General features: G+C 68.8%; 41 protein-coding genes and 2 pseudogenes. 21 read left to right on the top strand and 22 right to left on the bottom strand.

The annotated features are described in order from the left end of the window. Window positions 1–618: 618 nt before the first annotated feature. The 3 genes from ACH4SI_RS32270 to ACH4SI_RS32260 all read left to right on the top strand — a co-directional run bounded on the left by ACH4SI_RS32270 (window position 619) and on the right by ACH4SI_RS32260 (window position 4,503). Window positions 619–2,385 (top strand): transposase, encoded by a 1,767-nt coding sequence (locus ACH4SI_RS32270; protein ID WP_398301955.1) that lies wholly within the window; start codon window positions 619–621, stop codon window positions 2,383–2,385. A gap of 316 nt (window positions 2,386–2,701) precedes the next feature. Then, window positions 2,702–3,781 (top strand): MFS transporter, encoded by a 1,080-nt coding sequence (locus ACH4SI_RS32265; RefSeq protein ID WP_398301953.1) that lies wholly within the window; start codon window positions 2,702–2,704, stop codon window positions 3,779–3,781. Between the two features lie 131 nt (window positions 3,782–3,912). Continuing rightward, window positions 3,913–4,503: a short chain dehydrogenase gene (locus ACH4SI_RS32260; RefSeq protein WP_398301951.1), complete on the top strand. Its 591-nt coding sequence runs from the start codon at window positions 3,913–3,915 to the stop codon at window positions 4,501–4,503. Between the two features lie 99 nt (window positions 4,504–4,602). Here the strand turns inward: ACH4SI_RS32260 and ACH4SI_RS32255 are convergent, their stop codons facing one another. The 4 genes from ACH4SI_RS32255 to ACH4SI_RS32240 form a co-directional block, all read right to left on the bottom strand. Next, window positions 4,603–5,514 (bottom strand): helix-turn-helix transcriptional regulator, encoded by a 912-nt coding sequence (locus ACH4SI_RS32255; protein ID WP_398301949.1) that lies wholly within the window; start codon window positions 5,512–5,514, stop codon window positions 4,603–4,605. Between the two features lie 82 nt (window positions 5,515–5,596). Further along, window positions 5,597–8,092, bottom strand: coding sequence for a sugar phosphate nucleotidyltransferase (locus ACH4SI_RS32250; RefSeq protein WP_398301947.1), 2,496 nt, complete (start codon window positions 8,090–8,092; stop codon window positions 5,597–5,599). Between the two features lie 51 nt (window positions 8,093–8,143). After that, window positions 8,144–8,836, bottom strand: coding sequence for an EthD family reductase (locus ACH4SI_RS32245; RefSeq protein ID WP_067078109.1), 693 nt, complete (start codon window positions 8,834–8,836; stop codon window positions 8,144–8,146). 40 nt (window positions 8,837–8,876) lie between these two features. Next, the gene (locus tag ACH4SI_RS32240; protein WP_398301944.1) at window positions 8,877–9,185 is read right to left on the bottom strand and encodes a muconolactone Delta-isomerase family protein; all 309 of its coding nucleotides are present in this window, start codon (window positions 9,183–9,185) and stop codon (window positions 8,877–8,879) included. Between the two features lie 408 nt (window positions 9,186–9,593). On the opposite strand from ACH4SI_RS32240, the gene ACH4SI_RS32235 reads away from it, so the two are divergent. Beyond that, window positions 9,594–10,967: an MFS transporter gene (locus tag ACH4SI_RS32235; RefSeq protein WP_398302284.1), complete on the top strand. Its 1,374-nt coding sequence runs from the start codon at window positions 9,594–9,596 to the stop codon at window positions 10,965–10,967. A gap of 327 nt (window positions 10,968–11,294) precedes the next feature. Next, entirely contained in the window at window positions 11,295–11,729 is a 435-nt protein-coding gene (locus tag ACH4SI_RS32230; protein WP_067078116.1) for a nuclear transport factor 2 family protein, read from the top strand. A 61-nt stretch (window positions 11,730–11,790) separates the two neighbouring features. Here ACH4SI_RS32230 and ACH4SI_RS32225 read toward each other — a convergent pair whose 3' ends face one another. The 3 genes from ACH4SI_RS32225 to ACH4SI_RS32215 are packed head-to-tail and all read right to left on the bottom strand — an operon-like array spanning window position 11,791 to window position 14,859. Next, on the bottom strand, window positions 11,791–12,414 hold the full coding sequence (locus ACH4SI_RS32225; RefSeq protein WP_398301942.1) for a tautomerase family protein: 624 nt from the start codon (window positions 12,412–12,414) through the stop codon (window positions 11,791–11,793). 13 nt (window positions 12,415–12,427) lie between these two features. Beyond that, on the bottom strand, window positions 12,428–13,366 hold the full coding sequence (locus ACH4SI_RS32220) for an NADP-dependent oxidoreductase (RefSeq protein WP_067078187.1): 939 nt from the start codon (window positions 13,364–13,366) through the stop codon (window positions 12,428–12,430). A 50-nt stretch (window positions 13,367–13,416) separates the two neighbouring features. After that, window positions 13,417–14,859, bottom strand: a complete 1,443-nt coding sequence (locus ACH4SI_RS32215; RefSeq protein ID WP_398301939.1) for an ankyrin repeat domain-containing protein — start codon at window positions 14,857–14,859, stop codon at window positions 13,417–13,419. A 318-nt stretch (window positions 14,860–15,177) separates the two neighbouring features. Here ACH4SI_RS32215 and ACH4SI_RS32210 point away from each other — a divergent pair, with 318 nt between their 5' ends. Together ACH4SI_RS32210 and ACH4SI_RS32205 are read left to right on the top strand one after the other, a co-directional pair. After that, entirely contained in the window at window positions 15,178–16,074 is an 897-nt protein-coding gene (locus tag ACH4SI_RS32210) for an aldo/keto reductase (protein ID WP_398301937.1), read from the top strand. Window positions 16,075–16,165: 91 nt separating this feature from the next. Further along, entirely contained in the window at window positions 16,166–16,594 is a 429-nt protein-coding gene (locus ACH4SI_RS32205; protein WP_067078126.1) for a nuclear transport factor 2 family protein, read from the top strand. A 79-nt stretch (window positions 16,595–16,673) separates the two neighbouring features. On the opposite strand, the gene ACH4SI_RS32200 is transcribed toward ACH4SI_RS32205, so the two are convergent. Genes ACH4SI_RS32200 through ACH4SI_RS32190 form a run of 3 tightly spaced genes read right to left on the bottom strand, consistent with a single transcriptional unit; the run spans window position 16,674 to window position 21,725 of the window. Beyond that, window positions 16,674–18,071 carry a hypothetical protein gene (locus ACH4SI_RS32200; RefSeq protein ID WP_398301934.1) on the bottom strand — a complete coding sequence of 466 codons (1,398 nt, stop codon included), beginning with the start codon at window positions 18,069–18,071 and terminating at the stop codon, window positions 16,674–16,676. Continuing rightward, window positions 18,068–19,762, bottom strand: a complete 1,695-nt coding sequence (gene treS / locus ACH4SI_RS32195; protein ID WP_398301932.1) for a maltose alpha-D-glucosyltransferase — start codon at window positions 19,760–19,762, stop codon at window positions 18,068–18,070. The genes ACH4SI_RS32200 and treS overlap by 4 nt, the downstream gene beginning before the upstream one ends. Next, a complete protein-coding gene (locus ACH4SI_RS32190) occupies window positions 19,755–21,725 on the bottom strand; it encodes an alpha-1,4-glucan--maltose-1-phosphate maltosyltransferase (RefSeq protein WP_398301930.1) in 1,971 nt (656 codons plus the stop codon). The genes treS and ACH4SI_RS32190 overlap by 8 nt, the downstream gene beginning before the upstream one ends. Window positions 21,726–22,040: 315 nt before the next feature. Between ACH4SI_RS32190 and ACH4SI_RS32185 the strand changes: the two genes are divergently transcribed. The 6 genes from ACH4SI_RS32185 (at window position 22,041) to ACH4SI_RS32160 (ending at window position 29,606) form a co-directional block, all read left to right on the top strand. Further along, a complete protein-coding gene (locus ACH4SI_RS32185; RefSeq protein WP_398301928.1) occupies window positions 22,041–22,868 on the top strand; it encodes a type 1 glutamine amidotransferase domain-containing protein in 828 nt (275 codons plus the stop codon). A 31-nt stretch (window positions 22,869–22,899) separates the two neighbouring features. Continuing rightward, window positions 22,900–24,507, top strand: coding sequence for a thiamine pyrophosphate-binding protein (locus ACH4SI_RS32180; protein WP_398301926.1), 1,608 nt, complete (start codon window positions 22,900–22,902; stop codon window positions 24,505–24,507). After that, the gene (locus ACH4SI_RS32175; protein WP_067078139.1) at window positions 24,507–24,977 is read left to right on the top strand and encodes a hypothetical protein; all 471 of its coding nucleotides are present in this window, start codon (window positions 24,507–24,509) and stop codon (window positions 24,975–24,977) included. The genes ACH4SI_RS32180 and ACH4SI_RS32175 overlap by 1 nt, the downstream gene beginning before the upstream one ends. 79 nt (window positions 24,978–25,056) lie before the next feature. Next, window positions 25,057–25,695: a DJ-1/PfpI family protein gene (locus ACH4SI_RS32170; protein ID WP_398301924.1), complete on the top strand. Its 639-nt coding sequence runs from the start codon at window positions 25,057–25,059 to the stop codon at window positions 25,693–25,695. Further along, the gene (locus ACH4SI_RS32165; RefSeq protein ID WP_398301922.1) at window positions 25,692–27,518 is read left to right on the top strand and encodes an AGE family epimerase/isomerase; all 1,827 of its coding nucleotides are present in this window, start codon (window positions 25,692–25,694) and stop codon (window positions 27,516–27,518) included. Before ACH4SI_RS32170 ends, ACH4SI_RS32165 begins: the two co-directional genes overlap by 4 nt. A gap of 12 nt (window positions 27,519–27,530) precedes the next feature. After that, window positions 27,531–29,606 (top strand): glycogen debranching protein, encoded by a 2,076-nt coding sequence (locus ACH4SI_RS32160; RefSeq protein WP_398301920.1) that lies wholly within the window; start codon window positions 27,531–27,533, stop codon window positions 29,604–29,606. A 74-nt stretch (window positions 29,607–29,680) separates the two neighbouring features. On the opposite strand, the gene ACH4SI_RS32155 is transcribed toward ACH4SI_RS32160, so the two are convergent. After that, a complete protein-coding gene (locus tag ACH4SI_RS32155) occupies window positions 29,681–30,010 on the bottom strand; it encodes a hypothetical protein (RefSeq protein ID WP_067078150.1) in 330 nt (109 codons plus the stop codon). 121 nt (window positions 30,011–30,131) lie between these two features. Between ACH4SI_RS32155 and ACH4SI_RS32150 the strand changes: the two genes are divergently transcribed. The 4 genes from ACH4SI_RS32150 (at window position 30,132) to ACH4SI_RS32135 (ending at window position 34,897) form a co-directional block, all read left to right on the top strand. Further along, entirely contained in the window at window positions 30,132–31,085 is a 954-nt protein-coding gene (locus tag ACH4SI_RS32150) for a LysR family transcriptional regulator (protein WP_398301918.1), read from the top strand. 88 nt (window positions 31,086–31,173) lie between these two features. Then, on the top strand, window positions 31,174–32,022 hold the full coding sequence (locus ACH4SI_RS32145; protein WP_398301916.1) for a hypothetical protein: 849 nt from the start codon (window positions 31,174–31,176) through the stop codon (window positions 32,020–32,022). Then, window positions 32,019–33,536, top strand: coding sequence for a hypothetical protein (locus ACH4SI_RS32140; protein ID WP_398301915.1), 1,518 nt, complete (start codon window positions 32,019–32,021; stop codon window positions 33,534–33,536). Before ACH4SI_RS32145 ends, ACH4SI_RS32140 begins: the two co-directional genes overlap by 4 nt. Further along, complete coding sequence (locus ACH4SI_RS32135) at window positions 33,533–34,897, top strand: AAA domain-containing protein (protein ID WP_398301913.1); 1,365 nt, start codon at window positions 33,533–33,535, stop codon at window positions 34,895–34,897. Before ACH4SI_RS32140 ends, ACH4SI_RS32135 begins: the two co-directional genes overlap by 4 nt. A gap of 61 nt (window positions 34,898–34,958) precedes the next feature. Here the strand turns inward: ACH4SI_RS32135 and ACH4SI_RS32130 are convergent, their stop codons facing one another. From ACH4SI_RS32130 to ACH4SI_RS32120, 3 genes and pseudogenes are all read right to left on the bottom strand, one after another. Next, on the bottom strand, window positions 34,959–36,146 hold the full coding sequence (locus ACH4SI_RS32130) for a hypothetical protein (protein ID WP_398301911.1): 1,188 nt from the start codon (window positions 36,144–36,146) through the stop codon (window positions 34,959–34,961). Next, complete coding sequence (locus ACH4SI_RS32125; protein WP_398302309.1) at window positions 36,143–40,114, bottom strand: hypothetical protein; 3,972 nt, start codon at window positions 40,112–40,114, stop codon at window positions 36,143–36,145. Before ACH4SI_RS32125 ends, ACH4SI_RS32130 begins: the two co-directional genes overlap by 4 nt. Window positions 40,115–40,244: 130 nt before the next feature. Further along, a pseudogene (locus ACH4SI_RS32120) lies at window positions 40,245–40,697 on the bottom strand (AAA family ATPase); the annotation flags it as partial. Here ACH4SI_RS32120 and ACH4SI_RS32115 point away from each other — a divergent pair. Continuing rightward, window positions 40,632–40,862 (top strand): hypothetical protein, encoded by a 231-nt coding sequence (locus ACH4SI_RS32115; protein ID WP_398302307.1) that lies wholly within the window; start codon window positions 40,632–40,634, stop codon window positions 40,860–40,862. The pseudogene ACH4SI_RS32120 and the gene ACH4SI_RS32115 sit on opposite strands and share 66 nt — an antisense overlap. 859 nt (window positions 40,863–41,721) lie before the next feature. Next, window positions 41,722–43,956 carry a hypothetical protein gene (locus ACH4SI_RS32110; RefSeq protein ID WP_398301909.1) on the top strand — a complete coding sequence of 745 codons (2,235 nt, stop codon included), beginning with the start codon at window positions 41,722–41,724 and terminating at the stop codon, window positions 43,954–43,956. A gap of 103 nt (window positions 43,957–44,059) precedes the next feature. Here ACH4SI_RS32110 and ACH4SI_RS32105 read toward each other — a convergent pair whose 3' ends face one another. The 4 genes from ACH4SI_RS32105 to ACH4SI_RS32090 are packed head-to-tail and all read right to left on the bottom strand — an operon-like array spanning window position 44,060 to window position 49,629. Beyond that, window positions 44,060–44,272, bottom strand: coding sequence for a hypothetical protein (locus tag ACH4SI_RS32105; protein WP_398301907.1), 213 nt, complete (start codon window positions 44,270–44,272; stop codon window positions 44,060–44,062). A 50-nt stretch (window positions 44,273–44,322) separates the two neighbouring features. Continuing rightward, complete coding sequence (locus ACH4SI_RS32100; protein ID WP_398301905.1) at window positions 44,323–47,043, bottom strand: TerD family protein; 2,721 nt, start codon at window positions 47,041–47,043, stop codon at window positions 44,323–44,325. After that, on the bottom strand, window positions 47,033–49,099 hold the full coding sequence (locus tag ACH4SI_RS32095) for a DEAD/DEAH box helicase family protein (RefSeq protein WP_398301903.1): 2,067 nt from the start codon (window positions 49,097–49,099) through the stop codon (window positions 47,033–47,035). The genes ACH4SI_RS32100 and ACH4SI_RS32095 overlap by 11 nt, the downstream gene beginning before the upstream one ends. Continuing rightward, window positions 49,096–49,629: a hypothetical protein gene (locus tag ACH4SI_RS32090; protein ID WP_398301901.1), complete on the bottom strand. Its 534-nt coding sequence runs from the start codon at window positions 49,627–49,629 to the stop codon at window positions 49,096–49,098. The genes ACH4SI_RS32095 and ACH4SI_RS32090 overlap by 4 nt, the downstream gene beginning before the upstream one ends. Window positions 49,630–52,303: 2,674 nt before the next feature. Between ACH4SI_RS32090 and ACH4SI_RS32085 the strand changes: the two genes are divergently transcribed. Next, window positions 52,304–54,193 (top strand): DnaB-like helicase C-terminal domain-containing protein, encoded by a 1,890-nt coding sequence (locus ACH4SI_RS32085; RefSeq protein ID WP_398301899.1) that lies wholly within the window; start codon window positions 52,304–52,306, stop codon window positions 54,191–54,193. Then, window positions 54,194–54,814: a hypothetical protein gene (locus ACH4SI_RS32080; RefSeq protein WP_398301898.1), complete on the top strand. Its 621-nt coding sequence runs from the start codon at window positions 54,194–54,196 to the stop codon at window positions 54,812–54,814. A 501-nt stretch (window positions 54,815–55,315) separates the two neighbouring features. On the opposite strand, the gene ACH4SI_RS32075 is transcribed toward ACH4SI_RS32080, so the two are convergent. The 4 genes and pseudogenes from ACH4SI_RS32075 to ACH4SI_RS32060 all read right to left on the bottom strand — a co-directional run bounded on the left by ACH4SI_RS32075 (window position 55,316) and on the right by ACH4SI_RS32060 (window position 56,653). After that, the gene (locus ACH4SI_RS32075; protein WP_398301896.1) at window positions 55,316–55,441 is read right to left on the bottom strand and encodes a hypothetical protein; all 126 of its coding nucleotides are present in this window, start codon (window positions 55,439–55,441) and stop codon (window positions 55,316–55,318) included. 351 nt (window positions 55,442–55,792) lie between these two features. After that, window positions 55,793–55,972 (bottom strand): hypothetical protein, encoded by a 180-nt coding sequence (locus ACH4SI_RS32070; protein WP_398302305.1) that lies wholly within the window; start codon window positions 55,970–55,972, stop codon window positions 55,793–55,795. A gap of 180 nt (window positions 55,973–56,152) precedes the next feature. Beyond that, a pseudogene (locus ACH4SI_RS32065) lies at window positions 56,153–56,311 on the bottom strand (helix-turn-helix domain-containing protein); the annotation flags it as partial. 9 nt (window positions 56,312–56,320) lie between these two features. Then, entirely contained in the window at window positions 56,321–56,653 is a 333-nt protein-coding gene (locus tag ACH4SI_RS32060) for a hypothetical protein (protein ID WP_398301894.1), read from the bottom strand. Window positions 56,654–57,671 lie beyond the last annotated feature (1,018 nt).

Here is a 57,671-nt window from a genome sequence, read left to right as displayed (position 1 = left end):
CAAAGAGCTACTTGCGTGCAACGCAGCCGTCGAGAATGCGACGAAGTGGCGGTATACGTGCCCCGGCGGCCACCCCGAGTTCCTTCGCCCCACTGGCGCAGGCCACCTACCCTCGCGGCGCTGTCGCCACGATGCCCGGGGCTGCTGCCAACGTTTCGATCACAGCGTACGGGTAGTAATGTCGCCGCGCATACCATGATCCTCTTCCCGGGGGCGGTAAAGGCGCGTTCATGGGCTGGCCTGCGACCGCCGCGGCCAGATTCGTTGACGCGTTATGAGGGGCGGAGGTCCCCATACGGCCTTGAATGGCGTGCATACCTATGTCGCAGGCCTGCGCGGTGCCCTGGAGTCTACGCGCCGTAGACGACAGTCGGAGAACGTCGTGCTTTCCGCGACGGGCGGGTATGAACTGCGGCTCCCTCTGAAGTCGGTTGATGCTGCTCTGTTCACACTGCAGTGCGAGGAGGATTGACGACTGAGCGCAATGGGACAGCCTGAGGCTGCGTTCGATACCGCGCGGGAAGGCGCTGGGGCTATGGCGTGGAGATGCCCTCGCCGAAGTACCTAAAATAACACGCCACCAGGATGGAAAATTTCAATGAAAGGACATCTCCTTTTATGGAAGACGCGACATTTGGGAAGACAGACTCCGGCGCACGAGAAAGCATCATGCCTGTGGAGAAGATAAACCAGGATGCGTTACCTGTCGAACGCGTACCGATCGCAAAACTCCTCCCGGCCGACTCCCTGCGGCTGTTAGGGGTGAGCGCCGAGCGCATATGGGTGCTTTCCCAGTCCGACGTCGACCTGCCTCCAATCCTCGTCCACCGCTCCACCATGCGGGTCATCGATGGAACGCACCGGCTGTGCGCGGCGGCGCTCCGCGGGGACGACGACATCGACGTACGCTTCCTCGACGGAAGCATGTCAGATGTCTTCGGCGTCGCTGCCCAGATGGATCCCAAGCACGCGCTGCCGCTCATTAGGGCCGAGCTTAACGCTGCCGCGACGCGCGTCATCCACTCGAATCCGCACTGGTCAGACGCTTTGATCGCCGCTTTCGAAGGGTTTTCACCGAAGACGGTGGGCGTCATCCGGCGACGGCTCGGTGACGACCTCGCGCAGTCGTCTGTGCGGATCGGGCGCGATGACCAGGTCCGGCCTGTTGGCACAGCGTACGTGCGCCCCTGCGCCCAGGAGTTCACGAGGGCCGATCCCGAGGTGATGCTGAGCCGGGTCGCTGAAGAGCCAGGAGCCGGCACGGCTGATATGCGCGCAGTGGCAAGCTTCGTCGACCGGATCTTCGCCGACCTGCCGCGTGCGGACCAGCGCAACCGGGCCCGCGAGTACATGACCGGCCTGCTCGCCACCCCCGGAAAGAAGTCGCTGCGCCGCATGGCCGAAGTGGTCTCCGCCTCCCCGCGGACCTCTCATGCGCTGCAGCAGTTCCTCAACGACAGTCCGTGGGACTGGCGCCCGGTGCGCCGCGCCCTTGCCCACTGGGTCGCCGAACGTTCTTCGGTGTCCAGCTGGACGATCGCCGTCGCCGAACTCCCCAAGCGGGGAAACCACTCCGTCGGAGTGCACCAGCGCTACAGCGAAGAGACCCGGCGCACCCTCAACTGCCAGCTTGGTGTCGGCCTCTTCTCGGACGGCGAGGGCTTGAGTGTGCCGGTCGACTGGCGTCTGGTGCTTCCCGGGCGCTGGCGGACCGATCCGGGTCTTCGGGAATCCGTCCGCATCCCCGACGAGTTCGAGCCCCAGAGCGCCGAGGGCTGTGTACTCGACCTCCTGCGCTCCAGGCTGGAGGACAACGGACAGCACCGGCCCCCGTTCGTGGTCGATCTGACCCGGCTGCCGCAGGGCGGCGAGCTCCTGGACCATCTGGCGGCGTCGTACCAGGGCTTTGTGGCCCGCGTGCCGTACGGAACCCCGGTGTACCCGGCCGGTGGCTCCGAACGCCCGGTGCCGGTGAGCCGCCTCGTGCGCCGGGCATCGCTTCCTGGGGGAGCGGACCGCGCCATCCCGCGCGGGCACGGACCGTACCGGGTGCGCACCTGCTCGGTCCGGCTGACACCGGACGGCCCGCCCCATCGGCTCGTCCTTGGACAACAGGCGCGACCGCAGGAGGCACCACACGCGGTGGTCACCAACCTCGTGCACGGCAAGCCCGCCGAGATCCTCCGACTGGCGGGAGCGACGGCCCGGGCCCGCGCGGCCCTGCGGTCAATGCAACGCGACAGCGGGCTGCGGGACTTCGAGGGCCGTTCGTACCCCGGATGGCATCACCACATGACGCTGGTCTCCGCCGCCCACGCCTTCCAACTCCTCGGTGACGTGGTGCCCGCGGCGCGGCGCACTTCCGAGCTCGTGCACGTGGCCTGAGTCCTCGGCCGGAATCGGACAGCAGTCCGAGGCGGGCGGGCCCGGGCGGCGCCGCGGACTTGCCAAGAAGGAGCCGGAAAGATTCCGCGAAGCCGGATTTCCACCTGGCGCGTGATGCACTGGCGACGTCATGATTTCCAGTGCGAGGGGAGAGAGGGTTTTCCGTATGCCTTTCGTGGTGTACGTTCTCGGCTTGGCTACCTTGCCCAGGGGGCCTCCGAATGCATGCTCTCCGGACTTACTCCGGACATCGCGCAGGACATGGGCGTGTCCATTTCTCGTGCCGGGGCGCTGACCTCCGTATTCGCTATCGCGAATGATTGTCGGGGCGCCACTCATGGCCGCCGTCAGTATCGGCTGGCCGCGTCGGCGCGCTCTGCTCACCTGCCTTTCCGTGTTTTTCCTGTCCCATGTAGTCATCGCGCTGTGTCGGGACTTCTGGCTGCTTCTGGCCATGCGAGGGGTGGCGGCGGTCGCCAATGCGGGATTTCTCGCCGTGGGATTGTCCGCGACCGCCGCGACGGTGGAGTCCCGGCTGCGTGGGCGGGCCACATCGGTGCTGCTCAGTGGGGTGACTGTGTCCTGTGTGATAGGGGTCCCTGCCGGGGCGGTGCTGGGCGAGATCTGGGGGTGGCGCTCGGCCTTCTGGGCCGTGAGTATCATTTCCGTGCCGGCGATGATCGCCACGGTGCGCTCGATTCCGGCCGTCGCTGGGAAAGCGGGGGAGCGGCCTAGTGCTCTGCGGGAAGCACGCGCGCTGAAAAGGTCGGACGTTATTCTGATACTATTGCTCGCGGCGACCGTCAATGCTGCCACCACCTTCACCTATGTCTCGCCTCTCGTCGTGAACGTGACCCGGGTTTCGCAGGGCTGGGTTCCTGCAGTGCTGGCTCTGTTCGGGGCTGGTTCCTTCGTCGGGTCGAACATTGGTGGCCGGTTGGGGGACGCTCGTCCCCGCCAGGTGATCGGATTCGGGGCTGTAGCCCTTTTCCTGGAGTGGGTGGCGCTCTCTTTTGCGGCCGCCGACACGGTGGCGACCCTGGTGTTGCTGTTCCTCTTGGGGGTTCTCTGGTTCGCGGTGGGCTCCACACTGGTCGCCGGGCCTTGGAAGCGGCCCGGGAGGCGCCGACGCTCGGCGGTGGATTTTCCACGGCCGCGTTCAATGTTGGCGCGGCGATCGCCCACTGGTCGGCGGCCTCGGTATCGACCGGGGTCTCGGCTACCGGTCCCCGGTGTGGGGGAGTGCCCTGCTGATGGCGGTGGCGTTCCTGGTCATGGGTGTGTTTCGGATGCGCGACGTGACGCCGGTCGGCCGGGCCAGCCGCCCGGCAGGCTGACCAGCGGTCCCGGGGTGCAGTCGGGCCCACGCACAGGCCCGGGCAACGCCTCTTTGTGATGACCCGTGGACCATAGGTATCCGCCGCAGGTGTACCCCTGTGAGGAGGATGGCTGGCTTTGTCGGTTTCCGTCAGGCTCGTCCTGGGCGCTACTCGCCCACCGGAGTCACCTCGTAGAAACGGAAACACGATGAAGGTCTTGGTGATCGGTGCGACGGGCACTATCGGCCGAGCGGTGTGCGCTGCATTGAGCAGACGCCACGAGGTGCTGCGAGCGTCGCGATCGGGCCCTCTCACGGTCGACGTGGCAGACCCGGTCACGCTCGACACCCTTTTCGCGCGCGTCGGGGAACTCGATGCGGTGGTCTGCTGCGCGGCTGCAGGAGGGATGGTGCCCCTGCTCGGCAGTGCGGGGGAATTCTGGGAGGGGCTGCGGGAGAAGCTCATCGGCCAGGCGGATCTCGTCCGGCGTGCAGCCCCTCTTCTCTCAAGAGGCGGATCCATCACGCTGACTAGCGGCTACTTTGAGACGCCGGTGCGCGGAAGCGTCCCCGGGCATGTGATCAATGCCGGCCTCGAAGCTTTCGTGTACGCGGCGGCGCCGGAGATGCCATCCGGGGTCCGGCTGAACGCGGTCAGTCCGGGGTGGGTGCGCGAGACCCTGCGGGCGCTAGGGGAGAACCCCGCCCGAGGCGTGCCCGCCGCCGAGGTCGCGCGTGCCTACGCGGACTTGGTCGAAGGCACGGAACACGGTCTGACGCTCGCCGTCGGCGCCCCCTGAGGGGCGGATGGGTCCTCGGCCCGACCGGCGATGACGGGGCATGGACGCCATCGGGCCGAGGACGCCTTTGTGCGTGGGGAGTGGTCGTGACGAGTCCGCCTACTCTGCCCGGGGCGGTGCCGAGGCGACCACCGCCCTCTCTCCGTCAGTGTCGGTCTCTGGACCGCTCAAATCGGCAAGCAGGGCCAGCGCGGCGGCCGACGCCGAGTCCGGTTCCGCGGTGAAGACGGCCATGCGCTGGCCCGCATCGTTGGACAGGTCCAGCAGCTCGTTGTTCAGCGTCAGCGCCCCCACCAGCGGATGGCGGAACTCCCGGGTGAAGCGCGGTACACACCTGTGCACCGGATGCGCGGCCCACAACGTGGCGAAATCCTCGCTTTTCATGGTGAGTTCGCCGATCAGCTCGGTCAGCGCGAGATCCTCGGGATACTGGTCCGCGATCAGTCGCAGGTCGGCCACGGTGTCCCGGGCCTTGGAACGCCAGTCCGCGTACAGTTCCCGTGTGTGCGGGTCCAGGAAGATCAGTCGGGCGATGTTGGGTCGCTGCCGCGGTTGTTGGGGCGCCTCGAACGGCAGGTGACCGGCGAGCAGCGCGTGGGCGGTGCGGTTCCAGGCCAGGACGTCGGTGCTGCGGCCGATGATCAGGGCAGGGTGGTCCCCGAGCGCGTCGATCAGCAACTGGACGCCGGGGCGCAGCTGCTCCGGGCGGGGGTATCGGCGCGGCTTGGGCGGCCGGTGCCGGGCAAGACTGTGTAAGTGGGACCGCTCGGTCTCGTCGAGCCGGAGGACGCAGGCGATGGCGTCGAGGACGGCGTCCGAGGCGTTGGGGCTCTGTCCCTGCTCCAGCCGTGTGTAGTAGCCGGCACTCACACCGGCGAGCTGGGCGAGCTCCTCGCGGCGTAGACCGGGCACCCGCCGTCGGCCGCCGTAGTCAGACAGGCCGACGTCCTCCGGCCGCAGCCGGGCCCGTCGGGTGCGCAGGAATTCACCAAGTTCGGATCGGCGGTCCATGGCCTCTATCATGCCTTGCTGCGCACGGTCCTGCCTGCACCTGTCAGGTGCAGGCAGGATGTGGCGACGGTGGGTCCGGTTCTCAGACGGTGGCCGCCTCGACGTGCTCGGCCCACTGGTCCAGCAGACGCTGCGAGGCGTCGCGGGTCGCGCCCTCCGCCCAGATCCGGGTCACCGCGTGCACCGCGTCGGGCTGGACGAGAGCCCAGCCCCCGTCGGGCTCCACGATGCGCACGCCGTCAGACGTGGTGTCCAGCACCCGATCACCGAGCGATTCGGCCACGCCGCGCATGACGGCGCCCTTGACGGACCAGGGGGTGGCGATTTCCCGGCACATCACGTGGCTGTCGGGGAGGCCGGACTCGATGCGGCTGAGGGACTCGGACAGGCCGGCCAGATAGCGGACCAGGTCGGTGAAGGCCGCTGCCGCGTCGAACGGGACGCCGGTGCCGGGCACGATGAAGCCGCCCGCGCCGTCGACGGCGAGGATAGTGGCGGGGTCGGCGGCCTCCTTGGTCAGGGCGGCTCGGGAGGTGCCCGTCCAGTGGACGGTCGCGCCGTGGCGCGCTGCGATCCCCTCCGCCGCGCGTGACATGCTCACCGGGAGCACGATGCGCCCGCCGCCGTGCCACCGGGCCGCGAGCTCCAGGTGGATCAGCGCGGTCTGGGCGTCGTTCACACAGTCGCCCAGGTCGTTGACGAGGGTGAGACGTTCGCCGACGGAGTCGAAGCGGACCCCGAGGGCCGCCTTGGAGGAGACGACGAGCTCGCCGAGTCGGGTCAGGTCTTCCGCGCGTGTCTCGGCCGTCTCGGTGGGCCTGCTGTCCTTGATGCCAGTGTTGACGACCAGCGCCTCGACACCGAGCCGGCCGAGCAGTGCTGGCAGCACGTGGGCGGCCGCTCCGTGTCCCGCATCGACGACGACCTTGAGGCCTGCGGCCGGGAGCGTGTCACCCCCCGTCCCGGCCAGCGCCTCGGCGTAGGTTTCGAGGGTCCCGGCGGGATGGATGAGGGAGCCGATCTCACCGGGGAACGCCCGACGGTAGTCCTGGCGGGCGTAGACCCGGTCGAGTGAACGCTGTGCCGACTCGGACAGGTCCGCACCGGTGGAGTCGACGAAGAGAATCTCGACGGAATTCGGTTCGCCGGGGGCCGTGCGCACGTAGACGCCGTTCGAGGCGGTCAGCAGACTCTGCTGGCGCAGCACGGGCAGCGCCGTGCTGCGCAGGTCCCGGACGTCCACTGCGCCGGTTTGCAGGGCCGAGGCGATGCACTGCGCCAGGGCGCGGGCGCCGCGGGAGTGGTCGCTACCCAGGACGACGGTGTCGCCCTTGCGCAGTGTGCTGGCGTAGGCGGCGGAGAGTCGGACGGCGATCTCGGGTGTCACGTCGACGTTGAGGATCCCTCCGACACCGCGGGGACCGAACAGCGAGGCCTGGGCACGGTTCTCCCAGACTACTGAGGAGTTGACGCGGGCGGCCTCGTCGATGGTCTTGGAAGGATAGATCCGCACCCCGCACGCGACGATCGCGTTCCTGCCGATGATGCTGTGATCCCCCACGACGACCGAGGGCTCCAGCCGAGCGCCGGCCATCACGGCGCTGTACCTGCCGAGCACACTGCCCGTCAGCAGCGCTCCCGGGCCGACGTAGACGTTCTCGTGGAGGGTGCTGCGTTCCACGACGGCCCGGGCCCCGACGACGCTGCCACGGCCGACGACGGTGTGCGGGCCGATCTCGGCCTTAGCCTCGATGCGGGAGTGCGGACCGATGTACACGGGCGCGGTGAGCACCGCCTCTGGGTGGACTTCGGCGCCCTCACCCACCCGGATCCCCGGGGCCAGGTCAAAGCCGGCCAGCTCGGCGCGCACCTTGCCGTCGAGGAGGTCGGCCTGCGCGGCGGCGTAGCTGTCGTGGCTGCCGATGTCCTCCCAGTAGCCGTCGGCGACGTAGCCGTACACCGGACGGCCCTCGGCCAGCAGCCGAGGAAAGACGTCCTTCGACCAGTCGACCGACTCGCCTTCCCGGACATGGTCCAGCACTGCAGGTTCCATGATGTAGATGCCCGTGTTGACAGTGTCCGTGAACACCTGGCCCCAAGTGGGCTTCTCCAGGAAGCGCTCGACCCGGCCCTCGCCGTCCAGGACCGTGATCCCGAACTCCAATGGGTCGGCGACCCGGGTCAGGCACACCGTCACCAGCGCGCCCTTCTCCCGGTGGAACTGGACCGCGCGAGTCAGGTCGATGTCGGTCAGAGCGTCTCCCGAGACGACCAGGAAGGTGCCCTCGCCCAAGGCACGCCGGGCGTTCCTGACACTTCCGGCCGTGCCCAGGGGACGGTCCTCGTGGGCGTAGGCGAGCCGCACGCCCAGTTCCGTGCCGTCACCGAAATGGTTCTCGATCAGCGCGGCGAGGAACTGCACGGTGACCACGACGTCGTGTATCCCATGGCTCTTCAACAGCTGCAGCACATGCTCCATGACGGGACGGTCGCCCACCGGCAGCAGGGGCTTGGGGAGGTTGGAGGTCATGGGGCGAAGGCGGGTTCCTTCGCCGCCGGCCATCACGACGGCTTTCACGACGTGGGACTCCTCGGTCGATACGGGCTCACTCGGACGGGACGTGGACGGTCAGCGCGGTTCGGGGCCGAGAACCCAGTGCTCCCGGACGGCCATGGAGTGCAGGTACTGCTCGTTGACGAAATCCTTGAAGTCGGCCTCCACGGCTGCGTACTGGGTGGACTTCAGCGCGGCCTCGAGAATGGTGGGGCTGTCGAACCAGAGGTGGTAGGCGGCGTCGAAGGGCGGCTCGCTGATGCCGTACCAGGAGTCCCGGGTGAACGACTGGTAGTAGCGGGTGAGCCCGGGGATCCGGGCGACCAGCGGGGCGTGGGCGGTGCGGTTGTGCCGCCGGAACTCCTCACGGCTCATGCCTTCGCGCCGCTTCGCCAGCAGCACGAGCTTGACGCCGGGCTGCACGGTGTTCTCCGGCTCGCCCGGAACGACGACGTCGGTGTCGGTGTCCAGCACCACCGTGCGCCAGAACGCCGCCCAGTTGGGCTCGTCGAGCCGCGCGCCCTGCAGGAACTCCGGGGTCTGAAGGGAAGCCAGTTGCTCCTCCTCGTTCTTCAGCCAGATCTCGGCGATGCCGTTCCAGAGCGGCTCGCCGACGCCAGCCACGTCAAGGCTCGTGTCGACGGCGTACTTCCTGATCTGAGGGATCTTGCTGGCGAAGCGGACCGCATGCTCCTCCACCCAGTAGCGGTGGAACTCCTCCTTGGTCATGCCGGGCTTGGGCGCGGCGAAAATGAGCTGATGGATCATCGCTTTTCCTTCCCTGGATAGGTGGGAGCGCCGTGCAGGGTCAGACGCGGTAACGGCGCTTGACGTCGTCCGCGAATCCGAGATAGTCGCGCAGCGGCCACACTTCTTCGAATTCGAGGAATTCGCGCATGGGGAGCCGGCCGAGTGCGGTCCGGTCGAGTTCCTCGGCGTCCGGGGAATCGATGATGGCGATGACACGCTTCTGCGCCGCAACCTTCCAGATACCGACACAAAAGCCCGAGTTGACGGTCTCCTGTGCGTGTTCGGCCTCTTCCTGCTCGATCTCCCACAACTCGTCGAGCGTGATACGGCCTTCGTGCTTCCATTTCATCTGGACGTAGAAAAGCATGATGACTCCCGGTCGGGTCGCGGAGGTCAGCGGGATTCCCGAAGGGGCCCGCCGGACCCTGTCGATGTAACCGCACCGGGTGCTCGGCGGAAAAGCAAGGGAACTAAAGCCGAGTATTCCTTGGCAAGTTGACGCAGTGAGTTTTGAACGGCTTGCCGGAGCCGGCCCGATGAACAGGGCGCGGTCCGTTTCCGAAGAACCGGCCCCGGATCCTGCACCTGCCAGGTGTACCCCCAGCAGGAGTCTGGGTAGCGCGGTCGGTCCGCCCCAGTCTGGAGACCTGTCCGGTGTCGGGCCGAGACGGCCCGACGATTCCGTGCGAGAGGCGTTCCGATGGCGGTAACCGATGCACAGCACGCGTCCTCCAGAGAGGAGGCGACGACGGACAGCCTCGGAGTCAGGGGCTGGTTGGTCCTGTTCACCCTCTGCGGCGCGACCTTCATGACAGGGCTGGACTACTCGGTGGTCACCGTCGCCCTGCCTGAGATCGGCCAAGGCCTGCACTTCACCGACACCGGGTCGCTCCAGTGGGTGTCAACGGCGTGCCTGCTGCCGACTGCGAGCCTGCTGCCGCTGTTCAGCCGGGTATCCGACATGGTCGGCCGCCGCCGATTGTTCACCGCGGGCGTCGCCCTCTTCGTGGTGTTCTCCCTGCTCGCCGGGCTGGCGATCGGGCCGGCGATGCTGATTGCCGCGCGGGTGGGACAGGGTGTGGCTGCCTCGATGATCGCGCCCACGGCGATCGCGCTGATGACGACGGTCTTTCCCGAGGGCCCGCGCCGTACCAGGGCCCTCGGTATCAACGGCGCCGTGCTCTCCCTCGGCTTCGTCGTCGGCACGCTCGGCGGCGGAGTGATCACCAGTGGCCTGAGCTGGCGCTGGACCATGCTGATCCTCGTGATCATCGGCGCCCTGGTGCTGGCTGGCGCGCTCGCCCTGCTGCCCCGCACCGACGTGCGATCCCGAGCCCGGCTGGACATCCCGGGCGCAGTCCTGGCGATTGTCGGGCTGTTCGCCCTTGTGTACGGCATCTCCACCGGCGCCCAGGCTGGCTGGGGCAGCGCGTCCACCGTGGCGTCGCTCGCTCTCGCCATCGTAGCGCTGTCGGCGTTCCTGCTGGTGGAGCGGCGGCACCCGGACCCGCTGATCCCGCTGGCTCTGCTGAACAGGCCGACCGTCAAGTGGAGCGGACTGCTGGGCTTCATCACTCTGGGCATGTGCGGCGGCACGTCGGTCCTGCTCAGCCTCTACATGCAGGACGTACTGGGCTACTCGGCGCTCGCCACCGGTGCCGGATTCCTCGCGGAGGGGCTCACCGCCCTCATCGCCGGCATGCTCGCCGCCCGGATCATAGAGGGCCTCGGCAAGGTGGCGACGATGTTCACCGGCCTGTTCGTACAAGGCGTCGGCACGGTGCTGATGTTCCTCCTGCCGGCGCACGGCGGCCTGGCGCTACTCCTGGTCACCTCCGGCGCGATGGGCTTCGGGCATGTACTGACCGTGGTCTCGTTCATCACCACCATGACGTCGGGCCTGCGGGACGACGAGCAGGGCGTCGCTGGCGGACTATCGCAGTTGCCGCAGTTCCTCGGAGCCATCGGCACCGCTGGTCTCGCCGCGATCGTCACCGCGCGCAGCAAGGCCCTGGCCGCCACGACGACCTCCACCCTGGCCACGCTCGGCGGCCTGCACACGGCCATGCTGACTGCGGGGATCGTCTGCCTCGCCGGTGCCGTGCTGGCGGTGGTCTGCCTGCGCCGCCCGGTGGCCGCGGCCAGCTAAAACCTCCAGCATACCCGTCGGCCGCATCCGGGGCGCGTGCGGTGCTGCCGACGTCTCCCCTTGTGGCCCCACCCGGCTCTCCTCCGGGCGGGGCCGTCGGCACGTCACGACCGAGGGCGGGCACGCCCGCGCGGCGTGCGACTCGGACGACTCGCCACAGTGTCCGCAGGAATCCGGCGGCCCCAGGACCGCTCCGTCGGACGCTGGTTTGCTGGGTCGAGCGCCCGCCCGCCCGCCACGCGCCCGGGCGCGTGACGGGCGGCGCGGAGCACACGCCGACGCCGGCCACACGGCGGCATAGAAACCCGCGCGCTGAGAGGAATCGCGATGCAGAACTCCGCCACGAGCACCGACGAGGAGATACGGGCCCGCAACAGCAACGCCCTCACTGCCTACTTCCGGCTGCTGGAGGCCCTCGACATCGACGCCTGGATCGAACTGTGGGCCCCGGACTGCGAAGTGCTCGCCCCCTATGCCGCCGAGCCAGCCGCGCGCGCCCTCCGCGGCCGCGAGGCTCTGCATCGCTACTACACGGCCGAGGCCGCCAAATACGTGAGGCTCCGCTACCCGGCCACGGAGATCCATCCGCTGCTGGACCCTGCCCGGTTCCTCGCACGCTGGTTCCCGCACGGCGAACTCGCGGACGCGGGCACCTACCGCAACGAGAACGTCGGCATCTTCGAGTTCGACACCACCGGACGGATCCGCCGTTTCGTGGAGTACTTCAACCCGGGACGCCTGCAGGATCCGCCCCGAACCTGAACCGGCCGAAGGGGGCGCCGCCCCTACGGCGGCGCCCCCTTCCCTGTGGCACGGTGGTCGGTCAGTCCCAGAAGGCGTCGTTCTCTGCGGCCGCGGTGCCAGCGAACGCCTCCCCCCCGGAGACTATGCGCCCGTTCGCCCACTCCAGGGTGTGCAGCGCGTCGACCGCCAGGCTGCGGCCCGTCCCGCGCACCGCCGCTTCCCGCAGGCGCACTACCACCGTCGCACCGTCGACCAGGGGGCGTCCGCGTTCGGCGCGGAACGTACCGCCGGTGAGCCGTTCCTGGATGGCGCGGAAGGCAAGCAGCTCGCTGACGCCCTTTTTGACACCCGCCAGCGGGTGGCTGCCGGGCACCGACCAGGTCACGTCGTCGTCCCAGTACCGCCCGATGAGCTGCCGGTCCCCGCTCGCCAGCGCGGCGTATGCCTCCTCGGTTCGCCGGGCGTTGACCGCCTTCTGGTGCTGAAGGGCGGAGGTGGCCAAGGCCTCGCGATTCATCTCGTCGGTGATGACGTTGCCTCCGAAGGCGACGGCGCCGGCCTGCATCTCGTCCACCACGGCATAGATGTAGGGACGGGACACCTCGCCGAGCACGGAGACCAGGGACTCCGTCAGCTCCCGTGCGACCTGCGCCTTCTGTTCCATGGTCCAGCCCTCGAGCAGGCTGACGCGAATGATCGGCACGATGGCTCTCCTCTCAGACCGTCAGGACGATCTTGCCGTGGACATGGCCGGACTCGATCAGTTCGTGCGCCTTCGCGGCCTGTTCGAGCGGGAGCACCTCCGCCAGCACCGGCCGCAGAGCTCCCGCGTCGACCAGAGCGGTGATCGACTCCAGATCGGTGCGGTCGGCCTCGACAGTCAGGGACACCGCGCGCAGACCACGCCGCTTCGCCTCGCGCACGGCCCGCAGCTCGGGCGGCTCCGGCAGCGAGACGAGTACACCGCCGGGACGCATCGTGTCCAGCGAGCGCAGGCCGTACTCCCCGGCCACCGTGTCGATCACCACGTCCACGTCGTGCGCGGCGTTTTCGAAACGGGCCCGGGTGTAGTCGATCGGCTCGTCCAGCCCCATGGCCCGCAACGCCGAGGCGTCCCCGCGCACCGTGCCGTATAGGTACGCGGCGCCGCGCGCGCGGGCTATCTGCACTGCCAGGTGCCCCAGTCCGCCGGCAGCGCCGTGCACCAGGACCCTGGAACCGGGGCCCGTGCCACCCACGTGCACCAGGCTCTGCCAGGCCGTCAGCGCCGCCAGTGGCAGCGCAGCGGCCTCCGTGTGGTCCAACGACTCCGGCTTGTGGCAGAGCTGGCCGGAGTCCACGGCCACGTACTCGGCGTAACCGGCTCCGACGCGTGGGAAGTTGACCATCCCGTACACCTCATCGCCCGGGGCGAAGCGGGTCACGCCGGAGCCGACCTCCTCCACCACTCCCGAGACGTCCCAGCCCAGGGTCATCGGCAGGCCGCCTTGCGCAGACGAGATGCCGCCGCCCTCGCGGGTCTTGCCGTCCACCGGGTTCACGCCAGCGGCGTGAACCCGCACAAGGGCCTCCGTCCACAGTGGTTCCGGCCGGGGCGCCCTGTCGATCCGCAGCACTTGCGGGCCTCCGAATGAGTGCTGGCGAACCGCTCGCATGGTCATGGCCATGGTGCCCTTCTCCCTCTCTTCCGTCTTCCCGGGCTGGCTCAGGAGCGCTGGTCCAGGACCTTGACCAGGCGGTGGTCCAGCCCGAAGGAGTCGACCGCGATGTCACGCGGGGTCTTCCCGTCATGACCGACCAAGTCCAGCCGGGCCCCCGCCTTGATCAGCACGTCGGCACAGTCCTCGTATCCGTGCCACAGGGCGTCGTGCAACGGCGTGTAGCCGTTCGTGGCGCCCTGGAAGTCGAGGTCGATACCGTCGGCCTTGACCAGCAGTCGGGTGATGTCGGCGTGGCCGTTGTAGACCGCCTTGTGCAGCGGAACCGCGCCGAAGGTCGGCTCGGTGGCGTTGACGTCGGCGCCCGCCGCGATCAGCACGCGGACCATCTCGGTGTGCCCGTCCCGGGCGGCGACGAGCAGCGCGGTGTGCGCGTCGTTGAAACCGTTGACTACCGGGAAGCGCCGGTCGACATCGGTGCCCTCGCGCAGCAGGCCCCGGACTGTGTGGATGTCGCTTGCGTTGACTGCGGCCAGCAGGGCGTGCTCGGCGGAGCGGCGCTCATCGTTCTCGGTGCGCTCCCTCAGGAGCCGCTCGGCCTCGAGCAGCTTCTCCTTGCCACGTGTGTTGACGTTGAGCTCGTACTCGAAGTGCTCCCGCATCGAGAACCCGTAATGCGTGGACAGCCCGAGACCGGCGTTCTGTGCGAGCAGGTAGCCCACGACATCGGGCCACTTGTACCAGAGCGCGTCCATCAGGGGGGTGTGCCCGGTGGTGGGGGCCACGGCGTCGACGAAGCTCCCCGCCTCCACCAGGACGGTCACCGTCGCCAGGTCGCCGCCCTGCACTGCCTTGTGCAGGGCCGTCCCGCCAGCTCGGCCGTCGGTGGTGTACACGTCGCCACCCGCTTCGATCAAGGTGCGCACCAGGTCGGCGTGACCGAGCCCGGCGGCCGTCTGCAGGACAGTCAGCCCGGAGGCCGGGTCGCGGAAATCAGGGTCCGCGCCGATCTCCAGGAGGGCACAGGCCTCGTTCAGCGAGCCCTGCCGCACCGCGTCGAGCAGGCGCACGTCCCGGTCGGCGGTGAACGCCGCCACCTCCCCGTTGGGGTCGAACCAGACTTTCCAGCGGGCGATCCGGCCCTGCTCGTCGAGTTCCAGGCGGTGGCTGTCCTCGATTTCGAAGGGCACGAGGGTGCGGGTGTGCCGGGCCTTGGTGTAGATCCGCGCGTAGGCGGTCCCGCCGTCCACCACGAGCTCCCGGAGCTCGTACTGGAGCACCTCGGTGGTCTCGGCGCGGACGCGGAACGCCTCGGCGACGGCGTTGCGCCCGACGTGCGTGCCGAGGTAGCCGATCACCGCATTCCACTTGTCCTTCGGAAGCTCGAAGACGATGGATGGGGAAAGCGAGGCAATGATCTTCTCGCCGTCGCCCCGGCCGATTGCGTCGAACCACTCCTCAAGAATGGCGCGCGTCTGCTCGCTGTCCATGGGAAACCTCCGAAAGCACGGCCTGGGCCGTGAGAGAGAAGAGGGAAGGGGAATCCCGCCCATCCGGTGTGGGCCGGCGACGGAGCTCTCCGTAGGCCGTACGCGTTTCGCGGAAGGGGAATTCGTTGACCGCCTGACCTTTCTGAGGCTAGGCGGCGATTCGGCGCGTGCCCATCATCGGCAACAAGGGCCCTTCTACATACAGGAGTTGACTTTGTCTGCCAAGTCGTCCATCCCTGCGGCCTTCCGTATGGGGCGACTTGGCGAAGTCTCCGCGACGATTCGGTCCTCCCTCGACGGCGTTCTATAGTCGGGCGCATGGAGCAGATGCCCACTGAGCCGTGCGGCGCCGCGGCCGCGCGTACGTTCTCGATTGGCGGAAATCTCACGGTCAACCGGCTCGGATTTGGAGCCATGCGGCTTGCCGAGGGATCCGGATCCAGCAGCCAATCTCTCATCTGGTCCGGGCCAGACGATCCCGAGAACGCCCGGGCCGTGCTGAGACGGGCGGTGGAACTCGGCGTCGACCTCGTAGACACGGCCGACTCGTACGGCGTGGGAGCCAACGAGGAACTGATCGCGTCTGCCCTCTTCCCCTATCACAGCGGCACGGTCCTCTCCACCAAGACGGGCGTCGTCCGTCCCTCGCCGCACGAGTGGGTTCCGCTGGGGCGCCCGGAATACCTCAAGCAGCAGGCGGAACTGAGCCTTCGCCGGCTCAAGGTGGACCACCTGGACCTGCTGTTCCTGCACCGCGTCGACCCCCAGGTGCCGCTCGCAGAGCAGATCGGCGCCCTCGGCGAACTGCGGGAGGAGGGCAAGGTGCGGCACATCGGGCTCAGCGAGGTGACGGTTAAGGAGATCGAGGAGGCCGCACGCATCGCCCCCGTCTCCGCGGTCCAGAGCCGGTACAACGTCGCGGACCGCGACAACGAGTCCGTCGTTGAGTACTGCGCTGCCCGGGACATCGCCTTCCTTGCCTACTTCCCGCTGGCGGTCGGTGCTCACGCGAGCCCGGCCGGGCCGCTGGCAGAGGTCGCCGACGAGACCGGTGCGACGCCGGGGCAGGTCGCGCTCGCCTGGCTGCTGCACCGGTCCCCGTGCGTCCTGCCGATCCCGGGGACGAGGTCGCTGGCCCACCTGGAGGAGAACCAGGCCGCGGCGGACGTCAGGTTGACGCAGGACCAACTCGCTCGGCTGGCCAAGGCCGTCTGAACCGAACCGCCGCCCGGGGCCACCCCCGGCCCCGGGCGCACGAGCCCATCGGACCACCCACCACCCCGATCGACATTCTCATGGAGGAACTGTGAGCACCAAGGATCCTAAGATCGAAGCCGTCGAGCGCTTCTTCACCGCGTACGCGGCCAACGACGTGGACGGCATCGCCCAGGTCCTGTCCCAGGACATTGAGTGGACGATTCCCGGCCACCACCCGCTCGCGGGCACCAAGCACGGCATCCCCGAGGTGCGCTCCTTCTTCGAGCAGCTCGGCAAGACCGGCTTCCAGGCCGATCCGCTCTTCCTGGGCGCCAACGAGGAGTACGTCGTCGACGTGCACCGCGGCTGGTCCACAGAGGGCGTCGGCAAGGTCGACACCATTTGGGCCCTGGTCTGGCACTTCGGTTCCGACGGCAAGGTTGACCGCGTCATCAACCTCAGCGGCGACCAGCACCAGATGGACTCCTTCGTGTGGTCCAACTTCAGCCTCGCGGCGCTGCCCGACCGCCTGGCCTGAGTGTCCCTCCCAGCGCCGCGGGAGCCCGCGGTCGCTGACGCCAGGTATCCGGCGCCGGCGACCGCGGGCTCCCGCGGTCCTAACCCGGCGCGGCCGCCAGCTCCTGCTGCAGCGCCCCCAGCGGTATCCACGCCCAAAGTGGCCGGTGCTGGGTCTCATAGAGCACTTCGTACACGGCTTTGTCAAGTTCGCAGGCACGCAGAAGCGCGCGCGGACCGGAGTCGAGCGGCCTGCCTGCGGTGTAGCCCTGCAGGAACTCCCGACGGGTCCGCAGCGCCCAGCACCGGGCGCGGTCCTCCTCGACCCCGTCCGGCGCTGGCTGCTCGGCCGCGGCCTGGTGGGCGGCGTAGTCGAAGGACCGGAGCATGCCGGCCACGTCCCGCAGGGGGGAGTGGCGGCCGGCCCGTTCCGCAGGGTCCGCCAGCGGCTCGCCCTCGAAGTCGAGCAGCAGCCATCCGGTGCCGGTCCGCAACGTCTGTCCCAGGTGCAGGTCGCCGTGGATTGGGTGGGCGATCCCGGCCTCGGCCGGACGCAGGGCCGCGACTGACGCGAAGGTCTCCCGCAGCGGTGCCGCCAGCGGTTCGAGCTGCGCGCACTGCTTCAGGGCCCGCTCCAGCCGCCGCAGGAACCCCTCGGACATCCGCAGGTAGTCGTCCGGCCCCATGACCACCCGGCCGCCCGACCCGGCCAGGTCGCGGTGGACGGCCGCGACCGCCGCTCCGAGGTGTCGTATCTGCTCCGGGAAGTCCCGGTGCGAGGGATCGCCGTCGCCCTGCGCGGCCGCCACTGCGAAAGCCCAACCGTCCGTCGCGTCCGGCAGGTACCGCTGGATGGTGGCGAAGGTGGCGCCTGTTGCTGCGTCCTCCACCGCCCCCAGCAATGGCGTGACGTGCGGTGATCCGGCGTCTCGCAGTAGCCGGTGCACCGTCAGGTCGGTGCTGGGGCCGGACCCCGGCCGCCGGAACAGCTTGAGGATGTATTCCTCCCCCGCGACGACTGAGCTGTTGCTCTGCTCCGTACCGAGCGGCTGGACCGCCAGATCTGTCCCGGGAGGCGCGCCGACCCCCGACTCCGGGCGGTAGCGCACGCCGTCCATGGCGCGACCCTGCACCGTGTGCCGGATCAGGGCGTTGACCAGAGCCGGGTCGTCGAGCGCGTCGTAGACGGCGAGGGCACCGACGTGTGCCACCACGCCGTCGCCAGCCGGGGCGCCTGCGGCGTCGCGTACTCCCAGGGGGACGAGGTAGGTCTCCTCGTCGGCGCCGCCGCCGTCCCGGGCGCGAACCAGGACGAATGCGCCGGTGGACGCCGCGTCGGGGGCGCTGCTGGCGAACCGGTGCACTCCGTGCACGCTCACCTCGGTGAGCGGGGTGCTGCCGCCCGCGAACCACCGCTGCTTCGGCAGCCACGTCGCCAGGCCCCGACCCACCTCGGTTGAACGCAGCATCGCGGCGACGGACAGGGGAAGTGCAGTCACCGGTCCTCCTCTGCCGTGAGTGCCAACCAGTAGGTGCCGTGACCGGACAGCGTCAGCCGGTAGGGCGTGTCGTCGACCGGGGGGAACTTGGTGCCACCGGTGAGCTCGACCGGGGTCGTGCCGGGTGCTGCGGGCAGGCGCAGTGAGACCGGTTGCGGTGAGGCCGCGAAGTTGTTGACGCATACCACCGTGTCCCAGGTGCCGTCCTGCGCCCTGTGTTCCCGCACGTAGGCGAGGACCTTGTCGTTGGAGGTGGCCAGTTCCCGGTAGGTGCCCAGCCCGAAGGCGGGGTGAGCGCGGCGGACGGCGAGCATCCGGCGGGTCCAGTGCAGCAGCGACGCCGGCGTCTTCATCTGTGCTTCGACGTTGACGGACTGGTAGCCGTAGACGGCGTCCATGTTGACGGGCAGGCGCAGCCGCCCCGGGTCCGCGGTGGAGAATCCCGCGTTGCGGTCCGGCGACCACTGCATGGGGGTGCGCACCGCGTCCCGGTCGTCGAGCCAGATGTTGTCGCCCATGCCGATCTCGTCCCCGTAGTACAGGATCGGGCTGCCGGGTAGCGACAGCAGCAGCGCGGTGCACAGTTCGATCCGGTCGCGGTCGTTGTCCAGCAGGGGGGCGAGACGTCTGCGGATGCCGATGTTGGCCCGCATGCGGGGATCCTGGGCGTACTGGGCCCACATGTAGTCGCGCTCCTCGTCGGTGACCATCTCCAGGGTCAGTTCGTCGTGGTTGCGCAGGAAGATGACCCACTGGCTGCCTTCCGGGATGTCCGGGGTGGCGGCGAGGATGTCGGAGACCGGCAGGCGGCTTTCCTGTCGCACGGCCATGAAGATCCGCGGCATCAGCGGGAAGTGGAAGGCCATGTGGCACTCGTCCCCGCCGGCTGCCGGGTCGCCGAAGTAGTCCACGGCGTCACGGGGCCACTGGTTGGCCTCGGCGAGCAGCACGCGGCCCGGATACTCGTCGTCGACGACCTTGCGTACGAGTTTCAGGAAGGCGTGGGTCTCGGGCAGGTTCTCGCAGTCGGTGCCCTCCCTCGCGAACAGGTACGGCACCGCGTCTAAGCGGAAGCCGTCGATCCCCAGGTCCAGCCAGAACCGCAGCACGTCGAGCATGGCGTCCTGCACCCGCGGGTTGTCGTAGTTGAGGTCCGGCTGGTGGGAGAAGAATCGGTGCCAGTAGTACTGGCGGCGCACCGGGTCGTACGTCCAGTTGGAGCTTTCCGTGTCGACGAAGATGATCCGGGCCTGCGGGTAGCCGCTGTCGTCGTCGGCCCACATGTAGAAGTCGCCGTAGGGGCCCAGGGGGTCGCTGCGGGATTGCTGGAACCACGGGTGCGCGTCGGAGGTGTGGTTCATGACCAGGTCGATGATGACCCGGATGCCCCGAGAGTGGGCTGCCTCCAGCAGGGCGACGAAGTCGTCGATGCGGCCGAACTCGCGCAGCACCGTGCGGTAGTCGCTGATGTCGTAGCCGCCGTCTCGTAGCGGCGAGGCGAAGATCGGGGGGAGCCACAGGCAGTCGATCCCGAGCCAGCGCAAGTAGTCCAGCTTGTCGGCGAGGCCCCTGAGATCGCCGGTGCCGTCCCCGTCGCTGTCGGCGAAGGAGCGGGCCAGCACTTCGTATAAGACCGCGTGCCGGAACCAGTCGGGCTGGTCGGACACGGTGGGGACGGCCGTCTCAGCCATGGCTCACCACGCTCCAGATCTGGGCCGTCGCGCGGGTCGGTTCCACGACGGCTTCGTGGTCGTCGCTCCACTCGGTCACTTCTCCGCCGATCTCGTCCCGCAGCGCCAGCCGGCCGTCCGTCGCGGACGCCGCCAGCGCGGACACGGCGCCGCGCACCGTGCCCTTCTCGGCGTCGTGCGGGTTGAGGGTGACCACGCAAAGGACCGTGTCGGCCGTAGCCGGATCGGTTTTGACGTAGGCGAGCAGTCCGTCGTTGTCGACGTCGAGGAAGTGGATGCGCCGCAGTTGCTGGAGCGCCGGGTGGGCGCGCCGGATCTCGTTGAGACGGGTGATCCACGGTGCCAGCGTGCGGCCTTGGCGCGCGGCAGCAGCGTGGTCGCGCGGGCGCAGTTGGTACTTCTCCGAGTCGAGGTACTCTTCGGAGCCCTGGCGCACCGGCCGGTGCTCGTACAGTTCGTAGCCCGAGTAGACGCCCCAGGCCGGGGAGAGCGTGGCGGCGAGCGCGGCCCGCAGGGCGAACATCGCCGGACCGCCGAGTTGCAGGGACTGCTGCAGGATGTCCGGCGTGTTGACGAAGAGGTTCGGCCGCAGGAAGTCGGCCCCCGCGGCGAGTTCGCGCGCGTACGAGGTGAGCTCCTGCTTGGATGTGCGCCAGGTGAAATAAGTGTACGACTGGGTGAAGCCGGCCTTGGCCAGCCCCTGGAGCACGGCCGGCCTGGTGAAGGCCTCCGCGAGGAACAGGGCGTCAGGGCAGGTGTCCTTGACCCGCCAGATCAGGTAGTCCCAGAAAGCTGGCGGCTTGGTGTGCGGATTGTCGACGCGGAAGACACGCACCCCGTGGGCGGCCCAGAACAGTGTGATCCGCAGCAGCTCCGGCCACAGGCCGTCCGGGTCGTTGTCGAAGTTCAGCGGATAGATGTCCTCGTAGGACTTCGGCGGGTTCTCCGCGTACGCAATGCTGCCGTCGGGGCGTGTGGTGAACCACTCGGGGTGGCTGGTGACCCATGGGTGGTCCGGCGAGCACTGGAAGGCGAGGTCGAGCGCGACCTCCATGCCCAGGTCTCGGGCGGCGGCTACGAATGCGTCGAAGTCCTCCAGAGTGCCGAGCGCGGGATGTATAGCGTCGTGGCCGCCGTCCGCGGAGCCCACCGCCCACGGCGAGCCGACGTCGCCGGGCCCGGCGTGCAGGGAGTTGTTGGGCCCCTTGCGGTGGGTGCTGCCGATGGGGTGCACCGGCGGCAGGTAGACGACATCGAAGCCCATGCCGGCGATGCGCGGCAGGTCCTTCGCGGCGGTGGCGAAGGTGCCGTGCACTGGGGAGCCGGTGCTGTTCGTACCACCGGTTGAGCGGGGAAACATCTCGTACCAGGCGCCGTGCAGCGCGCGGGCGCGGTCGACCCAGACGTGCTGCACGGTTCCCGGAGTCAGCAAGTCCTGCAGCGGGTGCCGGGCGATGAGCGCGGAAATCTCCTCTGCCAGCGCCGGGCCCAGCCGCCGCGGCAGCTCAAGGTCGTCCCGGCGGAGCCGGGCGGCGGCCAGTAGCGGGGTCTGCGGCTCGCCGCATTCGGCTGCGAGCCGTTCCAGGAGCCGTGCCCCGGTCTCCAGATCTGCCGCGAGCCGTTCCGCCTGCCAGCCAGCCACTGTCTTCGCGCGGACGGTGTGGAGCCAGGTGGCCCACGGGTCGCCCCACGCCTCGACGTGGTAGAGCCACATGCCTTCCCGGTCTGGGACGACGGTGGCCTCCCATCGGTCCAGGCCCTGGTCAGTGAGGGCCATGGGCACTCTCGTCACCGTGTCTTGGGTGTCAATGTGGCGCCACACGACACCGGCGGCGACGGCGTCGTGGCCCTCACGCCACACGGTCGCGGTCACCGGAACGTGTTCGCCGACCACTGCCTTGGCGGGGTAGCTGCCACCGTCCACCACCGGCCCCACGTCCGTGATAGCAAATCTACCGGTCAATGCTCCACTCCCTCCACAAGAACCTGCGGTATCTGCCGCAATTCTGCGGAGCGGGCGCCCAATTGGCGGGCCACGGACGGCCGGATCGGTTGCACTGCGTCAACTCGTGTAAGTCGCCCGTGCTATACCGAACGGTAATGTGGGATTGTCTGTTCCGCCACTGGGTTAACTTGCCCAAGTGGCCAGACCAGGGGCCAGTGGTGTTGCCCGGTCGGAAGCCGTCTTGTTCTACTCGATTGGCCCGCCGTCGGGGTGAACCCCCGCTCTGAGGTGGATTCAAGAAGCGTTCCGTCCCCGAAAGCGATGGAGGAAAGTGTGTCCAGGCGGATTCTTGTTGTCCTGTCCGAGTACGGATATTGGGGGGAGGAACTCGTCGGCCCGGTCGAGGCCTTCGACAAGCGCGGTTACCAGGTGACGTTCATGACGCCGACGGGCAAGCGGGCGCAGGCACTCCCGCCGAGCGTCGACCCGGAGTACATCGACCCCCCGCTCGGGCGGTCGGTCACCACGCGAGACATGGCCCGCCGGGCGTCCGAACTCGACGCCTCCGCCCGCCTCGACAACCCGCTGAGCCTTCAGGACCTGGTGCCCGAGCGCCCCTACTACAGCGCCCTGAACCACCTGCGTGAACTGGAGAACTACCACCGTCGGCTCGACTCGGCCTTGACCGACCTGGTGTCCGGCTTCGACGCCCTGGTCATCGTCGGCGGCTCCGGCCCCATCGTCGACCTGGCCAACAACGAGCGGCTGCACGAGGTGGTGCTCGCCTTCACCGCGGCCGACAAGCCGATCCTCGCCGAATGCTACGGCGTAGCAGTCTTGGCCTTCGCCCGCGACCTGGAGAGCCGGGAGAGCATCCTGTGGGGCAAGCACGTCACAGGCCACCCCAAGGAGTACGACTACAAGGACGGCACCGGCTTTATCGGCGTGGAGTTCAACATGGGTCCGCCGCCGTACCCGCTCGAGTACATCTTGCGTGACGCCACGGGACACGAAGGCGCCTTCCACGGAAATGTGGGCAAGGAGACCTCCGTCATCGTCGATTTCCCCTTCGTGACAGCCCGGTCGACGCCGGACTCTATCCTCGGCGGCGAGAAGCTGGTGGAGGCACTGGAAAACGGCCTGCGCCGCTACGGCTGGTAATAACCCCCTACCTTCGGAAAGGATTCCCGTTATGCCTGCCAGGCCTGGGAAAGCCGCAATATTCGAGCAGTTCGCGGCCGACGGCATCAGCTACATTTTCGGCAATCCAGGGACGGTGGAGCAGGGCTTCCTCGACGAGGGCGACCGCGCCGGTGGACTGTCCTACGTCCTGGCGCTGCATGAGGGCGTAGCCGTCGGCATGGCCGACGGCTACGCCCGAGCCGCCCAGCGCCCGGGACTCGTGCAACTGCACAGCGGGGTGGGGCTCGGCAACGGTATCGGCATGCTCTACCAGGCCAAGCGCGGTGGTTCACCACTGGTGGTGCTCGTGGGCGAGGCGGGAGTGCGCTACGACGCCATGGACGGGCAGATGGCCGCCGACCTGGTGGCCATGGCCGAACCCGTGACCAAGTACGCCACCCGCGTGGTTGATCCGTCCTCCACGCTGCGGGTTCTGCGCCGCGCAGTGAAGATCGCCATGACCCCGCCCCGGGGGCCGGTTGTCGTCGTCCTGCCCGCGGACGTGATGGACGAGGCGACCGCGGAACCGGCGGTGCCCACTTCGCTGCCCGACACCCGGTCCGCGCCGGCCCCGGAGGCTGTCGAACAGGCGGCCCGTCTCCTCCGCGACGCCCGGCGTCCGCTGATCCTCATGGGCGACGGCGTCGCCGCCAGCGGTGCGCAACGGGAATTGACGGCGGTCGCCGAGCGGTTGGGGGCCCGAGTGTGGGGCGTCAACTCCTCCGAGGTCAACTTCGACACGCGGCATCCGCTGTACGGCGGGGTGACGGGACACATGTTCGGCAAGGACAGCGCCCGGATAGTGGCGGACGCCGACGCCGTACTCATCGTCGGCACGTACGTCTTCCCCGAGGTCTTTCCGTACCTGGAGAGCCCTTTCGCCGAGCGAACCCGCATCGTCCACATCGACCTGGACGCCTACGAGATCGCGAAGAACTTTCCCGTCGACATCGGCCTGGTCGCCGACCCCGCACTTACACTTGCCAGTCTCGCCCAGGCGCTGGGCCCCGGTCCGCGGATCGTCCCCCCGTCGCCGCCCGTCGCCAGGCCGCTGCCGGCGCTGGACGACGAACCACTGATGGAGACCTTCGCCAGGGTTCTGGCCGAGCGATCCCCCGAGGGGCTGGCGGTATTCGACGAGGCGCTCACCTCCGGGGGTGCGCTTGCCACCTACCTGCCGCCGCGCGAGCCCGGACGGTTCTTCCAGACCCGCGGCGGATCGCTCGGTGTGGGAATCCCGGGCGCGCTGGGGTTGAAGCTGGCCCGCCCCGAGCTGCCGGTGATCGGCTTCACCGGAGACGGCGGCAGCATGTACACCTTCCAAGCGCTATGGACCGCGGCCCGGGAAGGCATCGACGCCAAGTTCGTGATCTGCAACAACGGCCGCTACCGGCTCCTCGACCTGAACATCGGTCAGTATTGGGCCGAACGGGACATCGCGCCGCATCCTGTTCCGGACGCCTTCGATCTCACCCGGCCGGCCATCGCCTTCAGCGCGCTCAGTGCGTCGTTGGGAGTCCCCGCCCGCCGGGTCGAGAAGCGCGACCAGGTCGAGGACGCTATCCGCGATATGTGGGCCCACGACGGTCCGTTTCTCGTGGATCTGGTGGTGGACTGATGACCGTCGTGTCGCTGGAGGGGCGGCCGCGTGCCGCCGCCAGTACCCCGGTACTGACCTTGCCCGAGGCCGAACGTCTGGTGCGCGACTGGTTGCGCAGGTTGCGCGACGGGGCCGCGCCGGAGGAACTGTCCGCGCACTTCGCCAATGGGATGCGCCTGGAGTTGCCGGAGCGGATCGTGCGCGGTCCCGAGGAGTTCGCCGACTGGTGGCGGGACGGCGCCCACCACATACTCACCGGTCTCCCGCTGGGTGGTGGGGCGCTGGAGGTGACGCTCTCCTCCCCCGTGCACGCCCAGGTGGTCGTCACCCTGCAGTCCGCCGGGGCGGACAGCCCACCGAGTCAGGAGTGGTGGGTGGTGCTGCGGGACGGGATCGCCCAGATCCGTGCCATCACCGTCACCGGTCTGCATCCCGAGCCACTTCTCGCCCCGACGGCCGTCGCCGCACCGGAGCCGGCACACGCGTGAACCACCGGGCGGGCCCGTCGCACCCCCTCTGGGTGCCGGGCCCGCCTTTCTCCGTTCGCCATCAGCCAAGGAAGAAATCATGACCACCAACCTTGTCATGCCGCGCCCACGACTGACCGGCCGGCGCATCGGGATCCTCGCCGAGAGCGACTTTGTGGAGGAGGAGATCTCCTACTACCAGCATCGGTTCGCGGAGGAGGGCGCCGAGGTCGTCCTGCTTACCCGGCTGTGGGGGAACCCGTCGCTCACCTTCACCGGCCACGAGCAGCGAGCACCGCTCACCGTCAGCGGCGACCTCGAAGGGCTCGACTACACCGAACTCTCCCGCTACTCCGCCCTGCTGGTGCCCTCCGGGATGGTTTCCGACCGGCTGCGCTTCAGCGAGAACGTGGACACCCCTGCGCCGGCCGTCGAGCTGATGCGCCGTGCGTTTCGTCTGCCCAGGCTGATCAAGGCGTTCTCCTGCCACGCATTGTCCCTGGTCTCGGCGGCCCCCGAGCTGATCGCCGGACGCCCCGTCACCTGCCACAACAACCTTGTCGGCGACGTTCGAAACATGGGCGCCGTCTACACCAACCAGGACGTCGTCGCCGACAACGACCTGGTGACCGGGCGCACGGTGGCTGAGTGCCATCTGCTCGCCCGCGCCGTGATCGAACTTCTGGACCGGCCGGCCGAGCAGGTGGATCCGTCCCCGCAGGAACTGGAGGCAGCATGACCACGCCCACGCCGGCAGGCATCCCGTTCCCCTTCTCCGAGAGCACCGCCGGCTACGTGGTCGAGCGGCGCGGTCGGGAGGTCGAACTGCGTACCCTCGACGACCGGCGGGTGACCGTCCACCTGACCGACACCACGCACGGGCAGCGGCTGCGCAACCTGGGAGAGCCGTACGACGACGTTAGCGGATCGCTGCACGAACTGCTGCGGCCCGGCACCTTCCTCTTCTGCTACGGCCCGGTGTACCCCGAAACGGGCGGGCTGCGCTTCCAGGCGGCGCAACTGCTCTTCGTCGGCGAGGCGGACGGCGCCGGCTGGCCCTTCGAACGCCCCGGCTGGTGGCGTGAGCAACTGGCGCGGATCGCGGCCTTCTACCGCCGCTCGCAGTTCGGTCACGGCCCGGTCGACTTCGACGACTACCGGACGGTGATCAGCGGCAGCGGCGGCAAGACGGAGCAGCACGTCCAGGAGACGGACACCATCTCCCGCATGGTCTACGGCATGGCCAGCGCGTACATGCTGACCGGCGACGAGAAGGCGCTGGAGGTCGCCGAGAAGGGGGCGCGCTACCTCCATGACCACATGCGGTTCATCGATCCGGACGAGGACATCGTGTACTGGTACCACGGCATCGACGTCACCGGCGGCCGCGAACACCAGCTCTTCGCCTCCGAGTTCGGGGACGACTACCGGGCCATTCCCGCCTACGAGCAGATCTACGCCCTGGTCGGCCTCACCCAGACCTACAGGTTGACCGGCTCGCCGCGGATCCGCGCGGACATCGAGGGCACCGTCCGGCTCTTCGAGAAGCACTTCGCCGACCGGCGGCTGGGCGGCTACTACTCGCACATCGACCCCGTCACCCTCAGCGCCCACCACGAGAGCCTCGGCCCGAACCGCGCCCGCAAGAACTGGAACTCGGTTGGCGACCATGCGCCCGCCTACCTGTTCAACTTGTTCCTGGCCACCGGCGAGAAGCGCTACCGAGACATGCTGGAGCACACCTTCGACATGATCGTCACGCACATGCCGGACGACGCCAGCCCGTTCGTCCAGGAGAGGTTCCATGCGGACTGGATGCCCGACCGCGAATGGGGCTGGCAGCGGGATCGTGCCGTCGTGGGCCACAACCTCAAGATCGCATGGAACCTCATGCGGATGAGAGGCATGCTCCCCAAGAGGGAGTACCTGGCACTGGCCGAGCGGATCGGCAGCACTATGCCCGGTGTCGGCCGCGACGCCCAGCGGGGCGGCTGGTACGACGTGGTGGAGCGGCGGGCCCGGGACGGACGTCACCCCTTCGTCTGGCACGACCGCAAGACGTGGTGGCAGCAGGAGCAGGCCATCCTCGCCTACCTCATCCTGGCCGGTGGCACGGACCGGGAGGACTTCCTCACCCACGCCCGGGAGTCCTCCGCCTTCTACAACGCGTTCTTCCTCGACCACGATGAGGGCGGGGTCTTCTTCACTGTCCTGGCCCAGGGCCTGCCTTTCCTCGTCGGCAATGAACGGCTCAAGGGCAGCCACGCTATGGCCATGTACCACAAGGCCGAACTCTGCTTCCTGGCTGAGGCGTACACCCGGCTCCTCATCAACCGGGAGCCGCTCGACCTGTACTTCTGCCCCGGACCTGACGCCCGCTTTACCGACGGGCTGCTGCGCGTTGCCCCCGACGTCCTCCCGCTCGGCCACGTCGTCCTGGACCAGGTGCTGATCGACGGAGCGCCGCACCACGACTTCGACGCCGAGGCGATGGCTGTACGCCTGCCGGAGAGCGACCAGCGGCTGCGGGTGCGGGCCCGGCTGCGCCCGGTGCGGGACTAGGGGGCCGCCGCCGTGACCACCCGTGAACTCCTTGCTCCCGCCCGCTGGTGCACTACCGCCGGGCGGGCACAGCCGCTGGGCGCGAGCCACGTGCCCGGCGGTGTCAACTTCGCCCTCCACGCGAGTGGTGCCAGCGCCGTGCGGCTGGTGCTGATGGCTGCCACGGACGGGGCCCCGGTGGCCGAACTGCCGTTCCCCGAGAGTGGCCGGTTCGGCACCCTGTTCACCGTCACCGTGCACGGCCTGGACCCCGGTCGCTTCCACTACGGGTACCGCGTTGAGTACACGTCCGGCGGGCTCTCGCCCGTTCTGCTTGACCCCTACGCCACGGAACTCGCCGGCGCGGGGGAGTGGGGTGAACGCCCCCGTTATCGGTGCGCCGTACCGGCGGACGACTTCGACTGGGGCGAGGATCGCCCCCCGGGCATCCCGCAGGACGAACTCATCGTCTACGAGACGCACGTGCGGGGGTACACCCGGCACGCCTCGTCCGCGGTCACGAGTCCGGGAACATATGCCGGTTTGCGCGAGAAGATCCCCTACCTGCGCGGCCTCGGCGTCAACTGTGTCGAACTGCTGCCCCTCTTCGAGTTCGACGAGACGGACAACACGTATGTGTCGCCCACCACCGGCGAGCCGCTGCGCAACTTCTGGGGCTACAACAGCGTCGGCTTCTTCGCGCCGAAGGCCGGCTACGCCGCGGACACCGGGCCGGGAGGCCCGGCCCGAGAACTGAAGGGCCTGGTCAAGGCATTGCACGCGGCGGGTATCGCGGTGATCCTCGACGTCGTCTACAACCATACGGCCGAGGGCGACCACCGCGGGCCCACCCTCTCGCTACGCGGCCTGGACGAGTCCGCCTACTACCTGCTGGACGACCAGGGCCGACCTGTCAACCTCACCGCCACCGGCAACACCGTGAACTGCAACCACCCGGTGACCCGCGCTCTCATCCTGGACAGCCTGCGCCACTGGGCCACCGAGTACCGTGTCGACGGTTTCCGCTTCGACATGGCAGCTGTCCTCACCCGCGGCAGTGACGGTCTGACGCTGTCCGCCCCGCCGCTCGTCGAGGCCATCGCCCGCGACCCGGCCCTGGCCCACTGCGTGCTCGTTGCGGAGGCCACAGATGCCGCCGGTGCCTACCAGGTCGGCTCGTTCCCCGCCTATGGCAGGTGGAGCGAGTGGAACATGCGCTACCGGGACGCCATCCGGCGTTTCTTGCTGGGGCGGCCCGGCTCGGCAGGCGAGTTCGCCACCCGACTGGTCGGTTCGCCGGACCTGTACCCCGGACGCGGTGCCACCCCCTCGGTCAACTACATCACCTGCCACGACGGGCTCACCCTCGCCGACTGGACCTCCTACGACCGCCGCCACAACGAGGCCAACGGCGAGGACGGGCGGGACGGCATCCCGGATGAAGAGAGCTGGAACTGCGGGCACGAGGGCCCCACCGACGACCCTCCCGTCCTGCTGCTGCGTGCCCGGCAGGCCCGCAACGCCCTGCTGCTGCTCCTGGCCAGCCAGGGAGTCCCCATGCTGCTGGCGGGCGACGAGTTCGGACGCACGCAGCACGGCAACAACAACGCCTACGGGCAGGACAGCCCACTCGGCTGGGTCGACTGGGACCGGCGCGCGTCGCACGCCGGGCTGCTCGACTTCACTCGTCGCGCCATCGCGTTGCGCAAGGCGCATCCGGTGCTCCGCCGCACCGCCCATCCGGACGGAGACAGCAGGCCCGCCGCGCCGTGTCCGCCGGTCAGTTGGCACGGGGAGGAACCGTGGCAGCCAGACTGGTCCTCCGGATCCACCCTGCTCGCCGCGATGCTCTGCGAGGAACGCGACGACGGCCCCGCGGACTGTGTCTACCTGGCGGTCAACTCAGGAGGCTCCGGGCGGACGGTGCGACTTCCCGAACCGCCGCCGGACCTTCGCTGGCACGTCTTCGCCGACACAGGGTCCCCGGCCCATCAGAACGGTCACGAGGTGGGTGAGGAACCCGTCTGCTCCCGTACTCACTGGCAGCTGGCCGCCCATGCGAGCCTGCTGCTCGTCGCCGGTCCCGCGGGCCGCGGCGCCGGACCGTGAGGCCGCGGCGCTGGCCGGTGGTCCCCGCACCGGTGCGGGGACCACCGGCCAGCGCCGGCGCGTGCGTGCCGTGGTCACACCGTGGTGAGCGTGTTCGGGTCGAGGGTAACGATGGTCATCGAACGGTCGAGGCCGGCCAGACGCAGTTGCGATACCAGCGCGGGGGAGGCCCCCTCGACCACCACCTCCGCGGCGTGCGGCACCTGCTGGCCCGCGAAGGCCAGGCACCGGACTGCTGCCCCCGGCAGTGTTTCCGTGTCGTGCACATCGATCACCAGACGCCGCGTGACCTGCCGGACGGCCCGGTCCAGGACCGAGCGCACGGTCTCGACATCGTGGTTCTCGCCGGCCAGGCGTACCACGGTGCTGCTGCCCGCGGTGCCGAGACTGACGTCAAAGCTCATGACTCCTCCACATCCCTTCGTGCTACGGAATTGCATTCCGGGGTCGAACCACATCTTCGCGTAAAAAGGATTGCGGACGTGTCCAAGCCCTGTCCAATAACTCTTGGCATGACGTGAACGAATGGATATCGACACGAAACTTCTGCGTCACTTCGGAGAGCTGGCGCGGGAGGGGAACCTTACCCGGACCGCGCAACTGCTCTTCATTACGCAGCCTTCGTTGACGAAACAAATCAGAAAACTTGAAACCCTCATGGGCGTGCGGCTCTTCAGCCGGGGTCGTCACGGAATGGAGTTGACTGCGGCAGGCTCCGAACTTGCCGCGCGACTGCCCGACCTGCTGGCCGGGTGGGACGACCTGGTGCACCGCACGCGGGGAGCAGCCCGCGACGCCGTGCGCGTCCTGCGGGTTGGCTTCGTGACCAGTGCCGCCAACGAGGACACCCAGCCGATCCTCGCCGAATTCGCCGGCCGGCGGCCGGGCTGGCGGGTCGAGATGCGGCAGACGGAGTGGAGCGATCCCACGGCTGGTCTCGCCGCGGGCGACGTCGACGTCGGTCTGCTGCGGCTTCCCTTCCCGGGGCAGGACCGGTTCCACCACGAAATACTGATCACCGAACCTCGCTGGATCGCCCTGCCGGTCGGCCACCGCCTCGCCCATCAGCGCCAAATCGCCTTCGAGGAAGTACTGGACGAGGCCTTCGTCGCCACCCCGGAGGAGTCCGGCTGGTGGCGAGAGTACTGGCTCGCCACCGAGGAGCGCCGTGGCCACCCGGTCCGGGTGGGCACCGTGGCACGTACCCCGGACGAATGGCTGTACGCGGTCGCCGGAGGCTACGGCGTCAGCCTCACCCCCAGAGCCACCGCCTCCTTCTATCAGCGCCCCGACGTCGTATACCGGCCACTGACCGGGGTGGCGCCCAGCTGGGTGGGAGTGGTCTGGCCGTGTGGAGACCGGACCCCGTCCGTCGTACGGGACTTCGTCGAAAGCTGCCTCACTGTCCGTGACAGACACCCGTCGGTCATGGTGAGCGGAATCACAGGCGCGGAGTTCCCAAAGTCGCACCGGAATTGATTGGCATTGCCGCGATCCAAAAGACGCTGCAACTCTGAGTGATCTTGCGACTTTGTACAGTCGCCACCTGGGCCTGACCTTGCCCGAGGTGTCCTACGAGGATGTCAACAGTGTCGGCAGCGATGAAGACAAGTCCCCCCTGAAGCTACGACACTCCCACACCCGGCACCGCATCCTCAGCGCAGCACACCGCAGGTCGGACGACCCTCGGACCCTGCTCGACCACCCCGTGCTGCGTCTGACCGTCGCCGGCCACCAGGCCTACCTTGAGCCCGACATCATCGCCTTCCAGCATGACGGCGACTTCCACATCGTCGAGGTCAAATCCTTCCCCGTGATCTACGGACGGCCCGATCCCGTCAAGGTCACCGCGGCGTTGACCCAGGCCGCGGCCTACGTCCTGGCCCTGCGTGAACTCCTCGCCGACGACGGCATCCCAAGGGACCGTGTCTCCGACACGGTGATCCTGGTCAACCCGCGCAACTTCTCCCGCCACCCCACCGCCACGCCCCACAACGCCCGCCAGCAGATCAAGTCCCTGAGCCGCCACCTCGGCCGACTCCGGCGCCTGCCCGAGCTACTGGACAAGCTTCCCCCCGGAACCACCTTCGACCTGGCTCCCGGCTCCGATGGGAAGCCGACCCGGCGCCGCGGTGAACTCGTTGCCGCACTCGCCACCGTGCGGGCCCGCTATACCCCCGGCTGCCGCCATCATTGCGACCTGGCCTTCCACTGCCGCAACGAGGCCCGCAACCAGAGCAGGGCCGAGGCCCTGGGCACCACAGTCCGCGACGACCTGGCAGGAATCGACACCATCGACACGGCCCTGGCGCTCACGGACGGACTACTGCACCCGGCACGGGACCAGAAAGACATCACTCAGGCCCTGCGTCACGCACAGCGCGTCCACGCAGACCTCCAGACGGACATCGCATGAGCCTGCTCACCTCACTGCTGCGGATGCGTGCCGCCGACACCGGCAATGCCCTACGCAGCAGCCAACTACGCCACCTCCATCTCAGCGACCAGCCGCTGATGCTGCTGGCGCTGAAGCGAACCGGCCCCGCCGCACGACCACTGGCCGTCATGCTGGGCACCGACCCGGGCCGGCCCCAGCTCCTGGTCGCGCCGCCCTCAGGAAGCACCGCCCCCATGCTCGCCACTTTGGCAGACGCCCTCACCGGATACATCGAGGCCTGCCAGCGGCACAGCGAACCCTTTCCCGCCACCTCCAACAAGCCGGCACGCCAGCGCTACACCGAAGCCCCCCAGATCCTCGTGCCCAACCCCCAGACAGTGCAGCACCTGAAAGTCCTCGGAGACGACCTGAGATTCCGCGGCGTCGACGATCAGACTCCCCACTCCCGATCCGTCCAGCGCATGGGCCACTGGCTCACCTACCTCACCGACCGCGCCGACATCCCCGGCTCAGCCGCCCTCATCCCCATGACCAGCTTGCTCGGCATGCACTGGGTCACCGGCCAAAGCCCCCTGGAAGACGAGGACCTCGCCACCCTGCTGGCCTGGATCGACCCGCCCCGCCACGCAACCTCGGGGCGCGACGCCGCACACAAAGCAGAAGACCCGGCCGCCCACCGCCCGGCGGGACCAGACACCGACGCCGCCTTCGACAACGAGCAGCTGGCGCCTCTGTTCGACGCCCACGCCCGAGCCCGGTTCGAAGGGCGGGACCAGACCCTCACCATGCAAGAACTCGACCGCATGCTGGCCAGCTACATGCAACCCACCTGGGATTCAATGTGGCAGGCCTACGCGCTCCTGCAAGCCCTCCCCGAAGCCAAGGGCACCGCACGCCGCTGGGACCACGAACGCACTGCATTCACCGACGAATGCATCTACATGACACAGGACGGACGCCCCCGGCCAGCCCGCGAGCAAGCCGTCGCCGCCGCCGTCCGCCTGGCCCGCATGGAACACGGAGCCGCTGCCTTCGCCGCCGAACGCGCCGCCGACGACCCATTTGCACGGGCAGAACTGCGCACCACCGGCGAAGCCTTCGGCGGTACCGTCACCGCGATCGACCCGGAGCACACCCTTCGCGGCCCCACCGGACGGGCACAATGGCGGCCCCGGCTCACCGTTTCCACCACGGACCCCGTGCGCATGGAACCCGGCCAGCTCCTGGCCTGCCACACCTACCGCAACGCCCGCTACAAGATCTGCGAGGTCACTCCGGCCGACGACGACACTCTCGTCGAACTCGAGATCACCGCCGGCATGGGCCCCGCGGCCCGTCCCAACCACGCCGTCCTGCCCGAAGCTGGCGCCTTCCTCGTGCTCACCCTCGCACCGGACCACTACCGGATGCCGGAATTCCCCGCACGAGATCAGACACCCTGGACCCACGGCGGGCCTCCTCCCGATTATCCGGACGACAGCGACGAGGACGAGGGCGACGAGGACGAGGACGAGGGCGAGGAGACACAGTGACACTCCCACACCAGCCCTCGCCGCAGCAGCAGATGGATCAAGCTGCCCGCGCCATCCTGGAGCAACTGCCCACGCTCACCCACCGCGGACTCGTCGTGGACTCCCCGCCCGGCGCCGGCAAATCCACCCTGGTCGCCCAGGCCGCGGACGCCCTGACGCAATCCCATGGCCCCTGCGTCGTCATCGCCCAGACCAACAGCCAGGTCGACCATCTCGTGCGGCGATTCGCCCGACACCACCCTCACCTGCAAACCGCCCGGCTCACCGCAACGGACCACACAGTCCCGCACGACCTGCAGGCACATCCCGCCATCCATATCGGCGCCCGCATCGAAGACCTCGAAAAGACGGCCGACGTCATCGTGGGAACCGCCATGAAATGGGCCACGGTCACCGACCGCCGATGGCCATGGGCGATCATCGACGAGGCCTACCAGATGCGCTCCGACACGCTTCTGTGGACCGCCGGCATCTTCGACCAGGCACTCTTCGTCGGAGACCCCGGACAACTCGACCCCTTCTCCACGGTGGAAACCCACCGCTTCGCAGGCCTGTCCCACGACCCCATGAACAGCGCAGCCGCCGTCCTGCTCGACAACAACCGCGACCTGCCCGTCCACTCCCTGCCCGTGTCCTGGCGCCTGCCACCCTCAGCCGTCCCCCTGATCAGCGACGCCTTCTACCCCTTCACGCCCTTCCACGCGGGAAGCAGTGAAACCGACCGCACCCTCACGTTCTCCATCACCGGCATGCGCACCCCCGCCGACAAGGCCATCGAGAAGGCCGCGCGAACCGGATGGGCACTGCTCGAACTACCCGCCCGCATCACCCACCAGCTCGACGCCGAAGCTTTCCATGCCGTCCTCGGCGTCGCCGAGCGGCTGCTGGTCCGGGGCGCCATCACCACCTGCGAGAAAAACCTCCAGGGGCACGTCCTGCGGCCTGGTGACATCGCCATCGGCACCGCCCACCGCAGCCAGGTCCACCACATCCGTGCCCTCCTGGCACGCCAGTACCCCCAACTGCACGGCATCACCGTCGACACCGCCAACCGACTCCAGGGCTGCGAATTCAGCGTCACCATCGTCCTGCACCCCCTCTCCGGCCGCGGCGACGCCTCAGCCTTCCACCTGGAAGCTGGCCGCCTGTGCGCCCTCACCTCACGACACCGCCACGCCTGCATCGTCGTCGCCCGCGCCGGCATCGCCGAACTCCTCGACGCCCACCCCTCCAACGAACTCGTACGCCCGGGAGCCGCCTCCAAGATTCCCGATGGCTGGGAGGCCAACCATGCAGTTCTCGCCCACCTGGCCGAGCACACCATCCACGCCCAGGAACTGCACGGTCGCCGAAGCGGATGAGCAGCTCGCGGCACGCGCCCGCAACGTGAGGGTGGGTTGATGGAGCATCGATGAGGTGCCCTCAGCCCTCGTCGTCGAAGCTGTCGTCCTCTTCGTCTGTTGATATGTGGTGGACGTTGACGCCGGCTCGGCAGCGGGCGGCGCCGATCGTGTCGTGCAGCCTGGCGAACAGGTCGGGGCGGATGAGCAGATCTGCTCCTGCGACTGCGGGCAGGAGGGGTTCGTAGTATCCGTCGTGGACGAGGTGACCGTGCCACTGGCGGCAGACCAGTGCTTCACCTACGGCGTCGCTGAGGCTGAATCCGCAGATGCCCTCGGTGGGGTCAAGGCCGAGTGTGGCCACGACGCTAGCGGCGGGTGCGAGTATGTAGGGGGGCAGGCCGAGGCCGCTTAGGGTGCGGGGGCGGGGTGCATTGATCAGGCCAGTGCTGCCGGCGTCAGTGAGGGCCGTCAGGACGTGGTTTGTGGTGCTGATGTGCTCGGCTGCTGACTCGGTCGTGAGGCCGAGCCCCAGGCGCCGCCACGGGCTGGTCCACAGCTGCCAGGGGGCCTGGGAGACGGGCAGCGTGCCGGGCGGCGGATCCTCGTTGAGGGCCTCCAGACCGACGACGATCTGCAGTTGGCGGGCGGGCTGATCCGGGTATCGGCGTGCAGGAGTGCGCTGCCGCTCGATCAGGCCGATCTGCACCCAGTCCGCGTGTGGGCCGTCGTCCCCGCGGGCAAGGGCCATGGCGCCGCCCGGCAGGGACCGCATACCTGCGATCGAAGCGGAGCTGGAAGGCGGCCAGGGCTTGTCTGCTTGATGGCTGTCGCTGAACCACGGGGCTGGATCGAGCGACCACACCAGCGCCTCGGGACGAGTCAGGGGGCGGGGAATGCGGGCGAGTTCGGCGCGCAGGGCCGCCCTGGGGTCGTCGCGTAGTCGCGCGGCCGCGCCGCGTTCGAAGATTTGGGCGTTGCCGAGGTGTCCCGCTTGGGCGAGTGCGGCACGCAGGCCGGCGGCAGCGTGCTGCAGGGCGTCTTCGGCGGCGGCGTGGTCGGCGAGGTAGGCGTCGGGAAGCTGGCTGCGGTGTCCGTTGGTCAGCATTTCCAGCTGTGTGCTCATCAGCGTCTCGACGTGATCGGGGAGGGCATCGATCACGAGGTCGATGACGGTCTCGCGAAGCCCGGCCGGACTGCCGGCGGCCTCGATGCGGGCGCCCAGGTAGTGGTCGATGAGGTGGGTCGCGAACTCCCGAAGGTTGTTCATGCGCTGTCCTCGGTGCGGGAGAGGGCGGCGGCGATGGCGTGTGCGAGTCTCGGATGAGCCGCGGTGGCTGCAGGGGAGGGGGGCTGGCGGCCGGCGCGGGCCAGGATGGCGGAGGCTTCCGCACGGACGGACAGCATGTCACTGCCGCACAGCGTCACGAGCTGTGCGAAGAGGGCAGTGTCCAGGGGGCCGTCGGGCAGGTGACTGTTCAGGACGGTCAGGAGCCAGGTCAGGGGGGCAGCGCCGAGGCCGAAGGAGAGGACGTGCGCGAAAGCCACCTGTGCCTGGCCGGAACGGCTGGCCAGCAGAACCGTCCCTGCGATCAGAGCGCGGCGCTTGTCGCCGCGTTCAGGCAGGGCAATCGTGGCCAGCGCAAGCTGGCACAGCGCGGTGTCGATGTCGTGCTGGGTCGCCTGCTCCGGCACCGGGTGGTAGGTACCGTGGCCGAGGCGGGCACGGCCCGGCAAGCGGTGGGCGATGACCTCGTACGCAGCGTCCCAGCAGGCGAGCGCGCTGGCAGCCAGCGGCTGGGAGACATCCGGGGAGTGAACGGCAAAGGCCGAGACCAGAGCCTGGCTGACTCCGATGGTGCGGCTGTAGGACGCCTTGGCGACGGCGTGAGCTACTTGATCTGCGAGGTGATGGACTGCGGCGGCGGCATCTGCGGTATGCGCCTGCTGCCACAACTCCAGCCGGTCGTTGCCGGCGAAGGAGCGCCATCCACCGCCGCCCCGGATCTTGGTGTAGGCGAGCATGCCGGCCGTCGCGGCGAGTGGACCGAAGACGGCGGGGTCGATGTCCTGGCGTAGGCGGAGCCCGGCAGCCACATCGGCGAGTACCTCCAAGGGACCGGAGGCGTTCATCTCATCGGCGATCCGATGCAGCAGTTGGGCGGCTGCATCGGCTCCCTGGCGGCCGATGATCTCCAACAGCCGCCATCCGACCGCATTGGCCAGAGCGTCCATCGACCACCGGGGGCCCAAGGGGGCGTCGTATGCCTTGCTGCTGAGGTCACGGACCGCGGCAAGTACGCCGGCGGCACCTTCAGGCAGCGTCGGGCGTTGCTGGGCGTGCAGATAGGCGCCAGTGGTGGGGCGCTTCTCGGGGCCCGACCAGCCACGGGAGGTGTCGTTGGGCACGGGGCGGGGTGCCCAGGGCGGGCCGCCCTCACCGCCACAGCGCTGTGCTGCCGTGCGCAGCGCACGGGTGGGCTCCTCACCGGCACCCTGCGATGCAGCGATCAGCGTCTGGTCGTCGTAGGTGGAGGTGATCGCATTGGCCAGTACTGGCAGCAGGCACCGTGTGCGTGCCGCGTCCTCTTCGGGCAGGTTGGCGAGCCTCGTGAGTAGGGCGATGTCCTGGTGGATGCTGCGGCCGCCGGGCCCTGCCGCGATGCGGAGCGCGGCCAGGACGATGGGATCGGCGGTGTCGGCCTGCGTGGCCAGCAGTTGCCGGTGGGCCGCGTCCACCCGGGCGTCGGGCAGTCCAGGCTCGGTCAGCAGCACCAGGGCACCAAGCTGTGCGGCAGCCCGTGAATCCAGCCGTGCCAGCAAACGCCACCATTCCTGTGGTGTTCCCGCTGTGCCTCGCCCGTCGGTGCAGTCCGCGACGAGATAAGCAAGGGGCTGCGTACGTGCCAGCCGCACACGCGCCCGGACGGGATCGGCCTGCATGAGCTGGGGCAGCGGATCCAGCAGTTCCTCGATGGTGATGTCCTTGTGGCCGCCGTAGGCACCCATGTAGCGGGCGGCGCGCTCCCAGCAGCGCTGCGCTTCGTGCGGGTCGTCGCAGGCCAGACTTACGCGGGCCATCTCGAGCTCGAAGTCGGCGTCCTCCGCATACAGCGCACGGCGCTCGGCTTGCGCCGCGCGCAGCGTACGCATGAGCTCGTGCACGACGTCGGCCCCGGCCTGGCCGACGCTTCCGGCAAGCAGGGACAGCAGCTCCGTGGTGATCAGAGGGCCGCTTCCGGCCATGCCCATGAGAGAGGTGGTGGTGCCTTCGCTGACGGCTTGCAGGGAGACGATGCCCACAGCGACGTCGTCTCCACGCAGCAGGGCGACAGCGTCGTGCAGCACCTGCCGCACGAGCCGGTGGATGTCCATAAGATCGCAGGCCCGGGGCCGCCCCGTGAACGCGTGTGCGTGCCGGGCCAGTTGTTCGAGTGCCACACGAACGGTGGCGGACGCGGTTTCTGCGGAGAGGCTGCCCGCCTCGACGTCGCGGTGCAGGCCGACGGTGGCAACGGTGAAGCGCAGCCAGGCACGGTAGAAACCGTCGCCGTCCAGGAGGGGGAGCAGCTGGACGGGCGCCTGCGGGTCGACTGCATGGGCCACCGCCAGCAGCGCCAGCCACCTGCTCACCGGCTCCGACAGGCCGCTGGCACGCTCGGTCAGCACCTCGCGCGTTGCCTCGGGAAGAACGGCGGTGATGTCTGTGGGGAAGACCTCCTCGGCCAGGTCGGCCGCCGCCAGACCATGGCGGAGCAGACGCCGCGGGTCGCACCGGCCACTGGCCCAGGCCGCCGCGGCCAGCATGCGTGCCGACGGCAGTGTGCCGCCTGCGCTGTCGCGGGCATCGGCAAGATGCAGCAGAAGGGCGGCACGTCGGTCGGGACGATCGACGTACTCGGCACTTTCCAACAGCGGTACGAAACCGAGACAGTCCAGCAGCACACCCAGTGCACGCTCGGGTGATGTCAGAGCTTCCTGGTCCAGGAACCTGGCCACCCGCTGCGCGAGCGTACACGGGACCTGCTCGGGCTCCGGATCGTCGGCAGTCCGGTCCGGCAGCCGGATCCGTCCGCGCAACTCCGCCAAAAACACCGACTCATCGCTCTGGGAACCGTAGTGGACACGCTCGCCATCGCGTGCCTTGTCCCAGGCCGTCAGATACGCCTCCCACGGGGCGGCATGCCCGGCCCGGTCGACCGCCGCACACAGTTCCAGGCCCCACCGCGCCGACATCGTGGGCACGCCCTCATACATCAGGCTCGCCGCCACGCGGTCGGCTCCTGACAGCGCCACCAGCACATCTGCATACGGAACGAGTGAACCCGGCAGGCCCTCGTCTTCGTAGGCCGCTCGAGCCCGGCTCAGTTCGATGCAGCGCACCAGCGTGGGCCAGTCGTTGCGGGCCGCCGCCCGCTGTGAGGCCACGGTCAGCGTGTGGACGATGGCCTGCGGCGGCTGCAGCCCGGCAATCGCGCGGGAGAGGAAGTCGGGCCCGATCAGCAAAGCGAGTTCGTCGTCGCGGCCCAGAGCCGCAAGCAGTTCGGGCAGATGCCGGAAGGCACGGGGATCGGTGAAGAAGCCCCGCTGGGACAGCCAGTCGGCGGCCTGGGACCGGACCTGATCGACCCACCTGTGATCGCCGTCGATCCGGCGGATGAAGCGGCTGAAGCTCTCATGGTGGATCTTCAGGCCGCCGATACCCGGCTGCTGAGCGACGATTGGCGCCACGCTGGTCAGCGCCGCGCCGAGCTGCATCCCGGGCAGCGGGAAGATTTCCTCGAGTTCCTCTGCGGTCACGGCGAAGTCGCAGACCGCGAGCATGCTGACAGCAGAGCGCTGCCCGGGGGCCAGACCGTCCAGCAGGTAGGCGTAGTAGTCGTCGAGGTCGTGCGCCGACGGCGGGACCGCCCGCAACCTCTCCAGGGGATCGTCGGCGCCCTCCGGCGCGGGCGCCGCTCCAAGGCCCGGGGCCGGGCCAACCGCCTGCCGGCACAGATACGTTGCGTACAGGGCGTTGCCTCGTGAGCGCTCCTCGATCAGGGCGACAGTGGCCTCCGCCCGCGCAGTGGGATCGGGACCCGGGCCGGCAGCCGACGAGGCCATGGCCGCCAGCACGCCCAGACGGTTTGCCAGGGCATGCAGTTCGACGCGGTTGAGCGGAGGAACGGTGAGGCGGGAGGCACCGGCGTCGACAGCCTTGAGGTGGGGGCCGGGCTGACTGGCCAGGACGAGCACGACACCGGGCGGCAGTTCGAGCCCGGTGAGGTCTGCGACCAGATGGGCGGCCGGGTCCGCCTGTGCGCGAAAGGCGCTGCCGGTGCTGTACCCAAGAACCCGGCTGACATGGTCGATGCCGGTCCACGATCAGCGCGATCGGCCGGTCCGGAGCCAGGGCGCGCGCCGCAGTGACCGCGGCTGTGAGCGTCTCCGGCGTGGCCGCGTAGCGGGGCCTGACCTGCGCCAGCGCCTCCGGGACAGCCGTGCCCAATTGCTTCAGCAGGCTGCCGATCACGACCTCGGTCAGCACACACTGGTCACGGTCGCTGTCCGCGGCGCCGAGCCAGCAGTGATGCCGCACCGCCAGCCAAGTATCCCGCAGCGCATCCCCAAACTGCTCGCACAGCCACGACTTACCGACGCCGGGAGCGCCGGTGACCACCACGACGCCCCCCTGCTGTGCAGCGTCCTCCACAGCCGCGACCACGCCCGTGAGCACCGTGGGACGGGTCACCTCGGTGGCGCGGTCCACAGGGTGCCCCTCACGGACCGCCCCGAAGTCGACTTCCAGGCCCAGACGGGGAAGCAGATCCTCGACCATCACAGTCCCCGCCCGACTGCGCGCCGCTTTCGCGGTCTCGATCAGGGCCAGCGCCACCTCCTCGGGCGTGCGGTGCCGGTTCGGCGGCCGCCCGGCACCAAGTTCTTCGGTGATACGGCGCAGCAAGGCCGCTTCGGCCGGTCCGGGCTCGCGGATGTTGAGTGAACACGCCGGAAGACTCGTGTCGACGACCAGGGAGACGCAAGCGCGGTTGAGCAGGTCGTCGCTTGTCCCGGCGAGCATCTCCTTCCACGGAGCATGTGCCCGCAGCGCAGTGGCGTCGAACCGGAACCGCTTACTGCTCAGGCTGTGCACCGCAGGCCCCGGGTCGGTGCTCGCGTTGACCGGCCGCAGCACCCGGGTCAGATCGGGATCCACCGGCTCCGTGTCACGCACCACGAGACGGTGCGAGGTACCAGGAAGCGAGGCGAGGCCGTGGGCCATGGAGGAGAAAAGCAGATCCAGACGCAGGCCCCGGTTGTCCTTCGTAAAACTCTCCACCGACAACGCGCGGTCGTGATTCGTGTGCTTGATTTGCATCCGTTCGCGGCTGCCGGTGCCCCACTCGCACGTGATGTCGTCAAATCGGTCCCCAGTGAACATCTTCGTGTCGACCAGCACGGATTTCGCGCGTCCCACCGCCAGATCCACCAGGCGCAGCGCGGTGAGCAGATCCTGGTAGGCGTAGCCGAGGTGTGTCGGGCGCAGCCCCATGCATACCTCCAGCGTGCCTTGCTCACTTGGCACCCCCCACGGTGCGCGTCGCGGTCACCTTAACCTCCAAGACGTACCGGGACGAAATGGAAAACCGAGCGTGGGCTGCCACGTTCGTCTCCTTCCCTACCGGGCCCTGGGCGGGACAGACACGCCACCACTCAAGGCACACGACACGTACGCCCTCCGGGATAGGTCACCGGGTCCTGGGCGCTTCGTGCGGCGCGTGGACAGCGCCCTCAGGGCCGCGTACACACCCCCGTAAACTTCCATCCGCAGGAGCGCGCACGTCAGGCATGGGGGGGGGAACGTGGTGGAGACCGCACGGCTGTCGTCGCTGAGTGAACAGCTGGTTGCCATCGGTTTTGAGCGGCTTGCCCTGGGTGCGCCGACTGTGCTGAGCAGCTCGCTGATCGCTGGTGAGCTGGCCTTCAGCGCACCGAAGAGCTGGCAGAGCGTGTGCGAGCCGTCGTGGGAGCAACTGGCCGTACGCGCCGGAGAGCTTCTCGCCGAGGGACCGTTGTTCTTGGCGCCTACGTGGGAACGGAGGACGAAACCGGCCAGGCGCCGTGCAACCGACCCCCACTCCTACTACGTCGAGGTCATGACCTCCTGCCGCCCACCGACACCCGACGCCGTGATGGCAGTGCTGCTTCCCGCAGATGCGTGGGCATCGGACCGACCCTGGGCGGCCGAGATGCGAACGAAGGTGGCCGAGCACTGGGACACCCTGCTCGTTGTCTACATGTCGGGCACACTGACGCATCTGCGTGCGAGTGTGGAATCGGCGGTTGTCTTCCTGCAGGCGCGAGCGCAGACCAGGCCGGTGCTGAAAGTCTTCCAGGTGCCGCGCCCCCGCCCAGATGAGGCATCTGTCGTCAAGGACTTCGAGCGACTGCTGGCCCGTCAGGGCGGCAGGGGCGAGTACGGCTATGTGCTGCGGGAGCCGCCGGGCCCGGAACAGGGCCTGCACTTCGATAGTTTTGACCCGCACATCCTCCAACGCCGCGAGGACCTGGCCGGTTTCGGGGCTGTCAACGCCCTCGGTGATCTCTTCACGTTCCACCTCGCCCCCTTCAGCGACACAGCCCTGAAGAAGGACAGGCAGCTGACGTCATCGAAGGATCCCGGCGGGGTGCGCATGGTCCGGCCGCGGGACATCGGCCGGGACAGCACGATCGCCCCGCCGTCGGAGGAAACCCTATGGGCGACCATCCCCGCAGACCGGCAACTCGCTGCCGGGGACCTGGTGATCCGCCGCCTGATCGCCCCATCCATGGTGCCCGCGCACGGCTTCTTCACCGCCGAGGTCGGTGAAGACGACCTCCCCGCCGCGGCGTCCGACCAAGTGGTGGTCTTGAGGCCCATCAAGCCGCTCTCCCGGCCCCAGGCCCGCTTGATCACCCTGTTTCTGCGTACCCCGCTCGCCCTGACCCTGGCCGGGCCACGGCTGACCACCACCACCATGGAAGCGCTGTCCGCGCTACCTGTCCCACAGCCCGATGAGGCGCTGACCAAGGCCCTGGATGAAATGACGGCCGCCAAGCGGCAGTTCAAAAGGTGGGAGCAGGAGGCGGAGTCGGTGATCGAGTCCGTCTTCCTGGAGAAGACCGCAGCCCGCGCCCGCGCCCGTGTCATCGACTCCGGCCGCGCACTGAGGCTGCGAGTCGAAGCAGCCTCACTGCTCGACGATCTCGGCCACAGCGTCCGCACTCGCTTCCCCTACCCCGTCGCCTATCGCTGGCGCGAGACCGAGGCCCGTATCAGTGCCGGTGACGCCCAGGCTGCCTACGCCGCGATTCTGGACACCGCCGAGCAACTGCTGTGCTACATCGCCCAGCTCGTACTTGCCCTCACCCATGCCCAGAACATCACCCTGGGGGCGGTGACGGCGATCCGGGACAAGCTCGCCGGCGGGCGCAGCGGCCCCGGCTTCGGTGACTGGGCCAACGTACTCAACGAAGCCGCGACCAGCCGACAGCTCAACAACCTCCCCGAAGCCCACCCCCTCAATGACATCCGGACACTGCTGGCACATGCGGATGCCGAGAAGGCCCGCCAAGCCCTGAGCGAGCGTCGCAACGACCAAGCCCACCTGCGGCGTGTCGACCCGATCGACCTGCCCCACGCCATCGACGTCGCCTTCGCCGACCTGACCCGCCTGGTCGAACGAGCCCGCTTCCTGGCCGACCTGCCCCTGATAGAAATCACCGACGTCCACTGGGACACCTTCGCCCGCAGCGCCCGCGTGGAATACCGGGAACTAGCCGGAGACCACCCTGTCGTCCCGACCCGCACCATGACCTCACCCAGCAACGACCTGGAGAAGGGCAGCCTCTACCTCCGCGACACCGATGGTGCACTGCATCTGCTGCGCCCCTTCCTGATCGGCCGCGATTGCCCGACCTGCCGCACCTGGTCCACTTTCCACACCGACCGGGCTCCCAAGGGCACAGTGGTTTTCAAAAGCCTCGAACACGGCCACACCCTCGAAGAAACATCTCCCGATACCCGCCGCCTACTGGTGCAGATCGGCCTCGTGTGAAGCGTCATACGGCAGGGCGGCCGCCCTGCCTGCCGCTCAGCCGCCCGCCCGGTACGCCACCGGCGGTGGCCTCAACCGCAGCCGCGCACCACTCCTCGAACGATCACGATGCGATACGCGACCAGGCGCTGTGGCAGGTGCCGCACACCGCCTTGCGCCATACTCCGAGCCGGTCATCGCGGGTGCGGATACTGCCGGGTGCTCCGCAGAACTCACCGGTGCGCTCCGCCTCCGCCTGCCAGCCCGGCCCCACTGCATGGATCCGCGCGGGGATCTGTACTGAGCACGTGCCGGTGGCGCTGGGATCGTCAGCCATGCGCGTACGCGCGTTCCTGCAGGCCCGCCCACGGGGCGATGCGGGAGGCGTCAGGCTTCGACGTTGATGCCGTAGTCGGTGGCCAGACCCGCGAGGCCGGTGTCGTAACCCTGCCCGACGGCACGGGCCTTCCAGCCGTTTGCATAGCGGTAGAACTCCACCGCGATGGTGACGGTCTCGCCTGAGGAGAACGGCACGGGAGTGAACATGAGTTGGGGACCCGAGGGCTGAGTGATGTCTGCTTGCCACTGAGTGTGCTGGTCGAACACTGCGGTGGGCTGGGCCTCAAGGTCGATGCTGACGATGACGGTGATGGAGGTGATGTCGTCAGGGATGAGGCTCAGATCGGCGGTGACGGTGTCTCCTGCAACGCGGACTCCGTCGTGGCGAGGGTGGTTGTAGAAGACGAGGTCGTGGTCGTTGCGCACCTTGCCGTTGGAAGCGAGGAGTACAGCGGAGACATCGACGGGTGCGCCGGTGCAGGTGATGCGGACAGTCGTCGGCTCGGTGGCCACGGCCGTGTTGGCGCCCTTGGCCAGCGTCTGCCGAGCGCCGTATTCCTCGTTGTGGGTCGGGGCGGTGGGGGAGTGGCGTCCGGTTGGGGGCAGGCGGGTGGAGGTGAGTGTGGCGATGACGTGCTGGAGGATGGGCCAACCTTCAGTTTCCTCGCCGGGCCAGGGCCAGGCCAGACGCTGGGCGCCGAACTGCTTGACGGTGGGCGGCTGCCCGAGTGCCTCCTGTAGTTGGAGGTAGCGCAGGCTCTCGATGGCCAGTCGGCCGAGCTGCCACTGCCGTTTGGTCTCCTCCGGGCCGTTCATCCAGGTGTCGTGGTCGATGGGCTTTCCACCCAGCTCCTGGTACACCCGCCCAGCGAAGTCGTAGCCGTCTTCGGTCAGCAGGCGGGCGGGCCGCTGCTGCTGGGACGGTGCCGGCTCGCCGATGGCTGTGTACAGCGCTTCCAGGTCGCCGCCCGTCCAGTGGTTGGCTGCTGCAGTGGCGAACCGGGCGAACTGCGGCAGCATGGGCGGCCGCCCCTTGGCGGCGACGAAGCGGTGGTGGCCACGGGCGACGTCCTCCAGCTCGGAACGCCAGCGATGCTTCACGTAGGTGCTGAGGTGCTGCTCGGCCCAGGCACGACGGTGTTGTGTAATGAGGTCCCGCACCCGCTCGAAGCCCTCCCGGCGGCTGCCGCGGTTCACGCTGGAGGTGATCGTCACCTGCCCGTATGTGGTCTGGACCGTACTGTCCTGGCTGTCGGTGATTTCCTCCTCCGGTCCCAGGAGCTGTTCAGCGGCTCGCAGCTCGCGGAAGAGGGCGGCGTCGACCGGGCATCCGGCCGCGCGCAGGGCGGCCAGCGGTTTGCTGTAGTAGCGGTCGACACGGGCCAAGGTGGTCCGGGAGTAGGGCCCTTCGCACACGAACCAGGCCGTCAGGCCCACGCCGTGCCAGAACTCGGCCGCGGGACCGAAGGCTTCGGCCATGGTCTGGTGCGGTCGCGGGTTGCTGACGATGCTGCCGGAATGTTGTTGGAGCGTCACCGTCTCCCACAGCCGTCCCACCAGCTCGAGAGCATCGCAGGGCAGACGCTGCCGGTACAACTGGGGGGTGTAACCCTGCTCGGTTCGGGACAGGCTCATCAGGTCCTGATCGACCAGGCCCCACAAGGACGGCATTCCCTGTGACTGGACGGCATGCGCGTGGTCGAAGCCTGCCCACCAGTCGCGCAGGGCCGCAGCCCGCTCCTGCACAGGGGATATGGAACTGCCGCCGCCGAGGAAGGCCGCGAGCATCGCCTGGACCTCGTCTTCCGCGACGCCCGCCTCGGCGGCCATGCCGGCGGTCTGGGCAGCCATGCCGACGTACAGACGCGGCTCGGGCAGAGCGGTGATGATTTCCTCATCCGGGTGAGGGGAAGTCTGCAGGTAGTCCAGCACGGCCAGCCAGTCGCCCCCGAAGTAGGCGGAGACGACCGGTTGCAACTCTTTGGTGAGCACCCGGCGTGCCAGGGCCGTACCGGCTCTGGCCTTCTTGGCGAAACCAGCCATCAGCCCTCGCAGGCGCTGGATGCGGTGCCGTGCGACAAGCTGCGTGAGATCGGTAGCGGCAAGAGTGTCCAGCAAATCCTGGCGGGCCTGCTGCTGTCCCGTACGGTCCAGCTGGTGCCAGCCGCCGCCGAAGCAGAAGGCCTCCAGCGCACCGTCGTCGATGCCCAGTAGCCGGTAACGCTCCTCGATCGCTGTCCAGAACCGCTGCTGCTCTGTGCGAGGGAAGATCTCTCCTGCTGCCCGGAGCCGGACCGGCTGTAGCAGGGTCTCGAACAATGGCACCAGCAGCGCCCACAGCAGCACCGTGTCCCAGCCTTCCACCGCGGTGAGACGGGCGGTGTCATCGGCGGCCAGCGTCAGAGCGTGGGCGGGACGTTCACGCAGCAGATACGGCAGGTTGACTGCCCCCGCCTTCACCGAGAGTTTCTCCGGCAGGTACCACGCACCGCGTCGCTGCTGCTCCTGGACCCCGAAGACGCTGGCGCAGAAGATTTTCTCTTCTCGGGTGAGGGCCGTCACCTTGCCGGTGTCCGGCGTGTGACGCCCCCGGCCGGGGACGATGGTGGCAATCGGCCGTCCGGTGAGCCCTGTGGCCAGCAGTCTGGCCGCCAGCGCATCGATGTCGGCAAACCGTTGCTTCTGCCCGGCCGCCCGCTCCAGGGCGAGTGCTGTCTCGGGGCTGCTTTCCAGTGCCGGCTGCCACCAGCGCGATGGGTTACTGGCCACCAGTCAGCCTCCGCATGTACTCGACGAACTGCTCAAAAGGCACCGGGGCCGCGGTGCCCTGCGCATAGACGGCGTAGCGCTGGGCCATCAGCTGCATCTCCCGCTCGTCCCTTCGGGCCTCCACACGGTCCAATTTGTGGATCATGCGCTGCTCGACGTGTCCCCGCTCGTACAGCACGAACGCGTCCACCCCTCCCGGCCCCCCACCGGCCCCCTCCGTGGTGCCGTCCGCGCCGGGGAGAATCCCCTCCAGGGAAGTGTGGTCGATCAACGGGACGTCCAGGAGCACAGCGGGGTCCATATCGTTGTCCGAGCACATGGCCTCCAGATGCTCCTCCAGGCCGAGCTCGGCATGACAGACCACGTCCAGGTACTGCTGGTCGGCGGCCACTGCAGTTTGGCGCAGGACGCGAACACCGCGGCCGACGAACTGGTAGAACTCGCCGAAGCTGCCATAAGGGCGGATGGGCACGATGACAGTGATCGGAGGGAAGTCGTAGCCCTGGCCGAGCATCCGCAGCTGCACGATGCCCTGCAGGTCCCCAGCGTCGGACTCAAACCGTCGCCGTGTGGAGGCGATCGTGGAGGCAGGCATGCTGTGGTGCAGCGTGGCGCAGGGGATCCCGTGCGCCACGGCGATCCGCGCGATCTGCTCAGCATGCGCCTGCCCCATCGCTGCGAACAACACCCGGGGCTTGACGGGCGCCAGCAGCTTGGCCTGCGCATCCAGACACGCCCGCGTCACCGCCATCACCTGCCGGATCGGCGCCTCGGACTGCGCGGTGATGCGGGCCATCTTCCGCTCATCGCCCAGCGCAGCCAACAAAGCATCACGGCCCACGATCTGCTCGCGACGCCCGTCCGGCCACACCGCCTCATACACCGTCGACGCCACCTCAGGGGCGAACCGATGCACCCGCAGGTTCTTCGCCGAGCCGTCCGCGACGGAGTCCACCAGCCGGTAGCGGTAGACGACATCGGCGTCGATCGGCTTGCCGTCCAAACGCTGGAAGCACGCCGACATCAGCAGCGTGCGCGCACCCTGGAAGTGCGCGAACAGCCGCTGATACGAGGCGCTGGCCGCGATGTGCGCCTCGTCGACGACGATGAAGTCGACATCGTCCGGTCCCAGCTTGGCCAGCAGGTCCCCGTCGCCGTCGCCGGTGCCCAGCGCATGGAAGTTGGTGACCAGGAGGTCCGCGGCCAGCAGCCGCTCACGGCTGACCTGGTTGATTTGCCCGTCGTCCGCGTCCAGGACGAGCGTGGCCGGCGGGCGGACGCCGGGCAGCAGCGGCCCGCCCGCCAGCCCGTACAGCACGTTGCCCGGCACCCCCGGATCGAGAGCCTTGGCGAAGGTGCCGCGGATGACCGAGCCTGGCGCCACCACCAGCGCCCGCCGTCGGCTGAACGACAACGCGGCTGCCACCCCCAGGGCCGTCTTGCCGGCCCCGACCGCCATCACCGTTGCCGCGTGCTGACCACCGGAGGCGTAGTAGTTCGCGAGCGCGGCCAACGCCTCGTCCTGACACGACCGCAACGGCGCCCGGTCCACCCGGGTGCGCGCACCGGCGAAGTACGCCCCGTCCGACGGCGGCTCGGCGCAGCGGGGCGGATCGGCCGCCCGCATCGGATCGCCAGCCATGTCCGGGACCTCGACGCGCGGCGCGGCAGTCACCAGCGGTGCCAACAGCGGGTCCCGCCGAAGAAGCGCCTGCAGCTGGGCCACACAGCGTGCAGTGTCCCCCCGCACCGCGTCGTAGGAGAACCGCAGCACCGTCAGGCCGGTTGCGGCCAGATCGTTCTGCCGCAGCCGGTCGTAGGTGAACGCGGCCCGGTCACTGTGAAAGGCGAACCCGTCCAGCTCGACGGCCAACTGCAGCGCCTCACCCGCGATCAGGTAATCCAGCCGGTACGTGCGCTCGTTGACGGTGACCGGGTGCTGGCTGTGCACCCGCGCAATGATCGACGCATCCACGGCCGGCGTGAGCACCCACCGCAAGAACGACTCCTCCAAGTAGGAGGCAGCTGGGATCAGTCGCTCTAACTCCGCGCTCATGACGATCCACCCTGTGCAGTGGCCTCGGCAACCAGCGCCTCGGCTTTCTCTGTCAGCCGGGCTGCGACGTCTTCGCCCTGCCCGAAACGGGCCAGCCGCCGCGCCAGCTCAAGTGCTTCAGTGAAGGCGCCCTCGCGTTCCAGCAGACCAATCAACCGTGGCACCGAGGACACCCGTACAAACGTCGCCGGAGCACCCGCGGTGTCGAAGGACACCGCGTGCGGGGCTGCTTCCATCAACTCCAAGTCCAGCAGGGCAAACACCTCAAGCGCGGCGAGGGCCCCAGGTTCCGCACGACGTGTACTCCACAGCCGATCGACCGCGCCCTGCAGAACGAAGTGGTAGTCCATGGCCGAGCCCGGAAGCTCCAGTGCCTCCCAAACACGGGTGATCAGTTCAGCGCCGCGCGCGTCGAACGGCACATGCCGGCTGGCCGGCGTCGCAGATGTATTACCCTCGGCGGTCGGCCACATCGGCGAGCCGAACGACTCGTCCGGACGGACTCCTGCACCCGGAACGGCTTCACGCACGACACCCGGGCTCCCGGCAAAGGCAAGGCCAGGGATAGCCGCCATGCACTCAAACCACGCCCCCACGTTCCCCCTTCACACGTAGGGGCCTGCACCCTCGTATACAGCGAAGTACCCCCACCCGCTCCCTGCAGTACCCCATTGTCGCAGCCACACATGCCCTCTTCACCCCGTAAGCGGATATGTGCTCCACTCCCCGTCACCCAACCCCGGTGGACTCCGGCCCACACATCGCCGTCCGGCAGCGCACACAGCACGATGAAAGCGGCCTCCGCGAGCTGCCTCCCAGATGCTGTACGCCCTGAACGATTTCGGACTGACTCACTTTTTCAGGCGCTCTGAGCAGGGACGGAAAGTGAACCCGCATATCTCGCCGGTGAACACGTCGACACCGACCCGACTGGCCGCGAGGGCGCCAGTACGGGCACCATGAGGTCTCGACGGCGGGGCACGACCCCGACCAATCCCACCCCATGACAGCGGAGTCGGATGCCGTATACCTACGTACCTGGAGTTGCTCATGTCCGCCCTGCCCCTGCCCGCCGCCAGCCCCGAGCCGTCTTCGTCCTGCGCCACCCACCCACCTCCCCGCCCGCACCCAGCCGAGTCGGCTGGGCATCCCCGAGGCCGTGGTCATCGCCGTGGCCGACCTGATCACCGACCGCCGCCCCAGCGACCCCAGCAGGCCCTCCCGCCGCCGAAGCCGGTGACGATGGGCCGCCCCCACCAGGCCCGTCGACGCCAGCGCCCGCCCCCGACTGCGAGCCCCTGGCCCTCTACCTGCGCCAGCTCAAGGACGAGGCCCACGCCACCTACGCCACCCTGTCCGAGCACACCGGCCCCACGAACACGCCGGGGTACCGCGGGGCCTCCACCCTCAGCCAGGCCGCCCGTGGCACCCACCTGCCTCCACTCGCGATCGTCCTCGCCTATGCCCGCGCTGCCGGTGACCCCGACAGCCACGCCACCCAGAGGCGGGTAGCGACAGCCCAGAGCCTGTGGAAGTCGGCCTCGATCGAGAAGGCCCGCCCGCCCCTGGCCGGCTGCGACCTACGGACCCGGCAATTCCGCACCTCAGCTCCCTGGGCCAGGAACTGACGCGGCTGCGCCTGCGGACCGGCCAGCCCTCCTTCATCGCGCTCGAGCAGACGACCGACACTGAAGGCCGTGGCAGAGCGCATCCCATCCCTCAAGAGGGGGGCTGCCGATCGAGCCTGACGGGCCCGAGCTGGCTGCCTGTCGTCCTCCGCCCATCGCTGTCCGTCCTCCAAGGCAGGGGCTGTGGACCGTGATCACCCGCGACTCCAGCCTCAGCGTTACAAAATTCCGGCCCAAATTATGTACCGTCAGCTAAACTAGACAGTAGGCGTTACATTTTTGGTGTGCGGTCGCCCTCGCGTGCCGGGCCGACCGCTCGACCTCCCCTACAACCGCTTTCCGCTTCTGCTCTTGGAGTCCTCGGGTGTCCTCCTCGCGTTCATCCCACACCGCCGGTGAGGCGGATCCCAGCGCTGCCGTGCCGGACAACCCCGCCAACGACGCCGCGCCAGCAGCCCCGACGGAGCCGACCGATCCGGCTCCACGCTGGGCAGGCACCTGGCCCCTGCGCTTCCCGAAGCCCCTCATCCCGTCGGCAGCGGCCAAGACAGCCTCCGACGACGCCGACCGCTCACACAGCGAGGACAGCGAACCTGGGACAGCCGACAGTTCGTTGACCGAGCCGAGAAAAGCCTCCACCGCCCCTGACACGGGAACGCCACACACCCTGGCACGCACCGGCCCGGCGACGCTGCACGAGGCCCGCAGCAAACTCCGACAGATGATCGACGCCGCCATCGAAGGGCAACCCACACCCCTGACCCGCGGCCCGCACCACGCACTGCTCACCACTCCCGCCCACGCAACCGAACTGGGCTGGGACCTCACCCAAGCCACACCCCACAGCTTCGCGGACGCCCGCAAAAAGATCGGCGATCTGATCCAGTACGCCGCCGAGGGCCACCCCCCAGTGCTGTGCCGCCACAAGACCCCCGTCGCCGTACTCCTCCCCGCAGCCGCGGACGGCACCCCCACCCCGCCCACACCTCAAGCCGAGCCCGCACCCGACACAGCAGCCCCGGCTGCAACAGCAGCCCCGGACTCCACCACATCCCCCGACGGCCAGCAAGCAGCCCAGAACGCCCTTCCCATCACCGCAGCAGCCGAAGTCGCACCCGCGCCGACAACTATCCCTGCCGAAGCGGCCACTGCACCCACCACGCCCTCAAAACCACAGCCAGAACCGGCGCCGGCAGCCCAAGACACGCCTGCACCTGCCACCACGCCCCCCGCCTCACCCGGCACCATCCCAGTCACACCGACCACCCCCACCGACTCGCCAACTGCTACCGCTCCACCCCCCGCCACCCCCACACCCAGCACTCCAACTCTCCAACACCCGGTCACACCGCCGACTGCGCTCCCAGCACCCCCCTCGACCCCGCCCGAGCCGAGCCCGCCGACCCCCACTCCCGCGACGACCGGTACCGGCCACGAGACCACCATCCCGGCCAGTGACCCACCAGCCACCACTGCGCCGCGCACCCCGCGACGCCTGGCCGCACTCGCCCAAGCCCTCGACACCGTCCTCCCCGCAACCACCCCCACCGGTGAAACCATCACACCCACACCCCTGATGGGCCTGCCGACCGGCATCCGCACCCTGGACGACGCCCTCGGCGGCCTCCAGCCCGGCCGCTTCTATCTCGTCGCTGCCGCCCCAGGCGCCGGATCCAGCCTGATCGCCACCGCCGCCGCACGCACCAGCGCCCTCGAACAGCACCAACCCGTCCTGTACGCCGCCTCCGGACTCACCCGCGCCGACATCGCCGCACGAATCGTCGCCGCGCACCTGCCAGTCGACTACCGCCGCCTACGGGCCGGCCGCCTCACCCCCACCGAGCAAGACGACACCCAAGCCTTCCACCACCACCTGGCCTCAGCCCCGCTGTACATCGACGACGGCACCGACCTCACCACCGACGCGATCGCCGAAAGTGTCCCGGACCTGCCCGGCCTGGCTCTGGTCGTGGTCGACCGCCTGCAGACCACCGAGGACCCCCGACTGTCACTGTCCGGCCCGTCCCAGATCACCGACGCCGCCCAAGCCCTCGCCCACCTAGCCCGCACCCACCAGCTCCCCGTCCTCGCCGCCGTCGACACCGACGACCCCCACCTGATCGCCGCACTCAGCCTCGACATCACCATCACCCTGACCCGCGACGCCGACCAGATCCACGCCACCATCACCGAACGCGACCTCGGCCCGCAGACCACCCTCACCCTCCACGCCGACCTCGCCCACGCCCGCATCACCGACCCCTACACCAACTCCGGCAACCTCCCCGCCACCCCAGCGTCGCAACAAGCGCCACCCTTGCCCCCGACCGCGAGCCCGCACACCCCCGCACAAACCCCTCAGCCGCCCCTCCAAGCCCCCACCAGCCCTCTCCCGGACCCCGCACCCAACGAGCCCGCCCCGACCCACACCGCCGCCACCCCCGGACCAGCGCCACGCCGCACCGCCCCACCCCCGCCCGAAGGCGGATACGCAAGCCGGGACTACAGCTACTTCACCGGCATGATCACCCGCGCCGTCGACGAAGCCCTCCACGACTGCGACGGTGACATCACTGCCGCAACCGAAGCCCTGGTGAAAAAGGCCGTACCGAACGCAATGGCCTTGTTCGAGGCAACGCGCGTCGGCGGAAATTACGAGCACACCGTATACCCGGAAGCCCTCGAATTCCTCTGCAAGAAAACCAAAGACGGCGCCGACGAAATCTGGGAAGGCCGCCACAACTGGACCAACACCCACCTGATGGAAGCTCTCCAGAACGGCACCCACCCCCCGATCACCGTCAACGCCCTCGACACCAACGCCAGCTTCCTGTCCGCCTTCAAGACCCACCTGCCCATCGGCGCCCTGATCCACGAACCCCATGGCGGCTTCGACCCCAAGCGCTCCGGCATCTACCGCCTCCCCGCCCGCCCCACCTGGCACCACCCCCACCTGCCCGACCCGATCGGCAACCGCCGGGAAGACGGCCCCATCCTCCTCGACGACGCCACCATCCGCCTGCTGATCCGCTGCGCCCGCCTCGGCCTGTGCGAGGCCCCGCACATCACCGAGCGCTGGACCTCCGGCGCCAGCGAAGGTCTACTGGAGAAATTCCGCCGCGTCCTGACCGAGGCCCGCGCGAACGCCATCACAACCGACGACACAGTGACCATCGAATACATCAAAGCCATGTATTCAAAATTCACGTCCACCATCGGAGAATCAAGCGTCAACCGCGACATCCGCCGACCCGACTGGATGCACATCATTCGCTCTCAGGCATTCGCGAACCTCTGGTATAAAGCCCACCGTGCCCACAGCAACGGCCTGACCGTCGTCCGCGTCCGCGGCACCGACGAACTCCACGTCGCCGGAGACTGGCGCACGGTATTCACCGAAGGCCGCCTCCCCACCCAGATGAAACAAAAAGACCAGTACCCCCTGCCGAGGAAGAGCGCCCGATAGATGTCGACCGACGGATGGAAGAACTTCGGCACCTACGGCGCAGACCGCGAACCCGGAAACGTCCACGGCAAAATCGCCCTCGCCCGCGCCCTCGAGGACGCCCTCGAACGCATGATCATTGACGGCGGAATCAAATCCCCAGTCGACACTCGCCGCGGCCTGAAAGCCCGCATGCGCTACCTCACCACCACCAAAGGCGGCCCCCAGGCCCTGGCCGACGCCGGCATCCACGCCACCCCCGCCACGATCCGCGCCTGGACCCGCGGTACCCAGCGCCCGCGCCCAGCCAACCTCGAAGCGATCGACACCGCCTACTGGAACCTACGAGCCCACAACGTGCTCACTAACCCCGGCGCCCTCAAGCAACACCTCAACCGCAACGGCCGCGGCACCCGCATCGAGATCCACCCTGTCAACCAGACCACCGTCGACGAGCCACGCCGCCGCGACAACCTGAGGATCCAACACCGGCAGGTCCGCTACATCTGGGACGACGCCGTCGACGCCCTCGTCGCCAGCGACCTGGACACCCTGGAAGACCTCTGGGACGACATCATCGCCGAACTCGACTCCGACTGGGGCGCCTACACCTACATCTCCTACATCGGCATCGGTGCCTGACAAGACCGCCCGCAGCCGGGCTGACCGGCCCAAAGCCGCGGTCGGGCGCCCCGTAAGACTGACGGTCTGCGGGGGAGTACCAGTTGAACGCGTCGTCTGAGCGTCAATGGCGCAGACACGTCGATCTGGCCGTTGACACTGACGTGGCACTTACCCGTTGCTGACATGAGTGACGAAAGATCATTCTCATGCCAACCGCCAGCCGAGGCCGTTTCGCCCTGACGCTCCCCGCAGCCCCGGGCCCCGTGCCCGGTGAACGGGGCCCGGAATGGGAGCCGGGTGTCCGTCTTCATGGTGGTCGGCCGGGTGTACGCCCGCCCGTCGCCTGTCGGCGGTAGCGCCGTGCTGCCCGTTTCCTCCAGTTGCGCCGACCGTGGTGGCCGGCGCACACGGTCGCGGGGGCTTGGTGCCCGGGCCGCCGGGGTCAGCCGGGGGCGGCGAGGCAGACGGTGCCAGCCGATGCCGGTGCCGGCACCGGGGGCGGCGGGGGAGTGGAGGCAATCAGCGCGGACGGGGCGGGTGATCTAGGTGGTGCTTTTCGTCCTTGAGCTGGTGGACCTCCATGCGGCCGCGGCCGTTGACCAGGAGCAGCTCAGGAGTCTCGGCGGCGAGGAGGGCTTCCGGCACGAACGTTCCGTTGCGGTGTGCCTCCCGGCCGACTGATCGGGATAGGGCGGCGCTGATGGCCACGAGGCCTGCGGCCAGTTTGGCGGAATCGAAGCGAACGCAGGCCTGGTCGAGGGTGGCGCCGATGCCCTCGAGGCCTGCGGCCAGTCTGGTGGAATCGAACCGAACGCGGGTCTGGTCGAGGGCGGCAGCGAGGGCATTGAGGTCGGCGTCCAGTGCGGTGTCCGTATCCGCTCCGCCGCGGGCCAGGGCTACCGGATGGACGCGGCGGGTCGTGCGCTGTGCGTGCGGGGGCGCGGGGCGTGCGTCGAGGCCGGCGCTGATGCGCTGGTAGGCCGCGATATAGGGACGCTACTCGGGCGAGCTGACGCCGCAGGCGGCCAAGAACGTCACCAGCTGCTCGGCGGTGGGCGGCAGGCTTCGGCGCTTGACGATCCGCCAGGCGGTGGTGCGCGGCAGGGGCGTGCGTCCGGGAGTGAGGCGGGCGTCGCTCAGCGAGGGTGCGCCAGCCCGCTCATAGGCAGCGGCCAAAGGTCGTCCGCAGTGTGGATGAGGGCGGGGGCGGGGGCGGGGGCGGGGGCGTCGAGGTGACGGAGCCGGTCCCGCTGGGCGGTGCGGCCGCGGGCACGCAGGCGCCGGGCCCGGCTGGAGGTCGTCCTGACGGCCTCCGCAGGCGCGTACGTAGGCATCGAGGACGGCCAGTGAGGGGGCCACGGTGCCGGACTCGGCGCGCTGGACAGCGCCGCGGGAGACACTGGCGGCCTGGGCCAGGACGCGCTGGGGCAGCCGCGCGCTGCGCCGCAGGGCGATCAGGTGCTCAGCGAGGTGGGCGAAAGGGCGCTCGGCGCCGCCGGCGGCGGAACGGGTCACGAGGGCCGCCTACTTGCCCGCGCCGCGTACGGCGGCCTCGGCGAGGACGGCGACCAGGCGGCGGCCGCCGCCAGCCGCGGCCAGGGTGGCCGCGCCGATCGCGCCCAGGCCGCCCAGCAGCGTGAAGACGGTGTCCAGCGGGGTGCCCGCGAGGAACAGGCCGCTGCCCAGCACCAGGACGCACAACAGCAAGATCAGCGCGTGCGTGGGACCGAACCGGCCCGGGGCCGATCCGGCGCTCTCCGCCGTGCCGACGGCGCCGTGGGTGCAGGAGCAGGGCAAAGCCGGTCCAGCCGGAGCCGGGCCCGGTGGGGCTGGGCGGGAGGCGAATGGGTCGCTCATGGTGCGCAGGACTCCGTCATGGCAGGGACCGCCGGTGAAGTGCCGGGATCCGGGGAACTGGTCGCAAGGACGCGTGGCCGAGAGGCAGTTGGACCCTGCCGATCAGCGAGCCGCGCAGCACACAGCCTTCCACGCACGGCCCCGCCGCGCCTCACACCCCTTTTAGCCGCTCGTGGGCCCGCGACGAAGTCGTCGACGCGGGCCGGGCAGCGCCTCCGGGAAGCGAGCGCGGTCAGGTGCGGGGGCTGATGACGATGGCGAAGACGGTTCCGTCTCATGCCGACTGCCAGCCTGCTCGAAAGCACTGTTGGGCGGTATCACGGCGATGAAACCGGCGGAAGACACAAAGGCCCCACCAGCTCCCACACACACCTCTCGAGAACCGACAAAAGAAACCCGAGCACAAGAAAAACGCGCCCCAAATCAGGTCCTGATATCCTGCTTCGCGACATAATGATTCACCCTTTGGACAGCACTCTCCGGAGAGAATCGGTAACAGAATACCCAGCACCTCGCCCAAACACAGATAATGTAACGTGAGTGAATACACCAGAAATGTGCGCTGCTATCTTGGCGAGTTACAGAATCTCCCCGGGAGGTTTTTTCACCCCTTTCAGGCACCGAGTGTTTCAACAAGAGGTCCAGACCACATCTCCAACACGAAGAGTAGCCGTTACATAATTATGGACGACCCCGAGAGCGTTACATAATGGGTACACATCAGATGCAGGAGAGGCGCCCGGAGGGCGTTTCAACGCAAGTCAGGCTCCATCTCGTCACCAGCCGTCGATCGCCCCAAGAGATAAAACCGCAGCTCAGACACGCAGCAGAGCACCAAAGCCGAAGCGATGCTGCTACTCTATAATTATGTAACGGCCAGCGAGGGCGGGGCCGCCCCTTGTTCGCCTTTAGCCAGCCCTGTAACGTCGCGGAGCGGCGTTACAAACCGTCGCGGAGCGGCGGTGCAACGCTCCGTCACGTAGTGACGGCGCGTCATGTCTCCGGAGGAGACGGCGCG

Source organism: Streptomyces sp. NPDC021212 (assembly GCF_044332925.1).
In the GTDB taxonomy this organism is placed as follows: domain Bacteria; phylum Actinomycetota; class Actinomycetes; order Streptomycetales; family Streptomycetaceae; genus Streptomyces.
The sequence above is the reverse complement of the archived record's forward strand: the minus strand, read 5'-3'. Positions and strand labels throughout refer to the sequence as shown.

Coding starts and splice junctions, on each gene's coding strand:
- ACH4SI_RS32270 (WP_398301955.1), top strand. CDS start 619: ATGGAAGACGCGACATTTGGGAAGACAGACTCCGGCGCACGAGAAAGC.
- ACH4SI_RS32265 (WP_398301953.1), top strand. CDS start 2,702: ATGATTGTCGGGGCGCCACTCATGGCCGCCGTCAGTATCGGCTGGCCG.
- ACH4SI_RS32260 (WP_398301951.1), top strand. CDS start 3,913: ATGAAGGTCTTGGTGATCGGTGCGACGGGCACTATCGGCCGAGCGGTG.
- ACH4SI_RS32255 (WP_398301949.1), bottom strand. CDS start 5,514: ATGGACCGCCGATCCGAACTTGGTGAATTCCTGCGCACCCGACGGGCC.
- ACH4SI_RS32245 (WP_067078109.1), bottom strand. CDS start 8,836: ATGATCCATCAGCTCATTTTCGCCGCGCCCAAGCCCGGCATGACCAAG.
- ACH4SI_RS32240 (WP_398301944.1), bottom strand. CDS start 9,185: ATGCTTTTCTACGTCCAGATGAAATGGAAGCACGAAGGCCGTATCACG.
- ACH4SI_RS32230 (WP_067078116.1), top strand. CDS start 11,295: ATGCAGAACTCCGCCACGAGCACCGACGAGGAGATACGGGCCCGCAAC.
- ACH4SI_RS32220 (WP_067078187.1), bottom strand. CDS start 13,366: ATGCGAGCGGTTCGCCAGCACTCATTCGGAGGCCCGCAAGTGCTGCGG.
- ACH4SI_RS32215 (WP_398301939.1), bottom strand. CDS start 14,859: ATGGACAGCGAGCAGACGCGCGCCATTCTTGAGGAGTGGTTCGACGCA.
- ACH4SI_RS32210 (WP_398301937.1), top strand. CDS start 15,178: ATGGAGCAGATGCCCACTGAGCCGTGCGGCGCCGCGGCCGCGCGTACG.
- treS (WP_398301932.1), bottom strand. CDS start 19,762: ATGGCTGAGACGGCCGTCCCCACCGTGTCCGACCAGCCCGACTGGTTC.
- ACH4SI_RS32180 (WP_398301926.1), top strand. CDS start 22,900: ATGCCTGCCAGGCCTGGGAAAGCCGCAATATTCGAGCAGTTCGCGGCC.
- ACH4SI_RS32175 (WP_067078139.1), top strand. CDS start 24,507: ATGACCGTCGTGTCGCTGGAGGGGCGGCCGCGTGCCGCCGCCAGTACC.
- ACH4SI_RS32170 (WP_398301924.1), top strand. CDS start 25,057: ATGACCACCAACCTTGTCATGCCGCGCCCACGACTGACCGGCCGGCGC.
- ACH4SI_RS32165 (WP_398301922.1), top strand. CDS start 25,692: ATGACCACGCCCACGCCGGCAGGCATCCCGTTCCCCTTCTCCGAGAGC.
- ACH4SI_RS32155 (WP_067078150.1), bottom strand. CDS start 30,010: ATGAGCTTTGACGTCAGTCTCGGCACCGCGGGCAGCAGCACCGTGGTA.
- ACH4SI_RS32150 (WP_398301918.1), top strand. CDS start 30,132: ATGGATATCGACACGAAACTTCTGCGTCACTTCGGAGAGCTGGCGCGG.
- ACH4SI_RS32140 (WP_398301915.1), top strand. CDS start 32,019: ATGAGCCTGCTCACCTCACTGCTGCGGATGCGTGCCGCCGACACCGGC.
- ACH4SI_RS32130 (WP_398301911.1), bottom strand. CDS start 36,146: ATGAACAACCTTCGGGAGTTCGCGACCCACCTCATCGACCACTACCTG.
- ACH4SI_RS32105 (WP_398301907.1), bottom strand. CDS start 44,272: ATGGCTGACGATCCCAGCGCCACCGGCACGTGCTCAGTACAGATCCCC.
- ACH4SI_RS32095 (WP_398301903.1), bottom strand. CDS start 49,099: ATGAGCGCGGAGTTAGAGCGACTGATCCCAGCTGCCTCCTACTTGGAG.
- ACH4SI_RS32085 (WP_398301899.1), top strand. CDS start 52,304: ATGGGCCTGCCGACCGGCATCCGCACCCTGGACGACGCCCTCGGCGGC.
- ACH4SI_RS32080 (WP_398301898.1), top strand. CDS start 54,194: ATGTCGACCGACGGATGGAAGAACTTCGGCACCTACGGCGCAGACCGC.
- ACH4SI_RS32060 (WP_398301894.1), bottom strand. CDS start 56,653: ATGAGCGACCCATTCGCCTCCCGCCCAGCCCCACCGGGCCCGGCTCCG.